This window comes from Vibrio sp. 10N.247.311.13 (assembly GCF_041467595.1).
Taxonomy (GTDB): domain Bacteria; phylum Pseudomonadota; class Gammaproteobacteria; order Enterobacterales; family Vibrionaceae; genus Vibrio; species Vibrio crassostreae_C.
This window is the reverse complement of sequence record NZ_JBFSUX010000035.1, coordinates 1-46,607: the sequence shown is the minus strand read 5'-3', so window position 1 is coordinate 46,607 and position 46,607 is coordinate 1. Positions and strand designations below refer to the sequence as shown.

The window sequence follows — 46,607 nt, the reverse complement described above, 5'->3', positions numbered from 1 at the left end:
ACTACAACGGTTATCTACAAACCGATGGCTACGCGGCTTATGATGGTCTGCATCAAGTCACCAATGTGGGGTGCTTAGCGCATGCTCGTCGCAAGTTCATGGATGCGAAGAAGCTTCAAGGTAAAGGTAAGTCGGGCAAGGCTGATAAAGCGCTGGCTAAAATCCAAAAACTCTACGGGATAGAATCGCGCTTAAAAGGTGCGCCTGCCCAAGAGCGAAAAGCAGAGCGTCAAGCGTATGCCAAGCCGATACTGGATGAGCTTTACGAATGGATGACAACCCAGAAGGTGATAGGCTCTAGCCCATTAGGTAAAGCGATAAAGTACACGCTCGGGCAGTGGCCTAAACTCATTCGTTATATCGACGATGGTCACTTATCTATCGACAATAATCGCGCTGAGCGCGCAATTAAACCACTGGTCATTGGCAGGAAAAATTGGCTATTCTCCAACACACCAAACGGTGCTGATGCGAGCGCGATGCTTTACAGCATCATCGAGACCGCGAAAGCTAACGGTCTTATCCTCTACGACTACATGGTCAAGTGCATGAAAGAGCTGGCGAAAGAAGAGCCTGATATCGACGCACTCCTACCTTGGAACTTCAAACACTGACAAGTCGCCCCGTGGGTTCATGGGGAGGATACAGTTCATAAGCAAAGGTTCGAGGTCGTTGACTTCACAACCAAGTCTACTAGTCACAAACTTAATTAAGTGAGTATCAAGGTGATCTCAGGTCGCTTGACAGGTAAGTCACAATCTTAATTACAGATTTCCATGAAATTTGCTGTTTGGAATCAGTCCTTGTGGTCACAAACTTAATTATAAGACGACACCAGCTAACCAACAATCCACATATAGACTTTCTATTATCGTTGTTGAATATCTAAGTTTTGGTTCTATTTGTAACGCCAGTAATAAACTTATCTACTTCCGCATAGAACTTGGCCGGATCGTTTTGCACCCAATGGTTTGCGCCCTCAAATGAAACGTTGTCTAACGTACTAATAAACTCTTTCGCACGCTCACAACCCTCTAGGCTGTCAGCACCCCAAAAATATACTTTAGGTATGGATAAGTTTTCGAAAATTTGTCCCCAGCCAACCACGCCACGGATATCTTGAGTCGCATGTTGTCCGTAGATTTCACTGGCGGTTTGACCAAGAACCTCTGGCTCACATCTTCTAACTGACGAAAGATACTTAACACCTGCTCCGTGTCCCCAAGCCATGGGAAAACGTTTTGAGAAACCTTCTCCTTTCACCCAGCTCGCAAACTCGTCAGTGCTTAGTTCAGAATATGTATCTGCAATAATCTGGGATAGGATGATGCTTTCTTCGTGCAGTCCGCCTTCAGCATTAATGAAACCACGCACGATGCCTCTCGTGTCGTATTCACAAATCAACGTCGATGTATCGCCTCCCCAAGAGTGCCCAAGTAGAAAGCAACCATGGATGCTCAATAAGTCGAGTGCTTTCAATATTCGATTTGCTTGAGTTTCTGTTGAGTGGGATATATTCGAAGCAGGAGAATAGCCATAACCACACAGGTCGAACATGACTAAGTTGTAATTCGGTAGCCAGTCAAACACATCGGCAAAACATAAATGCGACTCACCCAACCCATGAATCAACACCAGTGTTTCCTGAGACTCTTTGATATCAGTCGACAAGCAATAAAGCTGATCACCATCGATCTCTAACCACTTTTCTATCAACACATTATCCTCACACTTCTAATCGCAGACTTTGGATTTATCTTAACGAATCCAACACGATAAGAAAGGTTAATTTGGTTAAGTTTTATAAACTTATTGACCTTACTGTAAGGGGAAGGTTTAAGGTCAACTCACGAGCTCAATATAACTAGGAAACGATTATGGGATGTTGCAATAAAGCGCCAAAAGGTGGAGCCCCTCTTGGCTTACTTTTAAAAGTCACGCTTGGAATTGGGTTATTTGTGTTTCTGCTGGCATTGTGGCAATAGGAGAGTTATCCAGCACTAGATTTGAAGCTAAGACGTGGCGGTATATATCAGAGCAACTTGAACTCAATAAATCCAATGCTTGACCCTATACGGTAAGGTGTTTATATTGTCGCCCGCCCAACGGGGCACATCCTAAAATGCACACCGGCCATCCTGCCATCACTGGTGCATTTATATTGGTGTTTTGAACTTCCATGCTAACGAAACTTCGTCCTTTTACTCGTGAATCGGGTGCACTTATGCATCTTTCGGTTCCAATCATTTTGACTCAAATAGCGACCCAAGCGATGGGATTTGTCGATACGACAATGGCTGGCCAAGTAAGCCCTGCCGACCTCGCCGCAATTGCACTCGGCACTAGCCTTTGGATTCCTGTATTGCTGCTACTGCGTGGCGTGATTATGGCGCTAACGCCTGTTGTCGCTTACCACCGTGGCGCACGTGACTTTCAAAGTATCTCTGTTGAATTCTTCCAAATGGTTTGGTTGGCATTAATTGCTAGCGTATTACTCATCGCTTACTTGGTGAGTGCGAAACCGATCTTAGAATGGATTGGGGTTGCCGCTGAGATCATCCCTATCGGCAGTGACTATGCGTTTGCCTTAGCCTTTGGTGTGCCGGGGATTGCCCTGTTCTACACCTTGAATGGTTTCTGTGAAGGTATGAACAACACCAAAGTACCAATGATCATTTCTGTGGTTGGTTTATTGGTGAATATTCCGGTCAACTACGTGCTTATCTACGGTAAATTTGGGTTCCCTGAAATGGGCGCTGTGGGTTGTGGTTGGGCGACAAGCTTGGTTTATTGGTTAATGTCAGGAATGCTGTATTCCTACATTAAAGGTCATCACCATTACAAGACCATCATCAACTTTTCAGATGCGAAGCCAAAAGCAAAAGAAATGCTTCACCTTCTAAGATTAGGTTTACCTATCGGGATGAACATTGCAGTGTGTGGCAGCATCTTTGCGGTAATCGCACTGATGATTGGTCGTATTGGCGCTGAGAACGTAGCAGCCGCACAAATTGCACTCAACATTTCGAGCCTGACTTACGTGATTCCGATGAGTATCTCTTTTGGTATTACGATTCGTGTTGGGCACGCTTTGGGTGAAAAAGATGAACTTGGCGCGATTGAGCGTAGTAAAGTCGGTATCTTAGTTGCAGCGTTAATCTCGTTGCTGTCGGTAGCAATGTTCCTACTGTTCCCTGAATTAATCATTAGGCTTTACACGACAGACCCAGTAATCAGCGCAACGGCAGCAGTGTTATTGACCTTTACTGCGATGTACCAGTTCAGCGATGCATTGCAAACGTCTGCTAACGGCGCACTTCGTGGCTATAAAGATACTAAGATCCCGATGATCTTAGCTATCGCTTCATACTGGGGCTTGGCACTACCACTTGGCATGGTGTTGGGCTTAACAGACCACATTGTTCCAGCAATGGGTGAAGAAGGCTTTTGGATTGGTATTCTAACGGGATTAAGCGTATCAGCTGCATTGATGTTGCTTCGCTTGCGATACGTAATTAAGAAGCGTAACTTGCCACCAGCAAGTGCTCCATTGGCAAACTAAGATAGACCTATAAGCTAATACAAAAAAGCGCGTTATTGCCATTTGGTAATAACGCGCTTTTTTATTGAATTCGAATAAGCTTTAATCTAAATAGAATCGTTTAGCTGCTCTGGTTAACATTCGTCGTTCACTACACGAACGGTACATTCACAGCCGCCCTCAGGACATTCGCTCCCATTCGTTCGACCAAAAGAATCATAGATAACATAACAACCCGAAGGTAAGGCATCATCAGTTATGTTATTGCTGTCAAGGTCAGCTTCACTAAATGAATGAGTGTACCCAACGACAGTGTGTCGATTTCCAACAGCCGATGTTAAATTGTCATCTTCAGATAGCGTCAGAAAATCAATCATATCAAGTTCGTCACCTTCATCCCCCTCACTTTCAGGACATAGCGTTCCCCAGTCGACCTCAACTCGGCCGATACCGAAATCGATCACATAGTTACTTTGGTCATCTGGGTTTTCTGCACTAGGGTTAAGCCCAGCAATAATGGCCTTAGAGGTTACTTGTGTGATCACCCCTTCCATCGCACCCGCAACACCTTCAAGTACCGCTTCTCTCGCTGATTCCTGAATACCAAGGAATCTTGGAGCAGCCGTTACCGCTAGTACTCCGAGTATCACGATCACGATGATTAATTCCATTAAAGTAAATCCGTTTTTCTTCATGACATCCGCATCTTTTGATAACTTAAATATTCGATAACCCAATGAATTACCTATAACTATACACCTCAAATAGGACTCATAGCACTCCACGGCTATCGGTTTTTATAACGCTGGTATGTGGTATTTGTTCCCTTTAGAGGCATCAAAGATAACTGGAAGCGTTGTCACATAAGGTGTCAGCGGGTTTAAATTCGAACAAATACGTGGGGAAACTGAAAGTATCGATGGAAGAAGGTTTAATTGATTTATTTGAACTGAGGCACGCTGCGTATAACCAAAGTTAGACCATTTTTTGACTCGCACTTTGTGTCTCTCTACTTAAGAAAGCAAGAAATGAAATAGAACCCATAAAAAACGCGCTACTACCACGGGTAATAGCGCGTATCTATCAATCGTTGTACGACTATTGCAACATTAGTTCACTGCTTTCACGTAAGGAAGCACTCGGAATCCATCGCGTACTTTTTGGCTTGGAATGTAATGGCGGAAAGCTAAGTTAAACACACCAGAATCGTTCTCTGTTTTGATGTTGTTTACTGCATCATCACCACAACCAAAGCTTACTGTGTAAGTGCCGTCTGCATTTTTCTCAGCCGTGTTTGAGCTAACGTTCGCCACTTCACCAAACATGAAACCTTGCTTGTTGTAGACCGTTACCGACCAAAACGCTTGGTTTTTAGGGTCATCAAAGGTCGCCTGATGACAAGTGTCTGCTAGGAAGTTACCTGAGACTTCGTAAATATTGTCATCTAACTGCGCGCCACCCCAACCGATAGCCGCACCCACTGCGTACTTCTCTTTGGTAAACATCTCTTTTGAAGCATCTTCAGGGCTGGTAAACATACCAAATGTCGCTTGAGCGCCATCTCGCTTAAGTATTGTTGGCATTTCCATCTTAAGGCTCGTCTCTACCTCTTCAAAAGATTTCTCATCCACTTGCATAGCAGTAAACTCGCCATCCGCTTTTGCATCAATGCTCATTTTATCTTGGATTTCATGAACTTCATTTTTCGAGAATGTCGCGTCGGTACGAACAATGACGTAAACGTGATCACCGCTATGAGTAGAAAGATCAAATGTGCCTGAACCGTATTGCATTGGCTGAATGCGGTGATCTTCAGTAATCACTTCCATCGACATGTACTTGCCTTCAGGGATCTCAGGTAACGTGACGGTCGCCCCCTTTGATACATTAATTACTGCCATTGAGTAGTAGGTGTCTCGGTTCATTCGAACCACATCCTGTTCATCTGTTGGCGTTAGCTCGCGTTACGTTCCTCTCTTTGATTAAAACACTTAACGACACCAATAAGTTTAGATCCAGCCGAGAAAGCTGTTGTTCGATAGTCATCATAAGACATGCATCTGAGTAATATCACTCGTTAAATAATTGCACCATTGTGACTAACAAACAAGTCTCTGTTTAAACGATGGCATTTATATCCAACTAAAAAGGCGAACCCATCGCCTTAATCATTTTGTTCGCCAGAATCGTTTAGTCGTTACGAATGGGTGATAACAACTCAGGGTTAACCACCAAATTTCTCACACCGTGGGCGTGATCTTCGTTAAAGTCATTGCCTTCACACCAGCTACCTACTGTCGCGATATTTACTTTCGCGACTTGTGGTCTAACGCTCCATGTTACTTGGAAAGGTGAACCTTGCTCATTATAACCAGGACCCGTTGTAGAGCCTGCGTATTGGATCGCTGAGCCCGTATCTTGTGGGATGTTTGGTGCTTGGTGTAAGCCGTTCACTTTTGAATGTTTAGCGAGCGCTTCAAAGTCGGGTGCTTTGTCGTCATTCACTAATACGTAAACTTGGGTTTCTACACGCAGTTGCGGGTTGGTAATCGCATCGTTAAAACAAGCACCCAGTGTTTCACCCGGTTCAACTTGCGCCGTTGAATAAACATAGTGAACTTCAATGGTGTCACCCGAATGCAAAGAACCATGCTCGCTCGGACAAACCTTGCCCTCAAATGGTTTCAGCTCAGCAGAACTCAGCTTGCCTGTGTATTTAAAGCCACTCTGGAATCCCTTACCATCACCGTTACCAGCGTATTGAGTAAACTCTCCACCTTTATGCTCAGCATTTTTATGGAAGTGAATATTACATAAGTTCATCGCTGTTGAATCAGGGGCATCCGAGAACAGCCTAGTATTTTTACCTTCTAATGAACCCAAATCTCGTGGAGCTTGCGGTCCAAAACCTTGCCCTTGGGTATTTTCAGAAAGCTTCGCTCTTTGTTCTACGATAACTCCATCTGATACAGACTCATGGTTCGCATCTGATGCATTTGCATGAGCTGACAATATCACCATCGCGACACTTAAAAACACACTCTTATTCTTCATTTTTCTTCCCTAGAATATTGATAACTAAACCCAAACCGACTTAACAGCAAACATCTTACTATGCTCATAAGTGAATATAAGGCTTGTCTTTGTAAGATTAGATTTCATTGCTTACTTTGGGATGAGTATTAGAACCCTTGATGCATATAACAAGTCAAACAGGGTAAATTCGGCGAGTCCCTTCCAGAACGAATAATTTCCTATTTACGTTAACCGTCGCCTGACTCAGCGCTCAGATAAGTGAGCACGATTCTTAGGAAGAACGGTGGCCAGATTTAGAAGATCAAAAAAGGCGAACCATCTGGCTCGCCTTCACGTTTCATTCTATCTATTAGGTTGTGGTTCTAAGTTAACGATTTAACCGTTACCGGTGGCAAATATCCCAAACGTCATGACGTTCAATGCATCTGTCACGCCCTCTAGTGATTTAATCACCGTCTTAGTCGGTTTATTATGACGAATAAAATAGCTTCCGATGCCTTTTTCACCGCCACTCTTAGCATCGCTTTCAGTTGTTTCTGTCGCTTCTATTTGAGAAGGCTCCACTGATTCTGGCTCTGCATTGGCGTGAGCTATCGTGTCTTTATTTGAATCAAGGTTAGTGAGTGGTTGATGATTAACGATTGAATCATGGGAAGAATCAACGCTGGTCTCAGCGTTTGTATCCTTTGAAGTCTCGAGATTACTCTCTCCCTCTATACTTTTCGACATAGCGTCTTCGTTGCTCAATGTCTCGTCGTCTAGCTGATGATTACTCGTTGAAGAACAGGCTGTTAAGAAGAACAGGCTAACGATGAATATGAGTAAGTTTCTCATCATAATGATAAAGCACGAATTAATAAAACATTGTTCGATTGTATTTTATTTGGCTGACGACATCCAGTGATAAGCGGAGTAAACACGAACAGTCACGGTCTTGAAGAGTAAACAAAAGCGTACGGGTTTAGTGCTTAAGAATAATAATTCGAGAGCTCAATTAGGTTGCCCGCCGCTTATCATCTGAAAGGTGGTGTCAGTTAGGCTTGGGGATTCACACGCTATAAGCTTAATCTTTACTGGAACACAGTTCAGAGATTCGGTCACACATGGCTTGGTTGACGGCGAAGTGGGTGTTGAGGAATGCTAGTTGGGCAAGTGCCGATTCAGCGGTGCGCTCGTAGCCTTGGGTAAAGGTTGGTAGCAATTGGGCAAACTTAGGGAAGCGTGCTTCTAGCCTTCTATCCGACATAAATTCATCAACGAATTCAGGCTCAGACTGTTCAGTTTGATCCACAAGATCGATCAAACGATCGAGTGCGTAAGATTGAACGAACCGACTGCCCGACAGCTTTTCGCCTCGGTTATAACGAGACATACCCACATAAAGATTGGTTAGAGCCTCACCAATGATCCAATCTTGGGAATTAGTGTCTGTCTCCCCTTTTATTGGTGAAACACAACACTGTGTATCAAATTCATGTTGCTGCCAAACAATACGCCCTTCAGCAAACGGAATGTGCGCTAACTCGTGGGGTTCAAACACTGCAAACTCACAAAAGATTCCGTCAGCGTACAGAACTTTATAGCCATCGACGGTATTTCTCACTGCGTAGTCGATTGAGTGAATATCAGATAGCCAATGCAAACTGTCTAAGAAATACTGCTTGTGCCCTGTTTGCACTATTGCGAAAAAATCGACATCTGAATACTGATCAAGTCGTTCTGTTTCAATACCTACTGAGCCCAATCCCAGCAAAGCATGAGCCTTACCCGATGCTTCCAAAGACTCCCCAATCGCATCTAAACGCTGGAGTAATTTTTCTGGTGTGTTTATGTGTCTTGTCTGCATTGCTCAATCCCTATCAAGTTGAATGCCACTCAACCTAACTGATAGTTAGAACATCTAAGAAACTTAATTTATAAAATGTGTGTTTTGGATAACGATCTGTGCAAGTTATTGTTTGAATTAAGGTGGGATTTAGAGGTGAGAAAGAGTGTGTACAAGCTATAAACAACACTCTTCTATCATGACTTATCTTTTTAGCAGCTCATATTTGCAACAACGTTGACGCCATGCTCACGAAGTTTGCTTTTCTTCCAAGCTCTCGCGTCTGCCGACATATGAACAGAGACAGTAAAGCCCAATTTTGCACTCATGATACCGATCGACATGCCTAGATTACCTGTGGAGCCTACCGCAATGCTGTATTGTTGGAAGAAGTCACGGAATTCAGGTTCGAGCAACTTACTGTAGTCATCGCTCTCACACAGTAACCCGGCTTCAATCGCAAGCTTCTCGGCATGCGCTAGTACTTCATAAATACCACCGCGAGCTTTGATTGAGCCTGAAATTGGCAAATGGCTGTCTTTTTTCATCATCAAACGCCCTTTTATAGGCTGCTGATAATGTGCTCCCAATGCTGATTTCATAGATGGAATGTCAATAAGCTCAGACTCGATGATGCCATTGGTCGCTTGAGTTTCAGGAAACGCCTTGGCTAGATAAGGAGCAAACCTTTGTAGCCTCATGCTCGCATCGTGAATATCTTGTTCGCCTAATCCCACATAAAGCAAACCGCGCTCCAGAGTCGTCACATTTGGGTTAAACCAAACCACTTCTTCCAATGCAATCAATTGTTGAAGCAGTGGGAAGTCCGAGATGAGCTTGTCGATATTTAATACAGTCATGGGTGACTTTTCTGGCTAAGCGCGTACTGCGCAGGTTCAATCATTAGTAAACCTATTTAAACGGTATTTGTGTAATCATTCAATGATCTGTAGGCTAGCCTGTCTTCTCATAAGCAAACAGTAGAACAACCTATGAGCGCCTCTCTTCGTAATAGCATTTTCGTGATGTTAGGGATTCTATTCCTAGCACTTAACCTTCGTGGGCCTTTTACGAGCTTGGCTCCTGTGCTTTCTCAGGTTATGGAAGGCCTCAACCTTACGTCATCGGCTGCAGGCTTCTTAACAGCTTTGCCACTGTTAACTTTTGCCTTATTCTCACCATTAGTCACCAAGATATCCCAACGAATTGGTCTAGAGCCTAGCCTGTTATTAGGCTTAGTTCTGATCACTACGGGTATTACACTGCGCTCTGCTGGGTTAACCCCAACCTTGTATATCGGCACGGTGATGATCGGGCTTGGTATCGCGATTGGTAATGTGTTGTTGCCTGTAGTAGTGAAAGTTAGCTTCCCGACACGCATCGCTACTGTGACTTCTCTGTACATCTTTACGATGGGCATCGGTTCGACGTTAGGCTCAAGTTTGATGGTGCCGTTTTCAAATCTAACCTTATTTACGATCACGGGTTGGCAATTAGCGCTGTTAATGAACTTGGTATTTCCAATATTAGCTTTGATGATCTGGTTGCCTAAAATCAGAAAACGCTCATCTTCGGCCAGCAATAACAAGCAACAAGACAAACCTCTGCCGATGAAACAGATGATTAAAAGCGGCGTAGCGTGGCAAGTAACGTTAGCGCTTGGGCTTAACTCATTTACCTTCTACTCTTTGGCTGGCTGGTTGCCACAGATATTGAACGATCTTGGCTACAGCGAAATCGACGCGGGCTACATTTATGGATTTCTGCAATTTTCGACTATGGTTCCGGGGCTGCTGTTACTGCCGTTCTTAGCCAAAAGTGACAATCAACAATGGCTCATCACTCTATGTGCATCGAGTGTATTTGTTGGATTGATTGGTCTTCTGTATTTGCCTGAGTTTGCGATCTTTTGGGTGGGACTGTTTGGATTAGCCAACTGCTCGACATTTATTATCGCGCTCTCTTTTGTTGGCTTGCGTACATCGAATAGCAGCCAAGCCGCATCATTGTCGGGTATGGCTCAGGGAATCGGTTATGCGTTGGCAGCCACTGGTCCAACGCTGGTGGGTAAGCTTCATGCTCAGACAGATTCTTGGAGTGTGCCGATTCTGTTGATCGCATCTGTTGCCTTTGCGTGCACGATTTTCGCGGCATTGGCAGCACGAGATAAGAAAGTGAGCGTTTAAGCCAAACATAATGACTATGGCGTCGCGACTCTATGGCTGACAACGGTTTTGATGTATTCACTTGGCGACAAACCAAATTTGCCTTTAAAGCGCTGACTAAAACGCCCTTCCGATTGGTAACCGCAAGACTGAGCCAACATCGCCACATTCTGCTGTCCGTTTTGCATCAGATAAAGCGCGTGACTCAAGCGAACTTCAGCCAGTACCTCTCGATATTGCATGCCTTCCAGTTTGAGCTTCCGAATCAATGTGGCTCGGCTCATCGCAAAACGCTCCGCCACCGACTCTAATGGATGTTTCTCATCTGGTGAATGTGAAAGGTAATGGCTGAGCTTTTGGCTAAACGAGACGTTGGCACTGACAAACAATAGATGCAACACCCCTTTTTCAGCTAATTGCTGGTACAAGCCCTGCAACCAAAACTGTTGAGTCTCTTTGCTCATGCTCTGTGTATCAAAAGAGAACAGAGCATTGAGTGAGTCTTGTAAGTTTCGATCCACTTTTACTGTAGGCAGTCCCAGATCATTCGACCGTTCCTCACTTAAATCAAGCATCGCCTGAGAAGGTTGGAATTGAAAGCTGAACACTCGCGACAAGAAACGCCCTTTGTGGGGCATGTTCTCAAAACTTAGTGAAGCTGATGCCTCACAAAACAACAGCTCAGAATGTGAGAGCTCTGCCGCTGAATCTTTCCAAAACAGGCGCTTACTGCCTGTAATAATCTGAATGATACTAGGGGATAGAATCCTCACATTACGCAGTTTTTGTAACTGCTCTGCACGAAAGATCGTCACTTGATATTGATGATTCATCTCATCCCCTTGTTTACTTATTATGTACGTGTATAAGCTTTAACGTACATAAGCTATTAACGTGTATAAGTTGCGGTCAGTTTAGCTTTGTCTAAAGCCATGCTGTTCAACGTGAATCCAACCACAGCCGACGGCGTATTTTCGTCGAGGTTAAGTTTGTCCGTTGGTAATGCCCAAACCGTGAACTGGTAACGGTGCATACCATCTTTTTCTGGAGGACAAACGCCACCGTAGCCAACTGTACCGTAATCAATGCGACCTTCTTTGCCACCGACTTTAGAGATGTCGACACCGCGAGGTAGCTCGTTCACAGTTGCAGGGATATCAAACGCAACCCAATGCCAGAAGCCACTTTCAGTCGGTGCATCTGGATCATAAGCTGTGATAGCAAAGCTTTTGGTACCTGCTGGTGCATCTTTCCACATCAATTGTGGTGATTGATTATCGCCGTCACAACCCCAACTAGAGTATTCAAAAGTCTTTGCCATTGGGTGACCTTCTTGAATATTGTTGCTGGTTAATTCGAACGCATGAGCAGAGCCTGTAGCCAAAATACTGATTGCCAATACTGATTTGATGATGAGTTTCATGATGGTTCCTCTTATTAGGTATGAGCCCAGTATAGTCCCCTCATTTCGCCCAATAATGACAGTAAGTACACAATTATCTATTTTATTTCAAATAAATGATACTTACTGTATTTGTACTTTATTATTTAAAAGCATGACCCACTCGACAATTTGTTGTTAAAAGAACACTTGTTGACATTCAGGTTACAAATCGCGCCCAAAACTCTTTAGACTCGCCCCACGACTTTTAACGAGAATGATTGGATGCGCAGGTTTACATTAGCTCTTTGCTTGATCTTTTGGCTCCCAACCCTAGTCAATGCCCAAAGTTTGCAAGATAAGTGGCAAACTCTGTATCAACTGAGCTGGCAATCATCCCCACTCTTAGTATCTCAACAAGAGTTGGCTCAGTATCCGAAAGTTCTGCTTCATGAACGTAGCCGCTATCCTGATTTCAACCAATTCAGTTGGGACGACATCGCAGCGTTAGCGTCAATACAAGATCACTGCCGGGCGATTGAAAGCAATAACCCTTCATTAGATGACGCCATCGAGTTTGAGCTCGCTTTGTGTCAGCAACAAGCATTGGATTCCATTTGGTTTGCAGCACACTCCAAACGACACCCTGCAGGTGGCAGTTTTGCTGATCGTTATTTAGTCGCTTACCCAGATGTGACCGAGCAGATACGCCCATTTTTGAGTCTTACCAACCCTCAGCACCCTTTATATAGCAAGCTAGAAAACCTAAGTGCACAAGGCAGAGAAGCACTGCTCAGTGGATACCGAGCTTGGCAACAGGACGATGTGCTTTGGTTAAGTGGCGAGCAAGGCTGGAAAGCCATTCCCTTAGATGTTTGGCAACCTATTGCAGAGCGGCAAGAGGTATCTTTGACGGGTGAAACCTGTACTTTTCGTTACAGCAACATGTGCTTAAGCGAGCCTAGCAATGACAATCTGATCATGAAAACCTTGATCTTTACATTGCTGTTAACGTTGCTTTCCGGACTCGGTAGAGTCTTATACCTAAGAACAAAACAACGAAAAGAGAGGCAGTTCGTTTTACAGCTTCTTACTCATGAACTGCGCACGCCAATTACTAGCCTAGGTCTAACCGTCGAGATGTTTAGAAATCGCTACGATGACTTTTCTGATGAAACTCAAAATGCGGTTTGGCGTTTAATCTCTGACTATCAAAGGCTCTCTCAACTCACCGAAAACAGCAAAGTGTATCTAAGTTCGGATCAGTCGGAGCCTTTATTAAAGCAGAACGCATCCTTAGAAGAGTGGCTCGATCATGTATGTGAAAAGCACAATATCGAGTATCAATGTGATTCAAGTGATGCTGAACTTAACCTACCGTATTACTGGCTAACCATCTGCTTAGATAACTTGATTAAGAACGCTAAACAGCACGGTATAGGTGAGGTTTTGGTCAAGGTAGAACTCGCTGATAAGCTCAGGATTGAGGTGCAAGACGAAGGTCACTTCCCTTCTTTTCTGCAACGGTTTGTATCTCGAGCAACACCGAATATCAATCACAGACAAGACAACATGGGCATTGGCCTGACTATTGTCGAGCACTTGATGAAGCAAGCGAATGGCCGCCTCATTATTCTTCGTAACCCAACCCGATGTATTTTGGAAATTGCTTATGAACACCCTACTGCTGATTGAAGACGACCAACTGCTTGGACAAGGCCTCGTCAGCTTCTTTGAATCCAATGGTTACCAATGCCTTTGGGCGAAGGATTCAGAGAATGCCAGTAAGAAATGGTTTCGAGCCGATCTTGTGATACTGGATCGACAGCTTGAAGATGGGGACAGCTTGCAACACCTTCCAAACTGGTTGCTCCTCAAAGCGCTGCCTGTGATTGTGTTGACCGCTAAAGTAGAAGTTCAACAACGTGTTGAAGGTTTAATGGCGGGTGCCAAAGACTATGTGACTAAACCATTTTCGAACGACGAATTACTCGCTCGAGTCATTACCCAGCTACGTCCGTTAGGGGTGAGCCAACTAAATTACGCCAACATTGAAGTCCGCTTGTCTGAACGAACCGCTTATTTGGATGAAAGCCCGATCACGTTAAAACCTAAAGAGTTCCAGTTATTGGTCTTGTTTGTTCAGAACCAAAGTCGTGTGTTTCATCGTGATGAGTTACTCAATAAGATTTGGGGTTATCAAGCCTTTCCAAGTACCCGAACCGTGGATAATCACATACTGCGCTTGCGCCAGAAGCTGCCAACCCTAAAGATCGAAACACATCGCGGCGTTGGTTATCGCTTAGCTGGGGAATCATAATGAGAGTCACTTCGTTAATCGCATTGATCTGCGCTTTGCCGTTTGCGTGTCACGCCGCTTGGTTTACCAACACGCCATTACAGCATACGTATCAATCTCTGCTTGATGAACAACCTCAAGTCGCGTGGCAAGAGCTTCAAATCGCAGTCAATCAACAAACACTTGATAGCGAGCTTTGGTTGCCAGTTAAACAAGAGATACTGAGTCAAACTCAATGCGGAACTTCACTAAGACAAGACACTGAGACGAAACATCACATTCAAGTCAGCTTCATTCGACGCTACGGCCTGTCGTCGCACGGTTATCAAATCAAAGTCGCTGCAGAACGACTCAGTGAAGGCATGAAAACCCAAACTATGTCTTTGATATCACCTAAAGGCAAAGTCCTTCTAGATGGACAACTCGCTTCTAACACTGAGTATCAAGAGATTGAGACCAGTGAAATGTTTATCAAACCCGAATCTGGTGTTTATCAACTAAAGATAGGTTCAAACCACTATCCTATTGTTGTCGCTTTAGACAACAGCAAGCGATGGTTAACACTCGAAAGTAAACTCAGCGAACCACATATCGTGATCACGCCACCGAAGGTGATCGACAACTGCCCTAACGCCAATGTGAGTTGGCAATGGTTTGATGATAACTACAACCTGTTAGGCTACAAAGTGCCAATCAAGACAGCGCAAGCACCCGTTCCCACAGAAAGCCCGCTAGGGACTAATGCTAAACATTTGAGTGCCTCGGTTGAAATGTTTGAATACCAAGGCGCGATTGAAGTCCAATATGTGCAGCGTGTCGCCGTGCCTTTCTAATGGAAAACCACTAAAGCCAAACAGAAAATAGAGACATATAGGTGACAAAGCACTAGCGCTACTTAGGTGTAATAACCGTAGTTACCCTTTACGGAATCTAAATATGCTCAGCGTACGTCACCCACTCAATCTTTCTAATTTTGCCATTGTGGCTTTAACAACAGCTTGTCTGTTTTCATCCAACGCACAAGCGAGCCAAATAACGCTCACCAGTAACAACAATACCGTCGCTACCTCATCGAATACTTTAGAGGTCGATTGGAACGGCTTAAGCGTTAACAGTGCTGCTCTCACCGTTGATAGCCAACCACAGAAAGCGACCAATCTGGTCATTGGCTTTTCCGATAAAGCTGACTCAGCAAAAATCGCCACTTGGACCTTAGTACCCAGTGGAATAAACGTTAAGGCAGAGCTTAATCAAGACCAGCTCACTTTTCAGTTCAGCTTACCTTCAAATATACAGGTGAAACGAAACAAACCCATCGAATTGGCGTGGTTTGATCTTGCCGAACAACAAACTCAGACACTATTTCTTCCGTTTAGTGAAGGTATGCGCGTGCCTACTGACAACAAGCTTTGGGCAAGTTATCTCGTCGGTAACCATTCTGGAAGTAACACTACTCAAGACTTGAAGATGCCTTTTTGGACAGTACGGCAAAACAATCATTTCATTAGCTATCAAATGGTTAATGCAACCAACAATCAACTGCTCTTTTCAGATGCATCCTCTAATGCTTCCTCAAATACAAAAACCAAAATTGATATGAAGGCAGCACACCAATTTACGATGCTCAATCAGTCACAACCTTTTCTTGTTCGTATCACCCTCGGAGACTCGTGGTTAGATGGTGCCAAACAATACCGAGATTGGCGCATCAATAATGACCAGTCTGAAACGCTTGTAGCAAAGCAAAAGCGCAATCCAGATGTGACTAAGTTGATCGGCGCGAGCCACGTTTACCTATTTGGCAAAGACCCATTAAGCATCCAAGATGTGAGTGACTGGTGGGGATTGAAAACATGGTATCTAGAGGGCTCTAAACTCAGTGTTTCTGCGGAAGCGAAAAGAGAGCTATCGTCACTCTCCAAGGGGAAAGATTGGTTCAGTCAGTACCACAAACAACTATTGTTGGACTCTATTAGCCAGTCATTGCAGGTGTTATATCCTGTTGGTAATCCGACACTCGAAGACAACACGATTAAAGCGCAATATAAAGCAGCACAGGATAAGAAGAACTGGTTGCTAGAGCACGCTTCCCCTTACCTAAACTCGTCAGAGACTTGGGGACAAGCGCTGTCTTCAGACATGGTCGCTAATCTAAATAAGGTAGGCTTAAACAAACTGTGGCTTGGATTCGATAATTGGATGCCAGAATTCTATCAACCTAACGCCGTGGCTATGGCAAAACAGTCCGGATATCTGGTCGGTACTTACGATTCCTACAACACAGCCATTCCTGCGAAGCTCAATGACAACTGGCTAACCGCTCAATTACCAGAGCCGATGCGTCAGAGTTGTGCCATTGAACTGGCAGATGGCAACCTAAAAAAAGGGTTTCGCGGTAACGGATTCTATCTAAATCCGAATTGCCATTTAGAATACGTAAAACAGCGTGCCCAAGACATTATGAGATTCGGCAACTTCAACAGCTTGTTCTTAGATGTTGATGCAACCGCCATGGCACGTGAAGATTACAGCGGCTCTATAGATAGTCATAGCAACAGTAATGGCAATGGCAATGGCAATGGCAATGGCAATGGCAATACAAACGAATCAGACATGCTTTCTGCGTTCAACAACCGAATGAAGTGGCTTAGCGAGCAACCTTCGTTAGTATTAGGCTCTGAAGACGGCAACAGCCTAACAACAAAAGGCATCGCGTTTGCACACGGCTTAGAAACGGTTGGTTTTGGATGGACAGACAAAGACATGAAAGAGAACCGCCAATCTCCCTATTACTTAGGTCGTTGGTACCCAGACCACAAGCCTGACTTCTTCTTTAAGCCGGCCGAGGTTAAAGAGCCCTACAGGTCGCTACTATTTTCGCCACAATATCGAATTCCACTTTACCAAGCCGTTTTCCATGATGAAGTAATCAATACGCACCATTGGCATTCAGACAGCCTTAAGTTCACTAATGTACAAGCAGAACGTGACTTAACCGCCATGCTGTACAACACACCACCGATGGTTCACTTGACCAGAGATGAAGCTTTATCAAGTTCAAGCCAGAGAATCAAAGCACTCAAACACTATCAAGATGGCTTCGAACCAATGCACGAACAGTTATGGGATAAACAGTTAGTCGATTCCGAATGGTTAGATAAGAGCGGCGATGTTCAACAAACTGAGTTCAGTGACGGGAGTAAGATCATTGCCAATTTTTCAGATCAAACCTTTCATCAGAGAGGCCTTAAAGTCTCGCCGAGCGCTATAAAAGCCGTATTGAGCAACGGACAAACGTTAGAGTGGAAATCAGAGCCTAACTAGTTTGAACGTGCCGTTTTTAAGCCTCACCTTATTCACTATTACGGGTTAGCAGGTAGTGTTGTTAACGAGCAAAAATCCACACCTTTGACACTCAGGTACCAATCCCAATCGACACCTAATTCTCTCTATTTTTGTACAAGAAAATTGGGTGCCGACCACAATTTCAAACACAGATGTTTTCACATAAATCTCAAAAGTGATATCAATGCTTATATTGAATGATAATAATACAAAAGAGATATTTTTGATGAAAAAGACCCTACTCACTTGCTGTGCCCTTCTTGCCTTTTCTTCTTCGGCAATCGCTAATGTTCAGTTTTCGAATCCAGAAGGAGCTTTAGGCGAACCTTCTAATTACTCTCAATACCAAAATGTTTTGTCAGTTTCTGAACTTCAAATTTCAGATCCAAACGGAAAGAAAGGCAACAAAGACTATTTTGCGCTCGATAATAACTACGACGGCATTGTGAACAACAACTTCTATGTCGACAAAGAAAGTGAAGCGCTAGTCTTTACCATGAAGAATGACCATCTGCGCAACGAGCTACGCGTTCAGGAAAACTTCCGCACAGACTTAACAAATGAAACATACACATTAAGTTCGGAGGTGGAGATCATAAAACCTGAAGAGTCGATGAAGAACTCAGACTCTAAGCAAGACGAGATTACATTCCTACAAGTACATAACAAAGGCTTAGATGATCTTGGTACTCACAATGTCCCTCACCCTTTGCTTCGTGTTGTATGGAAACGTGACAATAATGGTATTGAAGGGCATTTCTGGGCAATCATTAAAAACAACGCTGTAATTTGTAAAGGATCGTTCGGCAAGAACAACCAAGACAAGGAAATGTGCAAATCAGACGTAGCATATTCTCAGTATGATTTAGGCAAAGCACCACAAGGCAAACCAACAGCATTTGATTTAATCGTGGGTGATAAGAAACTTATTGTTGACGTAAACGGTGAACGTAAAGTTGAGCAGGATATTGACTACTGGCGTCACCTATTAAGCTACTTCAAAGCTGGCGTATACAACCAATTTACGAATGGACAAAGTGAAGCTCACTTCTACAAGCTAGAGTACACAGAGAAAAAGAGCTAGTTCGGTACTTAGCCTACAACTACATTAGCAATCAGAAAAAAACGAACTTGTTAACAAGTTCGTTTTTCTCTTTTCAATGTTATTGGTCATTGTCAATGAATTACAACTAATCAACAGTTAGGCAGCCGATTCCTTCTGTTGCTCCCAATACAATATGCCTTTATTTCGTTATTTGATTGGCTCTATTTTGAAAAGCAGTCAGTAGATAGTCGATAAAGACCTTCTTACGTTTCGGCATCAACTGCCTGTCTGCATACACTAGGCTTACTGAAACTTCCGGCATCTCATATTCAGGTAGCAAACGAATCAACTTGCCTGTCTTGAAGTGCTCACGACAAATGAATTCAGGAAGCACCGCCAAGCCGAGCCCATCCACACACGCTCTTAGGCATGCCGTGATGGTATTCACCCGTAACTGACACGGCAGATCGATCAAAATCGACTCACCGCCTTCTAATTGTAAATGCCACTTGGGTAGACGCGCGGCCTTGTTCACCACCTCAATCATTCTGAATGGCGGTTCAAGATCATCGGGTGAAGAGACGTCATCGAACTGCTCTAAATACTCAGGGCTGGCTGCCAATACACGCTTTGATGTTGTGAGGTAGCGAGAAACCAAGCTCGAGTCCACTAGCTCACCAATTTGTGCGTAAAGATCGATACCCTCCGCAATGATGTCGACTTCTCGATTCGACAGTTCTAAGTTCAAAGTCACGTTTGGGTGCTCTTTTAGGAAGCTGTGGATGTATTTGGCTAATACTTGATGCCCCAATTCGACAGGCAACACAACATTCAACTGCCCTCGGATCAAATCCTGATTGGCTGAAACCTCTAGCTCAGCTTGGTTCATGATCTCTTGCATCTGCATGCTCGACTGATAAAAGCGCTCACCCTCTGGCGTTAAGACTAAACTTCGTGTCGAACGAGTGATCAACCTCACACCTAGATGCTGTTCCAGCTCGTCTAGCTTTCGGCTGACGGTCGACTTGGTCATGTTCAATGCTTCAGCTGCGTGCGTGAAACTCCCACAATCAACAACTTGTGTAAAAACAGTCACAGCATTTAAGTCCATCGTACTTCTCCCAAAGCGCCATTAGTTAGATTTTTGCAACAGTGTTTCCCTTTTTTCCTATCTTATCAATCAATCGAATTCATTTACAATTCGTTACATCTAAATAAAAACAAAATGAGAAAGAAAAAATGACAGAGAACAACAACGCTTCGCAAACAGTAAGCACAAAAAAACGTAAAAAAGCTCCGCTTATTGCTACTGCGATCATGCTGTCATTGGGTTTAGCCGGTGCTGGATACTGGTACGGCTATGGCCAGTACTTTGAATCTACCGACAATGCCTACCTACAAGGCGACATCACGAATATTAGCCCTAAGGTCTCTGGCTATATTGTTAAGTCTTATGTGAGTGATAACCAATCGGTTAAAGAAGGTGATTTGCTGGTTCAAATCGATGACCGTGATTACCAGTCAGCACTCGCTCAAGCAAACGCCCATTTAAGCGTCGTGCAATCAGACGTCAAAAATCTAGTGGCACAACAAACGTTACAACGTAGCAAGATCAATCAAGCAGAAAGCCGCGTTGATTCTGCACAAGCTGAATACGAACGCGCGATTCAACAAGTGGTACGTTCTCGTAGCTTACTAAAGCGTAACTACGCGTCTCAAGATGAAGTCGATAGCATGGTTGCACAACAAAAAGTAACTCAGGCAGATTTAGAAGAAGCAAAAGCAAACCTCGTTGCAACCAATGACCAATTAACCGTTATCGCTAGTGAGATTGAGCAAGCAAATGCATCCGTGACCGAAGCTCAAGCCCAGAGAGATCAAGCACAGCTTAACCTTGATTACACCAAAATTTACGCGCCAGCAGATGGCGTGATTGGTAAACGCAGCGTACGTGAAGGCTTGCTGATTCAAGCAGGCGCACCACTGATGAGCTTGGTACCAAACAACCAAGTGTGGATTGAAGCCAACTTCAAAGAGACACAGCTAAGTGGTATTCACAAAGGTCAGACGGTTGAAGTAGAGCTGGATGCGTTCCCGGGGCAGCCTCTTGAAGGTGTGGTAGACAGTTTCTCCCCTGCGACTGGCGCTAAATTTGCGCTCCTACCACCAGAAAACGCGACCGGTAACTTCACTAAAATCGTTCAACGTGTACCGGTTAAAATTACTATTCCAGATCAGCAAGAGTTGAAAGGTCGACTGCTTCCTGGTTTGTCTGTGGTAGCGACCATCGATAAACGAGGCTAGACCATGAGTAACGCTGGTGTTGTCACCCAAACAAATGATGATGACGAGGTTTCGAGACGCCATTGGATCGCCCTATTTGGCGGCTTGATTGGCGCGTTTATGGCGATCTTGGATATTCAGATCACCAACTCGTCTCTCAAAGATATTCAAGGTGCGCTATCAGCCACCTTGGATGAAAGCTCGTGGATCTCTACGTCTTACCTAGTCGCAGAGATGATCGCTATCCCACTCAGTGGTTGGCTTTCTAAAGCGCTCGGTAAACGCCGTTATATCACGTGGACGACAGCCATTTTCACCATTTCATCTTTGTTGTGTTCGTTCTCTTGGAACATGACCTCGATGATCGTTTTCCGCGCGATGCAAGGCTTCAGTGGTGGTGCTCTAATCCCGCTTGCTTTCTCGCTGGTGATTCAGTTATTGCCGGTCAACAAGCGTGCTGTGGGTATGGCACTGTTTGGTGTAACCGCGACCTTTGCTCCATCGATTGGCCCTACCTTTGGTGGCTGGCTGACGGAGAACTTCTCGTGGCACTATATTTTCTACATCAATATTCCGCCAGCTTTGCTTGTGATCACCATGATCCGATATGGCTTGGACGATGAAAAGCTCGACCTTGGCACGCTGAAAAAAGCCGATTGGTTTGGTATCGCCACCATGGCATTAGGGCTAGGTTGTTTGGAAGTGGTGTTAGAAGAAGGTAACCGTGAAGAGTGGTTCAGTTCGAGCTTTATTATTGGCTTGAGTATCGTGTCGGCGGTGAGTTTGGTTTACTTCGTGATAAACGAACTCCAACACAAGAAGCCATTGGTTAACCTGCGGCTATTGCGGGATGGGCAATTTGCGATGTCTTGTATCGCCTATTTGATTCTAGGAATGGCATTGCTCGGCTCTATCTATGTTCTACCGATGTATCTCACTCAAATTCAGCAATATAACGCGATGGAAATTGGTGAAGTGCTAATGTGGATGGGTTTCCCACAGCTTCTGATATTCCCAATTGTGCCAAAGCTAACACAGATCATTAAGCCTAAGTACTTGGTTACCTTTGGCTTCGCGATGTTCGGTTTTAGTTGTTACGTAAATACACACATGACAATCGATTTTGGCGGGCAACAGCTGATTTTATCTATGGTTCTGCGTGCTATTGGTAGTCCGTTCATCATGGTTCCGCTGTCTTTGGTTGCCATGAAGAACATCAGCAAAATGGACACGCCAGACGCATCAACGTTAACCAACGTAATGCGGAACTTAGGGGGCGCTTTCAGCATCGCGATTATCGCTACGCTATTGGATAACAAAACCCGTGAGCACTTAGCACACATCAAGGAGTCGCTACCTTCAGTGAGTCAACTTGGTTGGCAGACGCTTCAGCAACAACAAGCGTTTTTCATTCAGTCAGGAAGTGATGCCGCAACTGCGATGCAACAAGCACAAGCAAGTTTGCTCGGCACAATGCAACGTGACGCAGCCATCATGGCTTACAACGATGTGTTCTTAATGATGACGGCGTTCTTGGCTCTAGCGGCAGTATTGATTCTAAACATGCGTGATTAACGCTAGAGTTTCGGTAAATAAAACTTCAAGCAAAGAACAACATTTCGAATAAAAACTCGAACAATAAAACAGAGAGGTGAGCTTATCGGCTTGCCTCTTTTTTATTTCTAAAACACGTATAACCCCACTAAAATCAGGTAAAAGTCACCTGCGTTTGAAGGCTTTCATAAATGTTATCTAATACTCTTTAATTACCAATAGTTTATTGAGTGTTTGTATGTGATATAGGCACCTTGACAATGTGCAACTTGACACCTAAATTAAAAAATAACATTTGGTATTAAGGAAAATGGATTTGACCTTACCAACAGACCTTCGAATTTTGATCGTCGACGACTCTAAAAGCGCAACAATACTTATTAAGCAGCAACTGGCTAGTTTGGGAGTTTCGCGCGACTGTATTTTTATTGCGACCGACTATCGAAAAGCCATTAAAGCGGTCGAGACACACTCTTTTCATGTACTCCTCATTGACTACCACTTAGAACAGTCTTTTACTGGCTTTGAGCTGTTGGGCATTCTGTATCGAAACCGCCTCATCGATCATACTGTGGCGACAATCTTGCTCTCTGGGGATATGCGTCAGGAAACAGTATTAACCGCCCTTTCAGGTGAAGCACACCACTTCGTTTCTAAACCGATTAATACTCAAACGTTGGGTAAAAAGATCCAAAGTGCCGTGTCCGTTTCAAAGAAACTCACCCAACTGAATGATTTGTATCCCATTGCCAGTCAAGAGAGATTAGCTCAAGCTTTGGCGATCTCCCCTAATGGTACTAGCGTTCAGTTCGAAGCGACATTGATTGAACATTTAATTGCAGGTAAGAAATGGCAGTTACTCTCTAGCGTCATTAACAACTCCAAAACCAACATGCACCCAACCAAATTGGTGGCTGAGGCGCTGATTCTCGACAGCTTAGGCAAGCCAAATTTAGCCATAGATAAGCTCCACAATTTTCTAATAGCACAGCCACTCTCATTGAGCGTGATTGACTGCTTAAGCTGTATCTATGAAAAACATAAAATGCTGCTGCCTGCTCTTAAATTAGCGATTCGTGCATTTGAGATGACTCCCAGCATCAGCCATCGTGCAATCAGGGCCATCGACTTAGCTGAGAACGCAGATAACACACATATGATCATAAAGTTAGGTGAGATGTATGCAACCCACATTTCAGCTGCTGACATTGATGTCATCCATTCCATTGGTGCGCACTTTAATTCCTTAAAAGCAACGTATCAGCGCGAGACGCAACTAAAGTACAAACGTATTTTGCTTGAGCACGCCAACCAATTCACCGAGTTGGTAAACCTGAAACTTCCGGTAAAACAACAGCAGCAAGTTTTGGCCAGCCTTGCCCTATTTCAGAGCAGCATATTGCTCATCGAAAATAGCCCTCAGATTGCCCACAAAAAAGTGATTAGAGCTTCGACACTGTTAGCGAACAATTTCCACAGCCAACCGACTTATTTGCTCACTCAGTTATTACCCATGCTCGCCCACTTTGGTGAGTACTCTCTTTATCATTTAACAGTGGAATGTCTCAAATCTCGTGGAGAAGCCATAAATCACCAACTTGAGTCCAAAAATGTCGACCCTTCAACGTGTATAAACATTGAAAATTTGGGTTCGATCCAAGAAATAAAGGACTACATTCACAGTTACCCATATTCAGTTGCCGCCAAACTTGACTATATATACGCCGTCAATAAAGCTCATATAGATGAGAAACTTAGCGACGACTATCTAGAAGAAATATTACAGTTAGAACTTCCTCCAAAATGGAATCAATGGATTAGTGATTCATCAAGGTATGGTTTTTCCACTAAGCCGCCTAGCCCATTTTCAACATTCAGCCGACAGGAGTCCACATGCTAGACTTTGATGCTTTAAACGCCTATTTAGACAATGACAGAGACGTCATTTACGCCGTTTTGTCTACATATCAAGAAGACCATGGCAATTCGCTACAAGAGATCGAAGAGTTGGTTCAACAACAAGATTGGGGCAAGCTTCATTTTACCGTGCACACCTTAAAAGGCATTTTAGCCAGCTTTGGTGAAGAAACGGCCACAGTTGCATTGGAAAGAGTAGAACAAAACACACTCAATAAGCTTGCGCCGCAAGATGATGATCTTTCGGTTATCTACAGCGAAATGAAGATCATTAATCAACAAATCGATGAGGTTCTTAGCACTTATTAGTCGATAGAATTAAAACGTGCATGGCGATACTTAACAGCCGACACAGCTAAAAGAGTTGAGGTGCTTGGAAACATTGAACCTCGACTCTTAACATTTTTCTCATCATTTCTCCTCTCAATTATAGTTCTAACTCACACCCATAAATTCACGTCACTTATATAGATAAACCGATGTATAACACATGCTTTATAAACTATCCGTCTTAATGTTTTAAACGAAAAACCAACACACTTGATGAGATGCAAAATAGTTAAATATTTGTAGATCTTTTTGTGACATAAACATACGAAATTGCATTTTATTTATTGGTAAAGAAGAAATTGTTATCTACACTCTAATGAAACCAAGCGTTAATCACTTGGTGGCATAATAAAAAAACTAAAACGTTCAGTCGGCTAGATAAGGACAAGGAAATGAACAACGATAGTTTTGCTGCGTTTCAGGGGCTCACGGATGAAACACCCATTACCGAATCATTTTCTACCAGTGCAGACCCTTATGCTCATTATCTGAAAGATATTGTTGGCATTGATCTGCTGTCGCGTGAAGATGAGGTGTATTACGCAAAATTGAATCGCGCGGGTGATAAAAAAGCGCGTGATGTCATGATCGAATCAAACCTGCGCCTTGTTGTGAAAATCGCAAAGAGTTACCTAAAACGTAAAGGCAATAATTTCACCCTGCTCGACCTGATCGAGGAAGGCAACATTGGCTTGATTAAGGCCATCGACAAATACGATCCAGAACCAGGCTATCGTTTTTCAACCTATGCTGTTTGGTGGATCCGCGAAAACATTGAAGCCGCACTCATGAACACGGGTCGAACCGTTCGATTGCCAGCCCACGTGTGTAAAGAAATAAACAGCCTCGCCTCAAAAAAGCTCGATGCAAGCAAAAAAATGAGTAAAGAGGTTTCAATTTCTGAGCTATCAGACAGTTCAGGTGTAAAGGCCGAACGCGTCGATCAACTGGTGGCGTTAAGCGGGTTTATTGACGTGACGACAACGGTTGGAACTAGCCATGCGCCTATGGTGCTTGATCAATGCGAAAGTGAATATATCCCAGACCCTCAACAAGATTGTGAGGATCAATCCTTTACCCAAGCTCTAGAACAAATCATCTATACACTTCCTCCAAAATTACAAAAGGTGCTCATCCACCGTTTTGGTTTCTTTGATAACAAGGTGAAAACGCTGTCTGAGGTCGGACAAATGTTGGATGTGAATGTTTCTAATGAACGTGTTAGACAAATGCAGAAAGAAGCGGTCGAAAGAATTCAAAAACGACTCAAATTTGATGGTTGGGTGTAAGTCGTAGCCCAGTTGAGAATTAGTTGAAAATAACGTTAAGCCAAAACAAAGACCTTTAGGGTGAGCCTCCAAGCTTGCCCTTTTTGTTTGCTGATTCGTTAGAAAAATAAAAAAATCGTAAGCACACGAACCCTAAGTCGCTAATGCCTAATGCCTAATGAAAAATGACAAATGCCACACCATTAACTTACCTTAAAGAAGTGACTCGCTCACTGCGCAAAATGAGATAATTGATATAAGTGGTTTCAAGACAATCTTGTTCCCACACTGATAAAATCCGTTTAGCCGCAAAATAATAATCTTTGTTTCTCAACAACATCCCAACGGTGCGGCTAAGCTTTTCAAATCGAACGTGATCGCTCGCAGAGATGTAGTCATCGTCACTTTCAATAATGGGCGCTAAACCATCAGCAAACCAATTATTCAATATTTCTCGCATCTCTAATTCAGACTCAGGCACATCCACACTCGACAACTCTCGATGTTGAGGCGGTGGCACTATGTACTTCGACGCTTGCGGTGAACTGACATAACGATACATGTCGTCCCTCCTGTCTAACGGACCCTTCTAATAATTAAGGACATATTTACCTGTTCTCAAGTTTATTTAGCGAAACAAAAAAATAAATAAAAAAAAGCCATATATCAATAACTCTACATGGCTTTAATGAGGGCAACTTTACGCTGCCCTATCTCCTTGTTGGCTTAGACTAAATGTCGGTTTAGACTAAAACTAAGCCCTCTCGATTAAATCGAGCTTTGGTCGAAGTCGTTGCCTTGATCGGTTCCAGTTTGAGAATCTGAATCGAAGCTTCCAGAGTCGTCCGTGAAGTCGACACCTTGGTCTTGACCTCCCGCACTTGTCCAGTCGCTGCCACCAGATTCCATACCTGCCATGTCCGGTTGCTGTTCTTGCGTAGAGCCTTGCATGGTGTATTGATCATCGACCTCAACTTCAACAGAACCGCTAGCACCGTCTATTGAGCTACCCAATTCGTCGTAACCTTGGAATTGGATCTCGCTAGTACCTTCGTAACCTTCTGGAAGTTCAACAGATACAGGCTGCTCTAAGTTGCCACTGATTGTGAAGCTACCATCACCGTTATCCAGTGCGTTACTTACAGTAGCGCCCTCAGGTAAGCCAGACATATCAGCGTAATCAACCGATTCGTTACCACTCACCTCATCTGGAATCGAGATAGAGATGGTATCGCCCGGTGCCGCAGTTACATCTGCTGCGCTGTCTTCAGTTTCAGCATCTTGAGCTTGGTCATCAGCTTGTTGAGCCACTTCCACTTGTTGCTCTTCTGTTGCTTGAGCAGCTTGGACTTGTGGTTCATCACTTTGTACTGAATCATCTTCAACTTGGATGCTTAAGCTGTGACTTGATACTTCACCGCCGTCGTTAACTTCAACATTCATCGCTAAATTGCCATCGAAGTCTTCGTTCGGCCAGTAAGTCCACTCACCTTCACCTGATTCGGCAAAGAAGCCAGCATCGTTCGCGTCTGCAACATCAACAACTTGTGCAGAATCACTGACGCCTAACTCATCCACCAGCTGTGCATCCGTGATAGTTAGTGAACCATCATCAGCTAAGGTATAACCTTCGCTCGCCGCTGCTTCATCGCCACTTTGGATATCCACATTGAAGAAGCTTTCGATGCGATTTTCGCCATCGGTCGCTATAAACCCAACTTGAACATCGCCGGTGTAGTCTTCAGCAGGAGTGAATTGATAGTTACCTTGGTTATCGCTCTCAATTACGCCCTGACCTTCCATCAAGCTTACTGACTCAATGCTCAAGCTGTCGCCTTCTGCATCGCTCAGATTCGCTAACATGTCTTCATCAGTGAACGACAAGGTGGCATCCGCTGCGATTTCCGTCGTTGTGATGCTGTTAACTTCTGGTGCTGCATTCCCTTGCGAGCCACCTTCTTTCACGACTACGCCAGTTTGCTCATCATGAAGCACGCCATCTTTATCAACTACGTACGCAATGTCTGCTTCGCCCGTGAAGCCTGGTGCTGGTGTGAACGTCCAAGTGCCATCGCCATTATCGACAATCTCACCTTGGCTGCGGTCGGCAAGATGAACCAGTTTCACTTCATCATCGCTGTCTGCATCCACATTCTCAGCCAAACCAATTAGGTCGTCCGCCGTTAGGATGATGGAATCACCCGCCACAGTTTCGAAATCACCTGAATCGATACCATCATCAAACGCTTCCGGCTCATCTCCGTAATCAACCGTTGTTGCGCTTACGGTTACGAAGAACTCACCATGGAAGTCTTCAGGCGGCGTCATTTGAATGTTTGAGATATCCCAGTCGAACAGGTCGATGTATTGACCTGGCTCGGTGATCATCACGGTATTCACACCATCTGTTACCTCGAATCCAACAGGGAAACCTGTCATCACCAAGTTACTTAGTGTTTCTGAATCATCGACTAGGCCAACGTTCAGTCCCAAGTGACCCGTTTCATCTTCGCCGAAGACTAATGGACCGTCATGGTCAGTTGAAATAACCGCGCCATCTGCGACAGGACGTACGTACACAGGAACATCGAGAACCGTTTCGAACTCACCGTCACTCACGACAACTTGTAGGTCAGAAACACCCGCAAAGTCGCCTGTTGGTGTGAATGTCCAAGTACCATCACCGTTGTCTGTAACTTCTCCGCCATCTTCACCGTCTGCGGTGATAATGCGAGAAACAACAAGGTCTGCGGTATCAATGTCACCGAACAAGTTCATCAAGTCGCCAGCATCGAAGGTGAACGCGCCATCTTCGTCTGTGGTCATCATTGCGTTGCCGACATTGAATGGTGCGTCGTTAACCGGAATGACATCCACATTCAGCGAGCCATCAACCACTTCTTCACCGTCAGTAGCTTGATAACCGAGTTCTACTAAGCCATTAAAGTCTTGAGTAGTCACTAAGTGATACATGCCGTCTGGTTGCTGAGTTAAGGTCGCATTCGCTGGTGCTCGTACTGTGATGCTCTCAATGCTGATCTCGTCGCCATCAAGGTCTGTCACTTGACCCGCGATGTAAGCAGGGTCAATCACCATGACCACATCTTCTTCGCCTTGCATCTGAATGGTTGGCGCTTCAGGTGCATCATTCACTGGCGTAACATCGATGTTGCCGTCGACTGAAATTGTCTCTTGGCCATCGCTAACGTTAAACGTCATTGGCACATCGCCATTGAAGTTTTCGTTTGGTGTAAATGACCAAGTACCATCTTCGTTATCTAGCAACTCACCCAAGCTAGGGTCGATTTGTAGACCAGAAGCCGACAGCTCGTCTGCGGTGTTATCGATGTCGGTAGCTTGAGCTAACAACATGTCTTGTGTGATTAGGATGGTGCTGTCTTCGGCTGTGGTTAATTTCACATCCTCAGATTCAGGTCCATCGTTCACAGCCAGAACTTCGATACCTGCCGTTGTTGTTGCCGTTGCACCGTCATCATCGGTCACAACCACATCTAGGCTGATATCACCATTAAAGTTCTCGTTTGGAGTGAAGGTCACAGACCCATTATCGTTTTGAACCAAGGTGCCGTCAGAGCCTGAGTAAGTCACGCTTTCAAGCGACACTTCACCATCAACGTCAGAGCTATTAGCAATTAACTGCTCAGGGCTGATTGTGATGGTGCCATCTTCGTTCATTTGGTAAGACGTAGAACCCGCTACCGGCGCATCGTTAACATCCGTTACCGTCACACCAATATTGGCATCGACTGTCTCAGTGCCATCAGTCACTGTGAAGCCTAGGTTGACATCGCCATTGAAGTTCTCGTTCGGAGCAAAGCTATAAGTGCCGTCACCGTTATCAGTGAACACACCTTCTGCGCCCGTGTAAGACACGTCAACGATAGACAGGTCATCGCCGTCAATGTCTGCAGCACCTGCTAGTAGGTCTGCATCCGTGAAGATTAGCGTTCCATCTTCCTCAACAGTAAAGTTTTGGTCTTCTGCTGTTGGTAGGTCATTGACTGGGTTAACCGTTAGGTCGACTCCAGCTTGAACAGTTTCAAGGCCATCTGACACATCGAAGCTCAAATCAATGTCACCGTTGAAATCAGCATCCGGAGTGATAGTAAATGAACCATCTTCGTTCGCTGTTACGGTCGCATTGTCACCTGCAGATAGGTTGCTTGCGGTTAGTGCATCACCATCAACATCGGATGCGTTAGCCAGCAACTGCTCTTGAGATAGCGTAATTGAACCGTCTTCATCAACCGAGTAAGCCACGTTTCCGGCCACTGGTGCGTCGTTAACTGCAATAACTTCAATACCAGCGGTGGTTTGAGCGGTAGCACCGTCGTCATCAATAACCGTCACATCAAGGTTGATGTCGCCGTTAAAGTTTTCGTTTGGTGCGAACGTTACCGAACCATCTTCATTTTGAACCAAGATACCGTCTGCACCTGAGTAGCTCACGCTATCAAGCGACACTTCACCGTCCACATCGGAGCTGTTAGCAATCAACTGCTCAGGGCTCAATGTGATGGTGCCATCTTCGTTCATTTGGTAAGACGTTGCGCCTGCTACAGGTGCATCGTTAACGTCTGTTACCGTTACGTCGATGTTTGCATCGACCGTCTCTGTACCATCAGATACTGAGAAGTCCAGACTTACGTCACCGTTAAAGTTCTCGTTCGGTGCAAAGGTGTAAGTGCCATCGCCATTGTCGGTGAACACACCCTCTGCGCCAGTGTAAGACACGTCGGCAACTGAAAGCTCATCACCATCAATATCAGAAGCACCCGCTAGCAGTTGCTCGTCTGTAAAGGTAAGTGAACCGTCTTCTTCAATGGTGTAAGCGACATCTTCAACAACTGCGATGTCATTCACTGGATTCACAGTAAGGTCGGCTGTTGCAACAACCGTTTCAGTACCATCAGAAAGGTCGAAGCTTAGGTCAATATCGCCATTGAAATCGGCATCCGGGGTAATGGTAAATGAACCATCATCGTTTGCCGTAACCGTCGCGTTATCACCTGCGGTTAGGTTGGCAGCGGTAAGATCATCACCGTCCACATCTGATGCTTGAGCAAGCAGTTGCTCTTGGCTTAGCGTGATTGAACCATCTTCATCCACTGAGTAAGCCAAGTCACCTGACACTGGTGCATCGTTGACTGCGATAACATCTATACCCGCAGTCGTTTGAGCGGTTGCACCGTCTTCATCTGCAACGGTTACATCTAGGCTGACATTGCCGTTGAAGTTTTCATTTGGTGCGAAGCTGTAAGTACCATCACCATTGTCAGTAAAGATACCGTCTGCGCCTGAGTAGGAAACATCGCTAACGGATACATCACCTTCAATGTCTGAGCTGTTCGCAAGGAGTTGCGCTTCAGAGATGGTAATCACATTATCTTCGTCAACGCTGTAGGTCGTTGAACCTGCAACCGGCAAGTCATTAACAGCAATGACGTCGATACCTGCGGTTGTTTCAGCGGTTGCGCCATCTTCATCCATAACAGATACATCAAGACTGATGTCACCGTTAAAGTTTTCGTTTGGAGCAAAGGTGTAAGTACCATCACCATTATCAGTGAATACACCATCAGGGCCGCTGTAGCTTACATCGCTGACAAACACTTCCCCTTCAACATCCGAGCTATTCGCTAGAAGTTGTGCATCGCTTAGGGTGATACTGCCGTCTTCTTCAACACTGTAAGTCGTAGAACCCGCTACCGGTACGTCGTTGATTGGAACCACTTGAACATCAATATTCGCCGATACAACATCTGTACCATCACTCACATCGTAGGTTAGGTCGACATTACCATTGAAGTTCTCGTTTGGAGCAAAGGTATAAGTACCGTCGCCGTTATCCGTGAACACACCGTCTGTACCTTCGTAGTTAACCGACTCGACAGAAAGATCATCGCCGTCAATATCCGTTGCACCAGCCAATAGCTGTTCATCGGTAAAGGTCAGCGAACCATCTTCATTAATGGTGTAGTCGTGGTCGTAAATAACCGAAAGGTCGTTAACTGCTGTTACAGTAACGTCTAGTTCCGCAGGCGTAACCCCGCCGTTACCATCGTCCACGTTGTAACTAATCGAGAATTCACCATTGAAGTTCTCTTCCGGTGTAATGGTGTAAGTACCATCACCATTGTCAGTGATAAGAGCGTTCTCAATTGAAACATCTCCAACACTTGGTTCGTTACCACCCGTTTCACCAGAATCATCACCTTCCTCGCCGGTTAGCAATTCAGAGATATCAATGCCGTTTTCATTCGCAAGCGCTTCTTCTGCCGTTGGTAAATCAAACGCATTCTCGCTGCCTACATCTTGGCTTGGAACAATAACGCCATTCACGATATCAAATACATGCCAATGGTCACCTGATGGGTTATCAGATAAATCTGGGCTGAAGGTTTCAACCAATGTATCGCCTACAAACACCTGAACTTGTACATCTTCAACACCATCTACATCCCAACTTCTGCTGGTGTAGTTGTGTACTGAATAGTGCATGTCCGCATCTTGGTAGTTTGGAATGGTGATGGTTTCAGGGCCGCCACCATTTGTGTCATCTACATCTTGTTGAACAACGTTACCTTCACCAAGATCATGGCTCATGTCGCGATAGTAAATATGGTCTAGCTCATTGCCATTCTCTGTATCGTAGAGCCATAGGTGGTTGTCCATATCACGTGGACTGTCGCCCCATGTGACCACGATACGCATATCTGTTTCTTCAAGTACTTCCGATATTGCGGTTACGCCGCCATTCACATCTTCGCCCGCAGGGACTAGGAAGCTACTGGTAATTGAACCTTCTTGTTCAATGGTTACCGTGCCTTGGTCAACGACTGAACCTGTAACAGAGTAATTACCTGAATCATCCGTTACTGTGGTGTAGCTATTGCCAGCGCTGTCGGTCAGGGTGACTTCTGCACCAGACACTGGATTACTGGTTTCAGCGTCCAACACTGTACCGGTTACGGTTGTTTCATCGCCCTGTTCTCCAATAATTGCGGTCATGTCATCGTCTTCGATGTCAGTCGCGAATTGTAGGAGCTCTTCTTGAGTAATGGTGTATGAACCATCTTCTTCAATGGTTATCGCCACATCAGCAGAAACAATCGGTGCGTCGTTCACTGGGTCAACGGTTAAGCCTAAGTTAGCGGCAATTGGAGTGTCGCCATCGCTGATGCTGTAGGCAACATCGATGTAGCCATTGAAGTTTTCGCTTGGAGTGATTGAGAACGTGCCATCGCCATTGTCGACAATCGTTGCATCGTCACCCACTAAGGTTAAGTCGGAAGCGACAAGGTCGTCGCCCTCAATATCAGCGGCATTCGCAAGTAGCTGCTCCTGCGTGATAGTGATGACATGATCTTCATCAACGTTCGCGTAAACATCAGATGTCGTTGGCAAGTCATTGACTGGGTTTACCGTCAGATCGGCGTTCGCCACAATTGACTCAGTGCCGTCTGAAATATCAAAGCTTAGGTCGATATCGCCATTGAAGTTAGCATCTGGCGTTACCGTAAAGGTGCCATCGCCATTATCAACAACAGTTGCATTATCGCCTGCGCTTAGGTTGCTTGCGGTCAGGTCATCGCCATCCACATCAGATGCTTGAGATAGCAACTGCTCTTGAGTCAGAGTAATCGAACCATCTTCATCAATGCTGTATGCCAAGTCACCCGATACTGGTGGATCATTAATTGGAAGAACATCAATACTTGCGCTGGTGGCTACTGTCGCACCGTCTTCATCTGTCACCACTACATCGAGGCTAACATCGCCATCGAAGTTTGCGTTCGGTGCAAAGCTGAATGTGCCGTTGCCGTTGTCAGTAAAGATACCGTCAGCGCCTGTGTAAGTAACACTATCAATCGCCACTTCACCTTCAATATCAGAAGAGTTCGCCAACAGTTGCTCTGCACTGATGGTGATAACTTCATCTTCGTTGACTGAGTAACTGGTTGAGCCTGCGATTGGCGGATCGTTCACCTCAAGTACAGTGATTCCCGCGGTAGTCGCTTCTGTTGCCCCTTCTTCATCGGTAACAACAACCGCTAAACTCACATCTCCATTGAAGTTCTCGTTTGGAGAGAAGGTGTAAGTGCCGTCACCGTTGTCTTCGAACACACCATCACTGCCAGTGTAAGTCACGCTATCAATCGCAACCTCACCTTCAATATCTGAAGAGTTGGCTAATAGCTGTTCGTTACTGATCGTGATTGAGTTGTCTTCATGCACAGTGTAAGACGTGCTACCCGCCACTGGTGGATCGTTCTCAGGCGTCACGCTCACATCAATGTTGGCTTGAACCGTATCCGTGCCATCTGACACATCAAAGCTGAAGTTCACATCACCATTGAAGTTCTCGTTTGGCGCAAAGCTGTAGCTTCCGTCACCATTGTCAGTAAGCACACCATCAGCACCAGTGTATGTCACACCTTCGACTGTTAGGTCGTCACCTTCAACATCCGTTGCACCCGTTAACAGGTCTGCGTCAGTGAAGTTAAGAACCCCATCTTCACCAATAGTGAATGCTTGATCTTGTGGCTCTGGCGCATCATTGACAGGTGTTACCGTCAAGTCTAGGCCAGCAGCGACCATGTCCTCTCCATCGGTGACATCGTAACTAAATTCGATATTACCGTTGAAGTTTTCACTCGGTGTAATGGTGAAACTGCCATCGTCGTTCATTTGAACGGTCGCATTTTCATCATTGGTGGTTAGGTTGATTGCTGATAGGTCATCACCATCAATGTCGACAGCGTGCTCTAGCAACTGCTCTTGAGTTAACGTGATGCTGTTATCTTCGGCTGTAACGGCACTAATATCACCGTCAACTTCTGGAGCATCGTTCGCAGGTGAGATGTGAATCGTCACGTCTTGCGTAGCTGTTGCGGTTGTACCGGTATCAACATCTGTTGATGTTGCATTCACAGTTAGAACCACATCACCATTGAAGTCACCTGAAGGGATAAACTCTAGCCCTTCTAGCTCGCCTGGTTGCAATGACCAAGTGCCATCACCGTTATCGGTACCTGCAGAAAGCGAGCTGCCTTCTGGCACGTCTTCAATCAAGATAGCAAGGTTTTCTGAGCCATCGGTATCTGTTAGAGCTGCATCAATATCAAGTGGTACAGGTGTGTCTTCAGTACCAATGATTTGGTAATCCGCGTCAGACACTGTGATTTCGATGTTGTCGATACCAAACGCCTCGTCACTCACACCTTGGTTCAAGGTTGAACCGAAGCCTAACTCAAGTTGGCCGTCTTCAACGGGTACCGTTAGGTTGATTTGATGTGCTTGGTCGTTCCAACCACTGAAGCCTTCACCTTGCGACACGCCGTGAACAACTTCACCGACTTCATTGCCCGCTGAATCGTACAACGTTGTAGTGCCATCTTGAGTTTGGAACGCCGAGTTATCTAACGAAGTAAGCTCTTCGCCGCCGACAAAGATTTGGAATGACTCACCATCCCAAGAATCAATTTCGTAGAAACTGAACGAGATATTAACTTCGCTCACATCACTTGGAATGTCGTAAGTTTTGCTGACAGCTTCATCGCCACCAGTGCCACCAATACGACCTAGCATGTCACCTGATTCGAAGCCTTGTGAGCTTTCAGTACCGGTATTCCAGCCGTTTGAGCCAGACTCGAAGTTGTCAGAAGCAATCACTAGGTCAGAAGCAATCGACAGCTCTGGCATATCAACCACAGATTGAACATCAATCGTCGCTTCTGCTGGTACTGTCGCTGTACCGTCATTCACGTCGAACGTCACGTTCACATTGCCGTCGAAGTTTTCATTCGGTGCGAATGTGTAAGTACCGTCGCCGTTATCAACCAAAGTACCGCTATCTGAAGCCACATTTTCAACCGATAGGTTATCGCCATCAATGTCGCCCGCATTTTGCAGCAGTTGCTCTTCTGTAAAGGTAAAGCTGGTGTCTTCTTGAGTCACAAACTGTGGCTCACCGACTGTTGGCAAGTCATTGACAGGGTTAACGGTAAGATCAGCCGTTGCTTGAAGCGTCGCATCGCCATCGGTAATGTCGAAGTTCAAATCAATGTCGCCATTGAAGTTAGCATCTGGCGTGATAGTGAAACTACCATCATCGTTTGCTGTAACTGTCGCATCACCACCAACGGTTAGGTTAGCCGCTGTTAAGTCATCGCCATCAACATCACTCGCTTGAGCAAGTAATTGCTCTTGGCTCAAGGTAATTGAGCCATCTTCGTCCACGCTGTACGCCAAGTCGCCCGATACCGGAGCATCGTTAACAGGCAGAACATCAATGCTTGCGTTGGTCGCTACGGTTGCGCCTTCTTCATCAGTAACGACAACATCAAGGCTTACGTCGCCATCGAAGTTAGCGTTAGGTGCGAAGCTGAATGTTCCGTCACCATTGTCGGTAAAGATACCGTCTGAACCTGTGTAGTTAACGCTATCAATCGCCACTTCACCTTCGATATCAGAAGCGTTTGCCAACAGTTGCTCTGAACTGATGGTGATAACTTCGTCCTCGTTGACTGAGTAGCTGGTTGAGCCTGCGATTGGTGGATCGTTCACCTCAAGTACAGTAATACCCGCGGTGGTCGCTTCAGTTGCGCCCTCTTCATCAGTTACGACAACATCAAGGCTAACTTCGCCGTTGAAGTTTTCGTTTGGTGAGAAGGTGTAAGTACCGTCACCGTTGTCTTCAAAGACACCGTCAGCGCCAGTGTAAGTCACGCTATCGACTGCCACATCACCTTCAATGTCAGAAGAGTTAGCAAGTAACTGTTCGTCGCTGATGGTAATTGAGTTGTCTTCATGAACGGTGTAAGACGTGCTACCTGCAACCGGTGGATCGTTCTCTGGTGTCACGCTGACATCAATGTTGGCTTGAACCGTATCCGTGCCATCTGACACATCAAAACTGAAGTTCACATCACCATTGAAGTTCTCGTTTGGCGCAAAGCTGTAGCTTCCGTCGCCATTGTCAGTAAGAACACCGTCGGCACCTGTGTAAGTCACGCCTTCAACCGATAGGTCATCCCCATCGATATCGGTAGCACCTGTTAGCAAGTCTTCATCTGTGAAGTTCAAGATGCCGTCTTCGCCAATGCTGAACGTTTGATCTTGTGGTTGTGGAAGGTCATTGACTGGGTTAACGGTTAGGTCAGCCGTCGCAACGAGCGTGTCTGTACCGTCGCTAATGTCGAACGTTAGGTCAATGTCACCATTGAAGTTCGCATCTGGCGTAATGGTAAAGCTGCCGTCATCGTTAGCAACAACCGTCGCGTCTCCATCAACAATCAAGTTAGAAGCAGTAAGGTCGTCTCCGTCTACATCGCTTGCTTGAGAAAGAAGCTGCTCTTGGCTCAAGGTAATCGAACCGTCTTCCTCAACACTGTATGCCAGGTCGCCTGATACTGGCACGTCGTTGATTGGTAATACATCAACCGTAATAAACGTATCAACTTGAGCGCCGTCTTCATCTTGAATGGTCACATCCAACTGCACTTGGCCGTTGAAGTTTTCATTCGGAGCGAAGCTACATGTACCGTCACCATTGATTGAGAAGATACCGTCTGGGCCATCGTAGTTGATCTCAACAAGCTCAACATCACCTTCAATATCAGAAGCGTTCAGCAGAACTTGAGACTCATTGAAAGTCAGTACTGAATCTTCATCGATGGTGTATGACGTTGGGCCAGCAACAGGCGGATCGTTCACCTCAAGGACAGTAATACCCGCAGTTGTTGCTTCGGTCGCGCCATCTTCATCCGTCACGACAACATCTAGGCTAACTTCGCCATTAAAGTTCTCGTTTGGCGAGAAGGTGTATGTACCGTCACCGTTGATTTCCAGAACACCGTCGCTACCACTGTAAGTCACGTTATCAATTGCGACTTCGCCTTCGATATCCGAAGAGTTCGCTAGCAGTTGTTCGTTACTGATTGTAATAGAGTTGTCTTCATGAACCGTGTAAGACGTACTACCCGCAACCGGAGGATCATTCTCTGGCGTCACGCTCACATCAATGTTAGCGGTTACCGTATCGGTTCCATCTGATACATTGAACGAGAAGTTGACATCGCCATTGAAGTTTTCGTTTGGCGCGAAGCTGTATGTGCCATCGCCATTGTCGGTTAGGACACCATCTGCGCCAGTGTAAGTTACACCTTCAACACTTAGGTCGTCCCCTTCAATGTCCGTCGCACCTGTTAATAGGTCTTGGTCATTGAAGGTTAACACGCCATCTTCGCCGACTGTGAATGCCTGGTCTTGTGCTTCTGGACCATCGTTCACTGGTGAAACTGTTAGCTCTAGGTTGGTAGAGACAACATCATCACCATCAGACACATCAAACGTAAAGCTAACATCGCCATTGAAATCAGCATCTGGCGTTAATGTGTACGTACCATCACCGTTATCGGTAATCGTAACGCTCTCATCATCGGTCGCTAAATTCAGAGCCGTCAGCTGGTCGCCATCGAGATCTCGAGCATTAGCTAACAAGTCTTCTTGCGTAATGGTGATAGAACCATCTTCTTCTACTGTTGCTGCAACAGGCAGCGCTTCAGGTGCGTGCTCAATGTGCGCGCCTGTCGCGTTAATGTAGATGGTTTGAGAGACCGTTTCAGAATCATCATTCGATAGCTCTGTTGCGGTTGCCGTTACATGAACTTCAAACTGTTCGTTGAAGTCTTCTGGTAACTGGATTTGTAGTGAATTTTCGATAGCCGTTGTCGGTAAGTTCACCGTACCATCAGGGCCAACCGTTACTTCACCGCTGTAGATTTGGCTGTTCACTTCACCCACATCGATTGTGAAGTTGAAATCTGTGTAGTCAGCATCACCGCCGCCATACAAATCTTCAAAGCCGTAAACCAGCTCGCCGTCTTCATTAACCGTCGTGCGAGTATGTTCGATACCATCTTGGTTTAGCTGAGAGCTTGAACCACCATGGAAGATCGCGTCACCATTCTGGCCTTGAATCACTGTCTCGGTTCCATCAGCAGCCACAAAGACAAGTTGAGGATCAACCGTATCCATGTTCGCAGGCGAACCATCCTCAGCACGGAACTCGTACTGACCGTCTTGCATCGCATCAAAGTCGTTGTGCTGATGTCCGTTTGGAATTAAGAACAGGTTAAAGCTTTCGCCTTCCTCGACTTGGAAGCTGAATTGATCTTGCCCTGGAACAAGGTCGCCGCCACCACCAACTTGTGATGCGTTTTCGTAAACAACTTCAACACCTGTGATGTTGCCGTCTTCGTCTACTTTGTAGTAACCCGCAGCGTTTTGGTAGCCAGCCGTCTCACCTTCAAACGTTACTGTGATTTCAGTGTCGTTGTAACTGGTGATACCGTTCTCTTGGTCATTCAGAACGCCTTCGTTATCGTATTGAATAACCGAACCTTCTGGCACACCATCTACTGTAACAGTGAGTGTTTCAGACAAGTCTTGGTCGACAAGTGCCGCCGCAATGTTCAGTTCAACAATGCCGCCTGGCTCAACCAAAATAGCTTGGTCATCAACGTTAACGCCGTCGCCATCGGTTATCACAAGATCCGGCGCATCCGCGACTGCTTCAATATGAACGTTAAGGTCTTGTTCAACCTCATCCGTACCGTCTGTTACCGTAAAGCTGAACTGCAGATCACCACTGAAGTGCTCTTCAGGAACGAAGCTGAACGTGCCGTCACCATTGTCGGTGACTGTGCCTTCATCGCCAGAGTAATTGATGCTAGTAACGCTTAGGTCATCGCCATCAATATCAATCGCACCACTCAACAGATCTTCTTGAGTGAACAGGATGCTGCCATCTTCTTCAATGTGGTACATGCCTGGAGCAACAATTGGAATGTCATTCACCGGATTAACGGTCAATGTCATATCATTAGACGTGCTCAGCTCACCATCGCTCACCTCATAAGTGAATGCAATATCACCGTTGAAGTTTTCAGAAGGTGTCACTGTGTACGTGCCATCACCATTGTCTACAATGCTGGCGTTCGGATCATTGGTTTCAAGCGAAGAAGCAAATAGCTCATCGCCATCTTGGTCGCTCGCGTTCTCCAACAACATTTCTTGTGTAACGAGGATTGAACCATCTTCGTCGACATCTGCCACCATTGGCGTCGCTTCTGGCGCATCGTTGACGAACTCAACTTTTAGGTCGATGTTTGCGGCAACCACATCAGTGCCATCGCTCACATCAAACGCTAAGTCAACGTTACCGAAGAAGCCCTGCTCTGGTGTTAATGTGTATGTTCCATCGCCATTGTCTGTGACTTCTACCGTGTCGCTTGCACTCGTCACATTCACAACTGACAGTTCGTCGCCTTCAATGTCTGTCGCTTGTGCTAATAGTTCAGCTTCGGTAATGGTAATCGCTTGACCGTCTTCCGTAGTGAAAGACATGTCAGGCACGTCTGGAGCATCGTTGATAGGGTTTACGGTTAGGTTGAGGTCAGCCGCAACAGTTTCGATCGCGTCAGTGACATCATAAGTAAACTCAATCTCACCAAAGAAATCTGCACTTGGTGTAATAGTGAAGCTACCGTCTGGGTTTTCTACAACAACCGCATTTGGATCGTTGGTCGCAAAGTTAACCGCTTCAAGGTTATCGCCATCTACATCGGTTGCATTCGCTAACAGATCCTCTTGAGTGATAGTGATTGAACCATCTTCATCAACAGCGGCTTCAATTGGACCACCAACCTCTGGGCCTTCATTGACAATTTCAACGTCAACTCTTGCTGTACTTGGTGCGCTTGCTTGGCCATCACTGATATCGAAAGTCAGATTCACTTCACCGTAGAAGTCTTCTGCAGGTTCGAAGGTAAAGGTATTATCACCGTTATCCGTTAACGTACCTTGCGTTTGGTCTGCAAGTAATAGGTTTTCGACATGAAGAATGTCGCCATCAACATCGGTAGCACCAGACAATAGGTCTTTCGCTTCGATGATCATGGAGCCGTTTTCAAGCATTTGGGTGTGCAATGGTTCACCCGGAACCGGCACATCATTGACTGGTACGACCGTTAGGTCTAGATGCGTTGCAACTTCATCAGTTCCATCAAACACCTTGTAGTCGATGTCGATTTCACCATTGAAGTTTTCATTCGGCATGAAGGTAAACGTACCATCGCCGTTATCAACTAGCTCACCGTTATCACCACCGTAAGTGATGTCAGAAATAGACAGCGTATCGCCTTCCACATCTGTGGTGTTCGCTAGCAAGTCATCTGCACTGAACGTGATACCTTCATCTTCATCTGTCGATAGAACAATCGGGCCAGAAACGATTGGCGCATCATTTACTGATTCGAAATTGATATTGATGATATTGCTGTCTGTCAGCTCACCATCGGTAACTTGGTAACCAAGTTCGATTTCACCATGGAAGTTTTCATCCGGTGTTACCGTCCAAGTGCCATCACCATTATCGGTGAGTGTTGCATGCTCTGAGTTTTCACCCACTAGCTCTAGATTTTCAATATCAAGGTCGTCGCCATCAATATCAGATGCTTGCGCCAGTAGTTGCTCTTCGGTAATCACAACCGAAGCAAACTGGGCAGAACCATCGGTATCGACAGTAATATTCGGAAGATCAGCCGTTAACTCGATTTCGTTGTCACCCGCATGGATATTCAACTCAACCGTTTCAGTAATCTCTGAACCATCTACACCAATCGATGTAAACACCGCTTCATCATGACAAGTTTGTGACACTGTCATGTTTTGAACGACGTAAGTACCATTACCTTGCACGGTACCAAGCTCAAAGTAGGACACTGGTTGATCAACCGTTAGCGTGTAATCTGTCTCGAAAGTACCACGGTCTTCTTTGTGGTAAGTCATCGAGTCAATTAGGTCGCCATCCTCATTGAACGCTTTGATTTCTACTTCGGTAAAGTGACGAGACTCTTCCATGAACCAGCCACCCAAACCATCTAGGTGGAAACTGATTTCATTGATGTCTTGACCTTCAACTGAAACCGTCAGTTTCTCATCACCACTTAAGCCTTGGCGGTCAGTATCACCGATACCATGACCAATGTGGGTGTTGCCATTCCAGGCACCAAGAGGGTCATCGTTACTTTGAACAGTTACCGTTAAGTCACCATCTGAGAACTCACGCGTATAAGGGTCAACTTCTGTACCCCAATCATCCACACTCGCGTTATCGTCAAACGTACCGATTTGTGTGGTGTGTGTACCTTCAGCAAGAGCATCTTCACTTGGAACAAAGCGCACTTCGGTATCTGCAGGAACTTCTTGTCCTACTTCCAGTACCACCCATTCGTCATTCACATTTGCTTCAATGATGCCGTTTTCTGGCGCTTGGTCTAAACGTAGTGCTGGTTCTTCACGAAGTGTCACACCAACTGTTTGGTCTTCTTGCGCTTGGATGAAGATTTCATCGCCCGCTTCTGGCGCATCGTTGACAGGGTTAACCGTCAAGTCGAGTGTCGTCAGAACTTCATTCTCACCATCACTGATGCTGTATGTGAAGTCCAACTCGCCATTGAAGTTTTCTGTGTGCGTAATAGTGAATGAACCATCGTCATTAGTAACAATTGTCGCATCTGGATCGTTGGTTTGTAGGTTAGATGCCGTTAACTCATCACCTTCAACATCGGTCGCATTAGCGAGTAACTGCTCTTGAGTAATGGTGATTGAATTATCTTCATCGACTTCAGCCTGAATGCCCGAAGTTTCAGGTCCGTCATTCACAGCGATAACATCGATGCCAGCGGTTGTGGTTGCGGTTGCACCGTCTTCGTCAACGACAACAACGTCTAGTGAAATATCACCATCGAAGTTTTCATTTGGCGTAAAGGTGTAAGTACCATTGCCATTATCAACAAAAGAGCCGTCATCACCGGAGTACGATACTCCAGACAGTGAAACATCACCTTCTACATCGGAAGAGTTTGCCAATAATTGCTCATCACTGATCGTGATTTGGCCATCTTCTTGAACTGTGTACGATGTTGAGCCCGCTACTGGTGGATCATTCTCAGGCGTTACGCTGACATCAATAACAGCTGATGTTGAATCAGTACCGTCAGAGACATCGAATGAGAATTGAACATCACCATTGAAGTTCTCGTTTGGAGCAAAGCTATATGTGCCGTCGCCATTATCGCTAAGAACACCATCTGCACCTGTGTAAAGTACGTTTTCAATCGACAGTTCATCACCATCAATATCCGACGCACCTGCAAGCAGGTCAGCATCGGTGAAGAGTAACGTACCGTCTTCTTCAATCGTGAACTGTTGATCTTGCGCTTGTGGCAAGTCATTAACCGGATTCACGGTAATGTCTAGGCCAACTTGAACTGAACCACCATCGTTATCGATGATATCGAAGTTCAGATCTAGGTCACCGTTGTAATCTGCGTTCGGTGTGATGGTGTAGCTGCCATCATCATTGTGTTGGATGGTCGCATTTTCATCAGTAGATAGATTGATAGCTTCTAAGTTATCGCTATCGATATCACCTGCTCTTGCTAGCAATTGCTCTTGGCTTAGCGTGATGGAGCTATCTTCATTGATGGTGTAAGCCAAATCGCCCGATACTGGCGCATCATTGATTGGCAATACATCAACGTTAATGTGTGTTTCAACCGTTGCGCCATCTTCATCTTGAATGGTCACACCCAGTTGAACCTGACCATTGAAGTTTTCGTTGGGTGCAAAGCTGCATGTACCATCACCATTTACAGTGAAGATACCGTCAGAGCCATCGTAGTTAATGCCAACAAGTTCTACATCGCCTTCGATATCCGAAGCATTCACAAGAATCTGAGATTCACTGAACGTCAGAACCGAATCTTCGTCAATGGTGTATGACGTTGGACCCGCAACTGGTGGATCGTTCACTTCAAGAACGGTAATACCTGCTGTGGTTTCATCAATTGCACCTTCTTCATCTGCAACAATCACATCAAGGCTGATATCACCGCTGAAGTTTTCATTAGGAAGGAAGGTATAGCTGCCATCGCCGTTATCTTGGAACACACCATCAGTGCCACTGTAAGTCACAGTATCAACCGACACCGCACCTTCAATATCCGAAGAGTTAGCTAGCAACTGTTCATCAGAAATTGTGATGGCATTGTCTTCATTGACCATGTATGAGGTTGAACCCGCAACTGGCGGATCGTTCTCAGGAGTCACACTCACATCAATGTTAGCGCTGACTGTTTCTGTGCCATCAGACACATCGAAACTGAAGTTCACATCGCCATTGAAGTTTTCATTTGGCGCAAAGGTATAAGTACCATCACCGTGGTCGGTCAGTACGCCATCACCACCTGTATAGCTAATACCTTCAACGGTTAAGTCGTCGCCATCAATATCGGTGGCACCGGTAAGTAAGTCGGCGTCTGTAAATTGAAGCGTACCGTCTTCTGCGATACTGAATTGTTGGTCTTGAGGAACCGGCAAGTCATTAACTGGGTTAACAGTAAGATCGGCGGTTGCTTGAACCGTGTCAGTACCGTCAGTGATGTTGAATTGAATATCAATGTCACCATTGAAGTTCGCATCTGGTGTGATGGTGAAACTGCCGTCATCATTAGCTACAACCGTCGCATCACCACCAACTGTTAAGTCACTTGCGGTTAGATCTTCGCCTTCTACATCGGACGCTTGAGACAACAGCTGATCTTGGCTCAGTGTGATTGAACCATCTTCGTTAACGTTGTAAGCCAAATCACCAGACACTGGCGCATCATTGATTGGTAATACGTCAACATTGATGACGGTTTCCACTTCTGCACCATCTTCATCACGAATGGTGACATCAAGCTGAACTTGGCCATTAAAGTTCTCATTCGGAGCGAAGCTACAAGTGCCATCACCATTTACTGAGAAGATACCTTCAGGGCCATCGTAGCTAATACCAACAAGCTCAACATCCCCTTCTACATCTGAGGCATTAAGCAACACTTGAGACTCACTGAAGGTCAGTACTGAGTCTTCATCAATGGTGTAAGACGTTGGGCCTGCAACCGGCGGATCGTTCACTTCAAGAACATTGATACCCGCAGTCGTCGCGTCCGTCGCACCATCTTCATCAGCAACAACCACATCCAGTGCAATTTCACCGCTGAAGTTCTCATTTGGTGAGAAGGTATAAGTGCCGTTACCATTGATTTCAAGGACACCGTCACTACCAGAGTAAGTTACGCTGTCTATCGATACATCACCTTCAATATCTGAAGATGTTGCCAATAGTTGTGCATCAGAAATAGTAATCGAGTTATCTTCATTTACGGTGTAAGACGTCGAACCCGCAACTGGAGGATCATTTTCCGGAGTCACGCTAACATCAATGTTTGCCGACACTGTGTCAGAACCATCAGACACATCGAAGCTGAAGTTCACATCGCCATTGAAGTTCTCATTTGGCGCAAAGCTATAAGAGCCATCACCATTATCGGTCAATACGCCATCAGTGCCTTCATAAGAGATCCCTTCAACTGTTAAGTTATCTCCCTCAACATCAGTAGCACCGTTTAGTAGGTCTGCATCGGTAAAGACAAGCGTACCGTCTTCTTCAATACTGAACTCTTGGTCTTGAGGAACTGGTAAGTCATTGATTGGATTAACAGTTAAGTCAGCAGAGGCTTGAACCGTGTTAGTGCCATCAGAGATATCAAAGCTGATGTCGATGTCACCGTTAAAGTTTTCATCCGGTGTTATGGTGAAACTACCATCATCGTTTTGCGTAACCGTCGCATCACCATCAACCGTTAGGCTGCTAGCAGTTAAGTCGTCACCCTCTACGTCAGAAGCTTGGGATAGCAACTGTTCTTGGCTTAAACGAATCGAACCGTCTTCATCAACTGAGTAAGCTAAATCGCCAGATACCGGTGCATCATCCACCGCAGTAACACTCACATCGATGTTTGCAGAAACAATATCGGTACCATCAGACACATCGAAGCTAAAGTTTACATCGCCATTGAAGTTCTCATTTGGTGCAAAGGTGTATGTACCATTGCCATTGTCGGTGAGAATGCCGTCACCGCCATCATAAGTTACCCCTTCAACCGATAGGTTATCGCCTTCAATGTCCGTAGCACCTGTTAGTAGGTCTGCATCAGTAAAGATGAGCGTACCGTCTTCTTCTACGCTGAATTGTTGGTCTTGTGGAACCGGTAAATCATTAATTGGGTTAACAGTTAGATCAGCAGAAGCTTGAACCGTGTTAGTGCCATCAGAGATATCAAAGCTGATATCGATGTCACCATTAAAGTTCTCATCCGGTGTAATCGTGAAGCTGCCGTCATCATTAGCTACAACCGTCGCATCTCCACCAACCGTTAGGCCGCTAGCAGTAAGGTCATCGCCCTCTACGTCAGATGCTTGTGATAGCAATTGCTCTTGGCTTAAACGGATAGAACCGTCTTCATCGATTGAGTACGCTAGGTCACCCGATACAGGCGCATCATCAACGGCAGTTACGCTTACGTCGATGTTGGCAGAGACCGTATCGGTGCCGTCTGATACATCAAAACCGAAGTTTACGTCGCCATTGAAGTTTTCATTCGGTGCGAAGGTGTATGTGCCATTACCGTTGTCGGTAA

The 46,607-nt window shown here is 45.3% G+C and carries 23 protein-coding genes and 2 pseudogenes; 13 read left to right on the top strand and 12 right to left on the bottom strand.

The window, feature by feature from the left end; all coding sequences use genetic code 11:
- Positions 1-614: IS66 family transposase (gene tnpC, locus AB6E52_RS14725; RefSeq protein ID WP_372189959.1), on the top strand; the 614-nt coding region annotated here is incomplete at its 5' end.
- Positions 615-885: 271 nt separating this feature from the next.
- On the opposite strand, the gene AB6E52_RS14720 is transcribed toward tnpC, so the two are convergent.
- Positions 886-1,719 (bottom strand): alpha/beta fold hydrolase, encoded by an 834-nt coding sequence (locus tag AB6E52_RS14720; protein WP_102320437.1) that lies wholly within the window; start codon positions 1,717-1,719, stop codon positions 886-888.
- Between the two features lie 460 nt (positions 1,720-2,179).
- Here AB6E52_RS14720 and AB6E52_RS14715 point away from each other — a divergent pair, with 460 nt between their 5' ends.
- A complete protein-coding gene (locus tag AB6E52_RS14715; RefSeq protein WP_102320436.1) occupies positions 2,180-3,562 on the top strand; it encodes an MATE family efflux transporter in 1,383 nt (460 codons plus the stop codon).
- Positions 3,563-3,675: 113 nt separating this feature from the next.
- Here AB6E52_RS14715 and AB6E52_RS14710 read toward each other — a convergent pair whose 3' ends face one another.
- The 6 genes and pseudogenes from AB6E52_RS14710 to AB6E52_RS14685 form a co-directional block, all read right to left on the bottom strand.
- Positions 3,676-4,236, bottom strand: a complete 561-nt coding sequence (locus tag AB6E52_RS14710) for a type II secretion system protein (RefSeq protein WP_102320435.1) — start codon at positions 4,234-4,236, stop codon at positions 3,676-3,678.
- 414 nt (positions 4,237-4,650) lie between these two features.
- Positions 4,651-5,505: pseudogene (locus AB6E52_RS14705) on the bottom strand (DUF1214 domain-containing protein); the annotation flags it as partial.
- A gap of 226 nt (positions 5,506-5,731) precedes the next feature.
- Positions 5,732-6,595 carry a delta-class carbonic anhydrase gene (locus tag AB6E52_RS14700; protein WP_102320433.1) on the bottom strand — a complete coding sequence of 288 codons (864 nt, stop codon included), beginning with the start codon at positions 6,593-6,595 and terminating at the stop codon, positions 5,732-5,734.
- Positions 6,596-6,952: 357 nt separating this feature from the next.
- Positions 6,953-7,414, bottom strand: coding sequence for a hypothetical protein (locus AB6E52_RS14695; protein WP_029235242.1), 462 nt, complete (start codon positions 7,412-7,414; stop codon positions 6,953-6,955).
- Positions 7,415-7,640: 226 nt separating this feature from the next.
- Complete coding sequence (locus tag AB6E52_RS14690; protein ID WP_102320432.1) at positions 7,641-8,423, bottom strand: hypothetical protein; 783 nt, start codon at positions 8,421-8,423, stop codon at positions 7,641-7,643.
- A 209-nt stretch (positions 8,424-8,632) separates the two neighbouring features.
- Positions 8,633-9,262: pseudogene (locus AB6E52_RS14685) on the bottom strand (D-serine ammonia-lyase); the annotation flags it as partial.
- A gap of 132 nt (positions 9,263-9,394) precedes the next feature.
- On the opposite strand from AB6E52_RS14685, the gene AB6E52_RS14680 reads away from it, so the two are divergent.
- Entirely contained in the window at positions 9,395-10,588 is a 1,194-nt protein-coding gene (locus tag AB6E52_RS14680) for a CynX/NimT family MFS transporter (RefSeq protein ID WP_102320431.1), read from the top strand.
- Between the two features lie 14 nt (positions 10,589-10,602).
- Here the strand turns inward: AB6E52_RS14680 and AB6E52_RS14675 are convergent, their stop codons facing one another.
- Positions 10,603-11,400 carry a helix-turn-helix transcriptional regulator gene (locus AB6E52_RS14675; RefSeq protein WP_102320430.1) on the bottom strand — a complete coding sequence of 266 codons (798 nt, stop codon included), beginning with the start codon at positions 11,398-11,400 and terminating at the stop codon, positions 10,603-10,605.
- Positions 11,401-11,456: 56 nt separating this feature from the next.
- Positions 11,457-11,990 carry a YbhB/YbcL family Raf kinase inhibitor-like protein gene (locus AB6E52_RS14670; RefSeq protein WP_102320429.1) on the bottom strand — a complete coding sequence of 178 codons (534 nt, stop codon included), beginning with the start codon at positions 11,988-11,990 and terminating at the stop codon, positions 11,457-11,459.
- Positions 11,991-12,233: 243 nt separating this feature from the next.
- Between AB6E52_RS14670 and AB6E52_RS14665 the strand changes: the two genes are divergently transcribed.
- From AB6E52_RS14665 to AB6E52_RS14645, 5 genes are all read left to right on the top strand, one after another.
- The gene (locus tag AB6E52_RS14665) at positions 12,234-13,643 is read left to right on the top strand and encodes a DUF3404 domain-containing protein (RefSeq protein WP_102320428.1); all 1,410 of its coding nucleotides are present in this window, start codon (positions 12,234-12,236) and stop codon (positions 13,641-13,643) included.
- Positions 13,621-14,268 carry a response regulator transcription factor gene (locus tag AB6E52_RS14660; protein WP_102320427.1) on the top strand — a complete coding sequence of 216 codons (648 nt, stop codon included), beginning with the start codon at positions 13,621-13,623 and terminating at the stop codon, positions 14,266-14,268. Before AB6E52_RS14665 ends, AB6E52_RS14660 begins: the two co-directional genes overlap by 23 nt.
- A complete protein-coding gene (locus AB6E52_RS14655) occupies positions 14,268-15,080 on the top strand; it encodes a DUF2861 family protein (protein WP_102320426.1) in 813 nt (270 codons plus the stop codon). Before AB6E52_RS14660 ends, AB6E52_RS14655 begins: the two co-directional genes overlap by 1 nt.
- 103 nt (positions 15,081-15,183) lie before the next feature.
- Positions 15,184-17,571, top strand: coding sequence for a glycoside hydrolase (locus tag AB6E52_RS14650; protein ID WP_102320425.1), 2,388 nt, complete (start codon positions 15,184-15,186; stop codon positions 17,569-17,571).
- A gap of 247 nt (positions 17,572-17,818) precedes the next feature.
- Positions 17,819-18,676 carry a polysaccharide lyase family 7 protein gene (locus tag AB6E52_RS14645; RefSeq protein WP_102320424.1) on the top strand — a complete coding sequence of 286 codons (858 nt, stop codon included), beginning with the start codon at positions 17,819-17,821 and terminating at the stop codon, positions 18,674-18,676.
- A 160-nt stretch (positions 18,677-18,836) separates the two neighbouring features.
- On the opposite strand, the gene AB6E52_RS14640 is transcribed toward AB6E52_RS14645, so the two are convergent.
- Positions 18,837-19,748, bottom strand: a complete 912-nt coding sequence (locus tag AB6E52_RS14640; protein ID WP_102320423.1) for a LysR family transcriptional regulator — start codon at positions 19,746-19,748, stop codon at positions 18,837-18,839.
- Positions 19,749-19,876: 128 nt separating this feature from the next.
- Between AB6E52_RS14640 and AB6E52_RS14635 the strand changes: the two genes are divergently transcribed.
- From AB6E52_RS14635 to AB6E52_RS14615, 5 genes are all read left to right on the top strand, one after another.
- The gene (locus AB6E52_RS14635) at positions 19,877-20,941 is read left to right on the top strand and encodes an HlyD family secretion protein (RefSeq protein ID WP_017072190.1); all 1,065 of its coding nucleotides are present in this window, start codon (positions 19,877-19,879) and stop codon (positions 20,939-20,941) included.
- Between the two features lie 3 nt (positions 20,942-20,944).
- Positions 20,945-22,495, top strand: coding sequence for a DHA2 family efflux MFS transporter permease subunit (locus AB6E52_RS14630; protein WP_017060506.1), 1,551 nt, complete (start codon positions 20,945-20,947; stop codon positions 22,493-22,495).
- Between the two features lie 289 nt (positions 22,496-22,784).
- Positions 22,785-24,374 (top strand): response regulator, encoded by a 1,590-nt coding sequence (locus tag AB6E52_RS14625; protein ID WP_017064673.1) that lies wholly within the window; start codon positions 22,785-22,787, stop codon positions 24,372-24,374.
- Positions 24,368-24,700: an Hpt domain-containing protein gene (locus AB6E52_RS14620; protein ID WP_017060508.1), complete on the top strand. Its 333-nt coding sequence runs from the start codon at positions 24,368-24,370 to the stop codon at positions 24,698-24,700. Before AB6E52_RS14625 ends, AB6E52_RS14620 begins: the two co-directional genes overlap by 7 nt.
- Positions 24,701-25,113: 413 nt before the next feature.
- Entirely contained in the window at positions 25,114-26,010 is an 897-nt protein-coding gene (locus tag AB6E52_RS14615; protein ID WP_017060509.1) for an RNA polymerase sigma factor RpoD/SigA, read from the top strand.
- A 187-nt stretch (positions 26,011-26,197) separates the two neighbouring features.
- Here AB6E52_RS14615 and AB6E52_RS14610 read toward each other — a convergent pair whose 3' ends face one another.
- Both AB6E52_RS14610 and AB6E52_RS14605 read right to left on the bottom strand, forming a co-directional pair.
- Positions 26,198-26,551 carry a hypothetical protein gene (locus AB6E52_RS14610; RefSeq protein ID WP_017060510.1) on the bottom strand — a complete coding sequence of 118 codons (354 nt, stop codon included), beginning with the start codon at positions 26,549-26,551 and terminating at the stop codon, positions 26,198-26,200.
- Between the two features lie 206 nt (positions 26,552-26,757).
- Positions 26,758-46,607, bottom strand: a 19,850-nt coding sequence (locus AB6E52_RS14605; RefSeq protein WP_372189958.1) for a tandem-95 repeat protein, incomplete at its 5' end; no start/stop codon positions are given.

Excerpts from the sequence above, each read along its gene's own strand:
- AB6E52_RS14715 (WP_102320436.1), top strand. The coding sequence starts at position 2,180 with ATGCTAACGAAACTTCGTCCTTTTACTCGTGAATCGGGTGCACTTATG.
- AB6E52_RS14710 (WP_102320435.1), bottom strand. The coding sequence starts at position 4,236 with ATGAAGAAAAACGGATTTACTTTAATGGAATTAATCATCGTGATCGTG.
- AB6E52_RS14700 (WP_102320433.1), bottom strand. The coding sequence starts at position 6,595 with ATGAAGAATAAGAGTGTGTTTTTAAGTGTCGCGATGGTGATATTGTCA.
- AB6E52_RS14695 (WP_029235242.1), bottom strand. The coding sequence starts at position 7,414 with ATGATGAGAAACTTACTCATATTCATCGTTAGCCTGTTCTTCTTAACA.
- AB6E52_RS14690 (WP_102320432.1), bottom strand. The coding sequence starts at position 8,423 with ATGCAGACAAGACACATAAACACACCAGAAAAATTACTCCAGCGTTTA.
- AB6E52_RS14680 (WP_102320431.1), top strand. The coding sequence starts at position 9,395 with ATGAGCGCCTCTCTTCGTAATAGCATTTTCGTGATGTTAGGGATTCTA.
- AB6E52_RS14675 (WP_102320430.1), bottom strand. The coding sequence starts at position 11,400 with ATGAATCATCAATATCAAGTGACGATCTTTCGTGCAGAGCAGTTACAA.
- AB6E52_RS14670 (WP_102320429.1), bottom strand. The coding sequence starts at position 11,990 with ATGAAACTCATCATCAAATCAGTATTGGCAATCAGTATTTTGGCTACA.
- AB6E52_RS14665 (WP_102320428.1), top strand. The coding sequence starts at position 12,234 with ATGCGCAGGTTTACATTAGCTCTTTGCTTGATCTTTTGGCTCCCAACC.
- AB6E52_RS14660 (WP_102320427.1), top strand. The coding sequence starts at position 13,621 with ATGAACACCCTACTGCTGATTGAAGACGACCAACTGCTTGGACAAGGC.
- AB6E52_RS14655 (WP_102320426.1), top strand. The coding sequence starts at position 14,268 with ATGAGAGTCACTTCGTTAATCGCATTGATCTGCGCTTTGCCGTTTGCG.
- AB6E52_RS14650 (WP_102320425.1), top strand. The coding sequence starts at position 15,184 with ATGCTCAGCGTACGTCACCCACTCAATCTTTCTAATTTTGCCATTGTG.
- AB6E52_RS14645 (WP_102320424.1), top strand. The coding sequence starts at position 17,819 with ATGAAAAAGACCCTACTCACTTGCTGTGCCCTTCTTGCCTTTTCTTCT.
- AB6E52_RS14640 (WP_102320423.1), bottom strand. The coding sequence starts at position 19,748 with ATGGACTTAAATGCTGTGACTGTTTTTACACAAGTTGTTGATTGTGGG.
- AB6E52_RS14635 (WP_017072190.1), top strand. The coding sequence starts at position 19,877 with ATGACAGAGAACAACAACGCTTCGCAAACAGTAAGCACAAAAAAACGT.
- AB6E52_RS14630 (WP_017060506.1), top strand. The coding sequence starts at position 20,945 with ATGAGTAACGCTGGTGTTGTCACCCAAACAAATGATGATGACGAGGTT.
- AB6E52_RS14625 (WP_017064673.1), top strand. The coding sequence starts at position 22,785 with ATGGATTTGACCTTACCAACAGACCTTCGAATTTTGATCGTCGACGAC.
- AB6E52_RS14620 (WP_017060508.1), top strand. The coding sequence starts at position 24,368 with ATGCTAGACTTTGATGCTTTAAACGCCTATTTAGACAATGACAGAGAC.
- AB6E52_RS14615 (WP_017060509.1), top strand. The coding sequence starts at position 25,114 with ATGAACAACGATAGTTTTGCTGCGTTTCAGGGGCTCACGGATGAAACA.
- AB6E52_RS14610 (WP_017060510.1), bottom strand. The coding sequence starts at position 26,551 with ATGTATCGTTATGTCAGTTCACCGCAAGCGTCGAAGTACATAGTGCCA.